The sequence below is a fragment of the Litoribaculum gwangyangense genome (assembly GCF_039543505.1).
In the GTDB taxonomy this organism is placed as follows: domain Bacteria; phylum Bacteroidota; class Bacteroidia; order Flavobacteriales; family Flavobacteriaceae; genus Litoribaculum; species Litoribaculum gwangyangense.
This window is the reverse complement of sequence record NZ_BAABJW010000001.1, coordinates 519043-576713: the sequence shown is the minus strand read 5'-3', so window position 1 is coordinate 576713 and position 57671 is coordinate 519043. Positions and strand designations below refer to the sequence as shown.

General features: G+C 33.7%; 49 protein-coding genes and 1 tRNA gene (2 of these 50 only partly in view). 28 read left to right on the top strand and 22 right to left on the bottom strand.

The window, feature by feature from the left end; genetic code table 11:
• From ABD963_RS02500 to ABD963_RS02490, 3 genes are all read right to left on the bottom strand, one after another.
• Nucleotides 1-225, bottom strand: the start of a protein-coding gene (locus ABD963_RS02500; RefSeq protein WP_345275357.1) for an MBL fold metallo-hydrolase. Its footprint begins 636 nt before the window's first position; the window shows 225 of its 861 coding nt (coding positions 1-225); its start codon is at nucleotides 223-225; its stop codon lies off the left edge, out of view.
• Between the two features lie 62 nt (nucleotides 226-287).
• Nucleotides 288-2489: a SulP family inorganic anion transporter gene (locus ABD963_RS02495; protein WP_345275356.1), complete on the bottom strand. Its 2202-nt coding sequence runs from the start codon at nucleotides 2487-2489 to the stop codon at nucleotides 288-290.
• A complete protein-coding gene (locus ABD963_RS02490; protein WP_345275355.1) occupies nucleotides 2486-3373 on the bottom strand; it encodes a universal stress protein in 888 nt (295 codons plus the stop codon). The genes ABD963_RS02495 and ABD963_RS02490 overlap by 4 nt, the downstream gene beginning before the upstream one ends.
• Nucleotides 3374-3440: 67 nt before the next feature.
• On the opposite strand from ABD963_RS02490, the gene ABD963_RS02485 reads away from it, so the two are divergent.
• Nucleotides 3441-5276 carry a cation:proton antiporter gene (locus ABD963_RS02485; RefSeq protein WP_345275354.1) on the top strand — a complete coding sequence of 612 codons (1836 nt, stop codon included), beginning with the start codon at nucleotides 3441-3443 and terminating at the stop codon, nucleotides 5274-5276.
• Nucleotides 5277-5529: 253 nt separating this feature from the next.
• Here ABD963_RS02485 and ABD963_RS02480 read toward each other — a convergent pair whose 3' ends face one another.
• The 6 genes from ABD963_RS02480 to glgA form a co-directional block, all read right to left on the bottom strand.
• Nucleotides 5530-7932, bottom strand: a complete 2403-nt coding sequence (locus tag ABD963_RS02480; protein WP_345275353.1) for a glycoside hydrolase family 31 protein — start codon at nucleotides 7930-7932, stop codon at nucleotides 5530-5532.
• Nucleotides 7933-8200: 268 nt separating this feature from the next.
• Nucleotides 8201-10111: a 1,4-alpha-glucan branching protein GlgB gene (gene glgB / locus ABD963_RS02475; protein ID WP_345275352.1), complete on the bottom strand. Its 1911-nt coding sequence runs from the start codon at nucleotides 10109-10111 to the stop codon at nucleotides 8201-8203.
• Between the two features lie 5 nt (nucleotides 10112-10116).
• On the bottom strand, nucleotides 10117-11745 hold the full coding sequence (locus ABD963_RS02470) for a trehalose synthase (RefSeq protein ID WP_345275351.1): 1629 nt from the start codon (nucleotides 11743-11745) through the stop codon (nucleotides 10117-10119).
• Nucleotides 11746-11747: 2 nt separating this feature from the next.
• Complete coding sequence (locus ABD963_RS02465; protein WP_345275350.1) at nucleotides 11748-13685, bottom strand: alpha-1,4-glucan--maltose-1-phosphate maltosyltransferase; 1938 nt, start codon at nucleotides 13683-13685, stop codon at nucleotides 11748-11750.
• Nucleotides 13686-13724: 39 nt separating this feature from the next.
• A complete protein-coding gene (locus tag ABD963_RS02460; RefSeq protein ID WP_345275349.1) occupies nucleotides 13725-14990 on the bottom strand; it encodes a glucose-1-phosphate adenylyltransferase in 1266 nt (421 codons plus the stop codon).
• A 31-nt stretch (nucleotides 14991-15021) separates the two neighbouring features.
• Nucleotides 15022-16224 (bottom strand): glycogen synthase, encoded by a 1203-nt coding sequence (gene glgA / locus ABD963_RS02455; RefSeq protein ID WP_345275348.1) that lies wholly within the window; start codon nucleotides 16222-16224, stop codon nucleotides 15022-15024.
• Nucleotides 16225-16747: 523 nt separating this feature from the next.
• On the opposite strand from glgA, the gene ABD963_RS02450 reads away from it, so the two are divergent.
• The gene (locus ABD963_RS02450) at nucleotides 16748-17020 is read left to right on the top strand and encodes a hypothetical protein (RefSeq protein WP_345275347.1); all 273 of its coding nucleotides are present in this window, start codon (nucleotides 16748-16750) and stop codon (nucleotides 17018-17020) included.
• A 39-nt stretch (nucleotides 17021-17059) separates the two neighbouring features.
• Here the strand turns inward: ABD963_RS02450 and lepA are convergent, their stop codons facing one another.
• Together lepA and ABD963_RS02440 are read right to left on the bottom strand one after the other, a co-directional pair.
• On the bottom strand, nucleotides 17060-18856 hold the full coding sequence (gene lepA / locus ABD963_RS02445; RefSeq protein ID WP_345275346.1) for a translation elongation factor 4: 1797 nt from the start codon (nucleotides 18854-18856) through the stop codon (nucleotides 17060-17062).
• A gap of 73 nt (nucleotides 18857-18929) precedes the next feature.
• Nucleotides 18930-20030, bottom strand: a complete 1101-nt coding sequence (locus ABD963_RS02440) for a TolB family protein (protein ID WP_345275345.1) — start codon at nucleotides 20028-20030, stop codon at nucleotides 18930-18932.
• 44 nt (nucleotides 20031-20074) lie between these two features.
• On the opposite strand from ABD963_RS02440, the gene ABD963_RS02435 reads away from it, so the two are divergent.
• Genes ABD963_RS02435 through dusB form a run of 3 tightly spaced genes read left to right on the top strand, consistent with a single transcriptional unit; the run spans nucleotide 20075 to nucleotide 22711 of the window.
• Entirely contained in the window at nucleotides 20075-21301 is a 1227-nt protein-coding gene (locus ABD963_RS02435; RefSeq protein WP_345275344.1) for a M28 family peptidase, read from the top strand.
• Complete coding sequence (locus tag ABD963_RS02430) at nucleotides 21302-21694, top strand: DUF4345 domain-containing protein (protein WP_345275343.1); 393 nt, start codon at nucleotides 21302-21304, stop codon at nucleotides 21692-21694.
• A gap of 21 nt (nucleotides 21695-21715) precedes the next feature.
• Entirely contained in the window at nucleotides 21716-22711 is a 996-nt protein-coding gene (gene dusB, locus ABD963_RS02425) for a tRNA dihydrouridine synthase DusB (RefSeq protein WP_345275342.1), read from the top strand.
• Nucleotides 22712-22721: 10 nt separating this feature from the next.
• Here the strand turns inward: dusB and ABD963_RS02420 are convergent, their stop codons facing one another.
• On the bottom strand, nucleotides 22722-23927 hold the full coding sequence (locus ABD963_RS02420) for an ABC transporter permease (protein WP_345275341.1): 1206 nt from the start codon (nucleotides 23925-23927) through the stop codon (nucleotides 22722-22724).
• Between the two features lie 153 nt (nucleotides 23928-24080).
• Entirely contained in the window at nucleotides 24081-24476 is a 396-nt protein-coding gene (gene rbfA / locus ABD963_RS02415) for a 30S ribosome-binding factor RbfA (protein WP_345275340.1), read from the bottom strand.
• A gap of 142 nt (nucleotides 24477-24618) precedes the next feature.
• Here rbfA and mce point away from each other — a divergent pair, with 142 nt between their 5' ends.
• The 18 genes from mce (at nucleotide 24619) to ABD963_RS02325 (ending at nucleotide 43607) form a co-directional block, all read left to right on the top strand.
• A complete protein-coding gene (mce, locus tag ABD963_RS02410) occupies nucleotides 24619-25023 on the top strand; it encodes a methylmalonyl-CoA epimerase (RefSeq protein ID WP_345275339.1) in 405 nt (134 codons plus the stop codon).
• Nucleotides 25024-25072: 49 nt separating this feature from the next.
• Nucleotides 25073-25146, top strand: a tRNA-Ile gene (locus ABD963_RS02405).
• A 387-nt stretch (nucleotides 25147-25533) separates the two neighbouring features.
• Nucleotides 25534-26541, top strand: coding sequence for a helix-turn-helix transcriptional regulator (locus ABD963_RS02400; protein WP_345275338.1), 1008 nt, complete (start codon nucleotides 25534-25536; stop codon nucleotides 26539-26541).
• A gap of 315 nt (nucleotides 26542-26856) precedes the next feature.
• A complete protein-coding gene (locus ABD963_RS02395; protein WP_345275337.1) occupies nucleotides 26857-29100 on the top strand; it encodes an N-6 DNA methylase in 2244 nt (747 codons plus the stop codon).
• The gene (locus tag ABD963_RS02390) at nucleotides 29097-30266 is read left to right on the top strand and encodes a hypothetical protein (protein ID WP_345275336.1); all 1170 of its coding nucleotides are present in this window, start codon (nucleotides 29097-29099) and stop codon (nucleotides 30264-30266) included. Before ABD963_RS02395 ends, ABD963_RS02390 begins: the two co-directional genes overlap by 4 nt.
• A 63-nt stretch (nucleotides 30267-30329) precedes the next feature.
• On the top strand, nucleotides 30330-31610 hold the full coding sequence (locus tag ABD963_RS02385) for a DUF2130 domain-containing protein (RefSeq protein ID WP_345275335.1): 1281 nt from the start codon (nucleotides 30330-30332) through the stop codon (nucleotides 31608-31610).
• Nucleotides 31611-31619: 9 nt separating this feature from the next.
• Complete coding sequence (locus tag ABD963_RS02380; RefSeq protein ID WP_345275334.1) at nucleotides 31620-31865, top strand: hypothetical protein; 246 nt, start codon at nucleotides 31620-31622, stop codon at nucleotides 31863-31865.
• Between the two features lie 180 nt (nucleotides 31866-32045).
• A complete protein-coding gene (locus ABD963_RS02375; RefSeq protein ID WP_345275333.1) occupies nucleotides 32046-33521 on the top strand; it encodes a type I restriction-modification system subunit M in 1476 nt (491 codons plus the stop codon).
• Nucleotides 33518-34705, top strand: a complete 1188-nt coding sequence (locus tag ABD963_RS02370) for a restriction endonuclease subunit S (protein WP_345275332.1) — start codon at nucleotides 33518-33520, stop codon at nucleotides 34703-34705. The genes ABD963_RS02375 and ABD963_RS02370 overlap by 4 nt, the downstream gene beginning before the upstream one ends.
• Nucleotides 34706-34715: 10 nt before the next feature.
• Nucleotides 34716-34976, top strand: coding sequence for a hypothetical protein (locus tag ABD963_RS02365; protein ID WP_345275331.1), 261 nt, complete (start codon nucleotides 34716-34718; stop codon nucleotides 34974-34976).
• 2 nt (nucleotides 34977-34978) lie between these two features.
• A complete protein-coding gene (locus ABD963_RS02360) occupies nucleotides 34979-38425 on the top strand; it encodes a DEAD/DEAH box helicase family protein (protein ID WP_345275330.1) in 3447 nt (1148 codons plus the stop codon).
• A gap of 80 nt (nucleotides 38426-38505) precedes the next feature.
• Complete coding sequence (locus ABD963_RS02355) at nucleotides 38506-40269, top strand: hypothetical protein (protein ID WP_345275329.1); 1764 nt, start codon at nucleotides 38506-38508, stop codon at nucleotides 40267-40269.
• A 107-nt stretch (nucleotides 40270-40376) separates the two neighbouring features.
• Nucleotides 40377-40982, top strand: coding sequence for a DNA translocase FtsK (locus ABD963_RS02350; protein WP_345275328.1), 606 nt, complete (start codon nucleotides 40377-40379; stop codon nucleotides 40980-40982).
• A 17-nt stretch (nucleotides 40983-40999) separates the two neighbouring features.
• A complete protein-coding gene (locus tag ABD963_RS02345; RefSeq protein ID WP_345275327.1) occupies nucleotides 41000-41605 on the top strand; it encodes a hypothetical protein in 606 nt (201 codons plus the stop codon).
• Nucleotides 41602-42126 (top strand): hypothetical protein, encoded by a 525-nt coding sequence (locus ABD963_RS02340; protein WP_345275326.1) that lies wholly within the window; start codon nucleotides 41602-41604, stop codon nucleotides 42124-42126. Before ABD963_RS02345 ends, ABD963_RS02340 begins: the two co-directional genes overlap by 4 nt.
• Nucleotides 42126-42326, top strand: coding sequence for a hypothetical protein (locus ABD963_RS02335; RefSeq protein WP_345275325.1), 201 nt, complete (start codon nucleotides 42126-42128; stop codon nucleotides 42324-42326). The genes ABD963_RS02340 and ABD963_RS02335 overlap by 1 nt, the downstream gene beginning before the upstream one ends.
• Before the next feature lie 29 nt (nucleotides 42327-42355).
• Nucleotides 42356-43192 (top strand): hypothetical protein, encoded by an 837-nt coding sequence (locus tag ABD963_RS02330; protein ID WP_345275324.1) that lies wholly within the window; start codon nucleotides 42356-42358, stop codon nucleotides 43190-43192.
• Nucleotides 43193-43253: 61 nt separating this feature from the next.
• Nucleotides 43254-43607 (top strand): hypothetical protein, encoded by a 354-nt coding sequence (locus ABD963_RS02325; RefSeq protein WP_345275323.1) that lies wholly within the window; start codon nucleotides 43254-43256, stop codon nucleotides 43605-43607.
• Nucleotides 43608-44127: 520 nt separating this feature from the next.
• On the opposite strand, the gene ABD963_RS02320 is transcribed toward ABD963_RS02325, so the two are convergent.
• From ABD963_RS02320 to ABD963_RS02305, 4 genes are all read right to left on the bottom strand, one after another.
• Nucleotides 44128-45126 (bottom strand): DUF3871 family protein, encoded by a 999-nt coding sequence (locus ABD963_RS02320; protein WP_345275322.1) that lies wholly within the window; start codon nucleotides 45124-45126, stop codon nucleotides 44128-44130.
• A complete protein-coding gene (locus ABD963_RS02315) occupies nucleotides 45089-46021 on the bottom strand; it encodes an AAA family ATPase (protein WP_345275321.1) in 933 nt (310 codons plus the stop codon). The genes ABD963_RS02320 and ABD963_RS02315 overlap by 38 nt, the downstream gene beginning before the upstream one ends.
• Nucleotides 46022-46110: 89 nt before the next feature.
• The gene (locus ABD963_RS02310) at nucleotides 46111-46452 is read right to left on the bottom strand and encodes a hypothetical protein (RefSeq protein ID WP_345275320.1); all 342 of its coding nucleotides are present in this window, start codon (nucleotides 46450-46452) and stop codon (nucleotides 46111-46113) included.
• 277 nt (nucleotides 46453-46729) lie between these two features.
• Nucleotides 46730-47572 (bottom strand): helix-turn-helix transcriptional regulator, encoded by an 843-nt coding sequence (locus tag ABD963_RS02305; protein WP_345275319.1) that lies wholly within the window; start codon nucleotides 47570-47572, stop codon nucleotides 46730-46732.
• Between the two features lie 391 nt (nucleotides 47573-47963).
• Here ABD963_RS02305 and ABD963_RS02300 point away from each other — a divergent pair, with 391 nt between their 5' ends.
• The 4 genes from ABD963_RS02300 to ABD963_RS02285 are packed head-to-tail and all read left to right on the top strand — an operon-like array spanning nucleotide 47964 to nucleotide 52040.
• A complete protein-coding gene (locus ABD963_RS02300; RefSeq protein WP_345275318.1) occupies nucleotides 47964-48536 on the top strand; it encodes a hypothetical protein in 573 nt (190 codons plus the stop codon).
• Between the two features lie 43 nt (nucleotides 48537-48579).
• On the top strand, nucleotides 48580-50541 hold the full coding sequence (locus ABD963_RS02295) for a DUF2779 domain-containing protein (RefSeq protein WP_345275317.1): 1962 nt from the start codon (nucleotides 48580-48582) through the stop codon (nucleotides 50539-50541).
• An 11-nt stretch (nucleotides 50542-50552) separates the two neighbouring features.
• Nucleotides 50553-51650 carry a hypothetical protein gene (locus ABD963_RS02290; RefSeq protein ID WP_345275316.1) on the top strand — a complete coding sequence of 366 codons (1098 nt, stop codon included), beginning with the start codon at nucleotides 50553-50555 and terminating at the stop codon, nucleotides 51648-51650.
• 12 nt (nucleotides 51651-51662) lie between these two features.
• Nucleotides 51663-52040, top strand: a complete 378-nt coding sequence (locus ABD963_RS02285; RefSeq protein ID WP_345275315.1) for a hypothetical protein — start codon at nucleotides 51663-51665, stop codon at nucleotides 52038-52040.
• Between the two features lie 390 nt (nucleotides 52041-52430).
• Here ABD963_RS02285 and ABD963_RS02280 read toward each other — a convergent pair whose 3' ends face one another.
• From ABD963_RS02280 to ABD963_RS02260, 5 genes are all read right to left on the bottom strand, one after another.
• Entirely contained in the window at nucleotides 52431-53189 is a 759-nt protein-coding gene (locus tag ABD963_RS02280; protein ID WP_345275314.1) for a DUF5131 family protein, read from the bottom strand.
• A gap of 213 nt (nucleotides 53190-53402) precedes the next feature.
• Nucleotides 53403-54464 (bottom strand): AAA family ATPase, encoded by a 1062-nt coding sequence (locus tag ABD963_RS02275; protein WP_345275313.1) that lies wholly within the window; start codon nucleotides 54462-54464, stop codon nucleotides 53403-53405.
• Between the two features lie 4 nt (nucleotides 54465-54468).
• Nucleotides 54469-54756, bottom strand: a complete 288-nt coding sequence (locus ABD963_RS02270) for a helix-turn-helix domain-containing protein (RefSeq protein WP_345275312.1) — start codon at nucleotides 54754-54756, stop codon at nucleotides 54469-54471.
• A gap of 95 nt (nucleotides 54757-54851) precedes the next feature.
• Entirely contained in the window at nucleotides 54852-55724 is an 873-nt protein-coding gene (locus ABD963_RS02265) for a hypothetical protein (RefSeq protein ID WP_345275311.1), read from the bottom strand.
• Between the two features lie 3 nt (nucleotides 55725-55727).
• Nucleotides 55728-56996 (bottom strand): tyrosine-type recombinase/integrase, encoded by a 1269-nt coding sequence (locus ABD963_RS02260; protein WP_345275310.1) that lies wholly within the window; start codon nucleotides 56994-56996, stop codon nucleotides 55728-55730.
• A 528-nt stretch (nucleotides 56997-57524) separates the two neighbouring features.
• Here ABD963_RS02260 and ABD963_RS02255 point away from each other — a divergent pair.
• Nucleotides 57525-57671 carry the 5' portion of a hypothetical protein gene (locus ABD963_RS02255; protein ID WP_345275309.1) on the top strand. Its footprint extends 48 nt past the window's final position, so only the first 147 of its 195 coding nucleotides appear in the window; the start codon lies at nucleotides 57525-57527; its stop codon lies off the right edge, out of view.

Below are 57671 nucleotides of genomic sequence, written 5' to 3'. Positions count from 1 at the left end.
AAGATGGTAATAGCCAAAAAACTTTTCAGATTGCTTATTGCCCATACCATTGTCAATTAAGATTAGTTGTTTACCATCTTCAATAAGTAAGCACCGGGTGGTGAGCTCAATCATGTTATTGGCATCAGCAGGATTGGTTTTATCCCAAATAGATTTGGGCACCACGCCAAACATAGCGCCACCGTCTAACTTAAAATTTCCGGCATTTATAGGGTACAAATTCATAAGAGCGTAAAATTAAGAAATCTATTGGTAATGCTTAAAACCCTTAAGAATATATTATGATTTTAGGCCGGAGCTATCACTTGTTTTAATCGTTTTCCAAAATCGAAAAGGCTTTTAATTTCTTTGATACTCGCCAAGCGTTCTTTGCTAAAAACCAATAAGGCATTGCCATTCGACTCTACATGATAATAGGGGTTACTCTCAAAAAAACGCGTGACATCATCATTAAAAAATTTTGCAATGTCAGCTTCATTGTCTCCCAATAAATAAAAACGTTTAGAAAAATCGGAATGATTTTCAATAGGAATATCTTTAAATCCAGCAAGCGCATAAAACTTCTCTAAAAGGCCTTCTCTATCTAAGGTAAACTGCGGAATGGCATAATTTAAGTTGATGTGAAGCATTGTAGAGCGAATGACCTCTTTGGCTATAAATTCCCCTTCGGAAAACTCAATATCAAATAGCTTGATACTGTTATCTTTTTGAGATAATTCATTATAAATATGATTGATTTGTTTGGTGTTAAAAAACAGAAAATTATTTAAAAACGATACGTTTTTCTGCTTTTTGGAATTATAGTTTAAGCCATAATTTTCGGCTAAACTCTCCATACTTGTTTGGCGTCTGGTAAGGCTGTTTTTTATGATTTTTGGCACAGACAATAGACGCCTAGATGCAAATGGATGATTGGAGGCGGTATCGTGCATATCCAACCCAATCACCTCAAAACTACCACCACGTTTACTAAACAACTCTTGGTAATTATAGATGTTTTCTAAAACAGTATCATCAACAAATTCACAAAGTGAAAAATCAACAATGACATCTTTGTTCTCTGGAACCGCATCTAAATGCTGCTTTAGCCTAAAATAATTTAAAAAACTACAAAAGTGTTTAACACTTACATAAAAATTATTTCTGCCATCATGTTCTCTAAACATCAAAACATTGGGTTTTAAAACATTTCTTAAAAACAAACCAGCCGTTTTGTTAATAACGATATGAATGATTAAAGTTGCTAAAACACCCATGACAATACCAGTAATTAAACCTATTTTTAAAGTGACTATGAGGGTTATAAAAAACACGATAAGTTGCTCCTTGCCTATTGAAAACATTTTTCTAATAATATTAGGTGATGCCAATTTATAACCCGTGTATACCAAAATGGCCATTAAGGCAGGAAGAGGTATTCGGGTTAATTGCGTGCTAAAAAACACGATAAAAATGACTAGAAATAAGGCATGAAAAAAGTTTGAAGATCGATTGGTAGCGCCATTATTCACATTAACAGAGCTTCTTGCAATTACTGTAACGACATTTAAACCCCCTAAAAAACCACTACCCATAGTTGCCAAACCTAAAGCTTTAAGGTCTTTATTAACATTAGAGCGTCGCTTTTCTGGGTCTAATTTGTCAACCGCTTTAATACTTAAAAGGGACTCGATGCTGGAGATAAGTGTTAGAGCCAAAACACTACCAAAAAAAGAAAAGCTCCAAATACCACTAAAATCTGGATGAGGCAAATCGCTAATAATCTTTTGAATGGAAGGAATTCCTGATATCATATATTCTTGAGCAATTGGGTTGGGCTCGTGTAAACCAATTTCAAAATAATAACTAAAACCAATGGATAACATAACAATCCACATAGGCGCAGGTATAAGTTGTAAATACTTATTCCTAATTTTAGAATAGAAAAACATAATACCAAAACTGATTATTCCGGCTAATGCCGCATAAATCAATCCGTCAGTCCCATAATGAAAGGCATCATTAATCGTATTTGGAATTTCCAAAAGGTAATCAATGGTATCTTCTCTATTTATTCTATGGGCAAGCATGATATGAAATTGTTTGCCAAGAATAATTAAGCCTATAGCTGCTAGCATGCCCTGAATGGCAGATGAAGGGAAAAAATCGGCCAGTGTCCCCATTCTAAAAAAGCCCAATACCAAGAGTAAAGCTCCTGAACAAAATATGGCTATATAGGTAGTTTCTAGCCCCAAAGATGCAATAGCCAATAAAATAACTCCTACTAATCCGTTTCCAGGGCCTACAATAGTAACATGACTGCCACCAAAAACAGAAACCACGATACCTCCAATTACAGCCGATATAACGCCCGAAATAGGTGGTGCATCACTGGCCATGGCAAGCCCTAAGCCCAAGGGAAGCGCAATGAGGCTTACCACAAATCCAGAGAATATGTTTTGTGGAATGGCCTGTAAAGTTTTTATTATGTTATTTTTTTTTGGACTCATTGCAAAATCAAAACATCAGTAGGTAATTCGGTTAAAATATGTTCAATGTCATGCGGAAATAATCGATCCCAAAAGGTTATTTTTTTGGGAGCATTCATGACTAACAAATCAGCTCTTGTTATTTGAGCGTAATGGCCTATGGAATACCCTTGTTTCCCAAAAATAGGTTGTAATTTTATGGTTTTATTTTTTGTGTATTCTACAGGAATATGGCTAATGATTTCTTTTACTCTCGAGTTTTCCCTTAGTTTTATGCGTTCTTTTATAATGGTTGCTCTTCTCAAGGATTTGTCGTCTTCAACCTTTACAGTAATTTGTTCTCGTTTTATTTCTTCAACAATAGTTATTTTTTCTGCATTGAGTTGTTTGGCAACATAAAATGCTGTTTTTATAGCCTGTTCTGTTTTTGGGTTTTTTAACCCATTTACAACGATGTGTTGGCAGGGTACACGATTTACAGAAGGTTTAATTAATAATAAAACCGAACATTTAGCTGAACGAGTAATTTTTCTAGCAATAGAACCCACATAATATTTCAGGAAGTCTTCGCGCTGAAGCGCTCCAAGGATGAGTAAATCAATTTTCTTTTCTTCGGAAATGGATAAAATGACATTAACAGGATCTCCGGTTTTAAAAACCATCTCATAATTCAAATGGTGTTTTTCAAAACGTTCAAGAATCATGTTAAGCATATTTTTTTTATCCTCAGACGAGTCGCCTACATGAATTAAAAACAGCTTACAATCAAAAAAAACGGCCAATCTGGCGGCTTCAAAAAGGTTAGCTTTTAAGTTTGGCGAAAATGCTACACCTATTCCAATACTTTTAAAAGGTTTTAAAGACAAATCTGTTCTTGTTTTTTGCTTAAAGTTGAAAGATAGCATTTTTTAAAAACATGAAATCACACGTTTTTACTTAAATTAGTGCTTTTAATATGTAGATTTACGAAATATGTTAGAATTAGCAGGGATTATTATCCTAGGAATATTGGCGCAATGGGTGGCATGGAAATTTAAAATTCCAGCTATTTTACCGTTGATCTTGATCGGTTTATTAGTGGGTCCCATTGCTGCCGAATTTTTAAGTGAAGATGGTAGTAAATGGATAGAACCTGTTTGGAACGGAGAGAAGGGATTATTTCCTGGAGAAGGTCTCTATTATTTTGTTTCTTTAGCAATAAGCGTCATTCTTTTTGAGGGAGGTTTAACTTTAAAACGAGCAGAAATAAAAAATGTTGGTCCCGTTATTACTAAATTAATAACACTCGGTTCTGCTGTTACTTTTTTTGGAGCTGGCATATTGGCTAACATGATTTTTGGATTAAGTTGGGAACTTTCTTTTTTATTCTCTGGACTTATCATTGTAACGGGACCTACCGTTATCACACCTATTTTAAGAAATATTCCCTTAAAAAAAGACATCTCTACCGTTTTAAAATGGGAAGGCATATTAATTGACCCAATTGGCGCCTTGGTAGCGGTTTTGGTGTTCGAATTTATAAGTGTAGAAGGGGATAGTGGTTTTACAAAAACTGCCTTGATTGAGTTTGGTAAAATTATTTTATTTGGAACGACCTTCGGGTTTACGTTTGCCCATGCGCTAGCTTTTGCAATAAACAAAAAGTTAATTCCCCACTACTTACTAAATGTGGTGTCCTTATCAACGGTATTGCTGGTTTTCGTTGAGTCCGAGATTTTTGCTCACGAGTCTGGATTATTAGCAGTTGTAGTTATGGGAATGGTTTTAGGAAACGGAAAACTCCAAAATATAAAAGAACTTCTTTATTTTAAGGAATCTTTAAGCGTTTTATTAATATCTATTTTATTTATTTTATTGGCAGCTAATATAAATATAGAAGATTTATTACTACTTTATACTTGGAAAACGGCTTATCTTTTTGCCTTAGTGGTGTTTGTTATAAGACCTTTAGCAGTGTTTTTAAGTACCATTGGTTCGAAGTTAAAAACTAATGAAAAGGTTTTTATTAGTTGGGTTGGACCCCGAGGTATTGTAGCTGCAGGAATAGCATCGCTTTTTGGGAGCAAACTCATAAAGCAAGGAGTTGAAGGTGCCGAATATATTACTCCGTTGGTTTTTATGATTGTTTTGGGAACGGTATTATTAAATGCTACCACCGCGAGATTATTTGCCAAATTAGTAGGTGTTTTTTTAACAAAATCTGGAGGAATCTTAATTGTTGGTGCTACCAAAATTTCACGAATATTAGGGCATTACCTTGAAAAAAACGGTAGAAATGTGGTATTGATAGACAGTAATGAAAGAAACATTGAAAAAGCAAAAGAACTTGGTTTAGAGGCTATAACAACCGATATTTATTCAGATGCCTTATTGGATAATATAGAATTAAGTGATGTAGGGTATTTGATGGCACTAACAGGAAATCCAGAGATTAATAAATATGCCATAAATAAATTCGGAAAACAATTTGGTGAACATGGCTCTTTCAGGCTAGTAACACCGCAAGAAATATTAGACGATTCCAATAACCCAAAGGAAGGGTTATTTTCTCACACAGATGATTTTAATTCCCTCATTGAAGTAACTAGAAAACATCCTTCTATACATGAAATAAATTTGTTAGATAAAAAAAATTATGAAGATTTAATTAAAATAACCAATAAGGACAAGGACATTGTTCCGTTGTTTATCAAGGATTTAGAAGGGGAACTTCATATAATTTCGTCATATAACCTAGACGTAGATAAGATTGAGAAAGGTTATAAGCTAGTGTATTTAGGCAAACATTTAGATGTTGAGAAGGTTTAACGAAATTTATATTTTACACGCTTCAAATTATTAAACATCTTCTATTTTATTAACCAAGAAGTAATAAAATGAACAATGGCGTTGGTTTCAAAGATAAGTGTAAGGGTTTATAAAAAACCAACTTTTTCTTCAACAATTAGTAAGATATTTAATCAACTAGATTAAAAATCAAGATTCCCATATGCGCTATATCATTTATTAGTAACTTCATTTTTTTAATGAAAGCCTCATAATAATTAAGGCAATAATAGTTTTAAGCCATAATGTGTAGCTCTGTAAACTCTTTAGTAAGCGTTAAGGTATTATCGCCATTAAGCTTTAACTTAGAAAAAGGAATCTCTACATTATCTACTTCTATTTTAGAAATTTTAAAAGGCAATCCGTGTAACCTCAATTTAAAGGTTTTATAGGTAGTAATATATTTACCTGTTTTATGCTGCTGAATAATTAATTCGTCTTTTTTTCCATGCAAATTAAAATCCCTTAAACTATATCTTCCTTTAATGTAGTCATACCCATCAGTAGCATCTTCATAAACTTGCGAGGTTTCTTTACCTAGTTTATAGTAAACATCTAAAATTAATTCGTCAATCGTTTTTTCACCAACATATTGTTGAATAGGATATTTAGGAATGATAGCGCCTTCTTTTACAAATATGGGCATGCTATCTAAATCGGCATCTACCCAATGTTCTTGGCCACCTTTTATAAGCTCGTCTGTCCAGAAATTATACCACTTCCCAATTGGGATATACATACGTCGGCCTTTTTGATTAGGACCGGTTACAGGGCAAGCAAGTATTTTTTCACCAAAAACAAACTCATCGTTTCTGTAATGGGTTTGCGGATCGGCTTGATCATATAACACTAAAGATTTTAAAATAGGTATAGCTTCTTCCGCATAACGCCAAAACGCCGTATATAAATACGGTAATAATTGGTATCTTATTTCTATAAACTTTCGAACCACATCGGTAATGGTATCTCCAAAAGCCCAAGGTTCTTGATCACCATGATCTCCAGAAGAGTGGGTTCTGCAAAATGGGTGGAAAATACCTAATTGTATCCAACGCGCGTATAATTCGCCATTTGGCTGTTCGGCAAAACCGCCAATATCGCTCCCTACAAATGAGAAACCAGACATACACATGCGTTGGGCTTGTAGGTTGGCGATGGTTAAATGATCCCAAGTAGCTACATTATCTCCTGTCCAACTTGAAGTATAGCGCTGTGTACCAGAGTAAGCGGCGCGGGTAATAACAAACGGACGTTTTGGGTATGAGAATTTTTTTAATCCTTGATACGTAGCTCTTGCCATTTGCATCCCATAAACATTGTGGGCTTTTCTGTGGCTACAAGGATTACCTTCGTAATCGTGTCTTACATCATCAGGGAATGATTTTCCTGGAACATCCATGACGGCGGGTTCATTCATATCATTCCAAACCCCTTTAACCCCAATTTCTTCAATGAGTTCTCTAAATAAATTAGACCACCAATCCCTTACTTCTGGGTTTGTAAAATCTGGAAAATAACATTCACCGGGCCAAACTTTACCTTTCATGTAAGGGCCATCAGCACGTTTGCAGAAATAATCTTTATCCAAGCCTTCTTTGAACACCGAATAATCCATATCAATTTTAATGCCCGGATCAATGATAACAATGGTTTTAAACCCATCATCGGCTAATTCTTTTACCATGCGTTTGGGGTCTGGAAAGTATTCTTTATTCCAAGTAAAACACCTAAAACCATCCATATAATCAATATCCAGATAAATCGCATCGCAAGGAATTTTTAATTCCCTGAATTTGGATGTAATTTCCTTGACATTAGATTCTGGATAATAACTCCATTTACATTGATGATAACCCAAAGCCCACAGAGGTGGTAACTGGTGAGGTTTTCCTGTTAAATCTGTATAGTTTGCTACCACTTCAGACATTTCTGGACCGTAAATGAAATAGTAATTCATTTCACCACCATGTGCCCAAAAACTGGTAATGTTTCTGCGTTCATGACAAAAATCAAAATAAGAGCGGAAGGTATTGTCAAAAAAGATTCCGTATGATTTTTTGTTATGCAAAGCCGTGTAGAAGGGAATGGTTTTGTAGATTGGATCGGTATCTCTGCCATAAGCGTAAGAGTCGGTTACCCAGTTTTGAAAACGCTTCCCTTTAAGATTATTGTCTACAGGCTTATCACCAAGTCCGTAGTAACTTTCTCCTGGTTGAGCAGTTTTGGACATTTTAACAACATCGCCACCATATTCGTAACTTTCTTCCCAATGAAAGCCCAGTTCATCTTCACAAATTAAAGTATTGTCTTTTGCATCAAAAAGCGATATACGTAAATCAACTTTTGAAACATGGCAGATAAGTTTTGCAGTAGTTATGATGTATTTATCATCCTTTTCTACCACTTCTAGGTGGTTATAACCTCTGCTGGCGTATTTAGTAATGGCATAAGAGAAATCGTTTTCAAAAATACCAGTAGTTGTATATCTAAAACGGAGTATGCTGTCTCGACGAACTGTAACTTGCAAAATCACCCCATTTTCAGAGGTAAAAGAGAGCACATTAATGTTTTTTTCGTAGTTTATTATTTTGGAAGGAAAGAGGTTTCCTTTATATTCTAATTCGGTATTTAATATCATATTTTAAAAAAATATATTAATTGACGAAAATACTAAAATAAATAGACCTCTTGCCTTTCTTTTTACTAAAAAAAAGGCGGATTAATTATTTAAAAATCAATTTACAGGTTAGATAACTGTTAAAAATTTAATAGATAAAAACCGAAAACAAGAAAATATTGATCAACTGGAAAATTGAAAAGTAAAAAGAAACAAAACAATAGAAAATAATATCAGTATAAGAACCCTCATTGTACCAAGAAATAAGGTGCAATGAGGGATGATATTTTTATGAAATAAATTCAAAAACGGTAATAGCCAAAGGGGGTAAAGTAACTTCTGCAGAATAATCTTTACCATTCCAAGCGGTTTTCTTGATGGTTATTTGTTTTTTATTCAAAACGCCACTTCCACCAAATTCTTTAGAATCACTATTGAAAATTTCTTTTAATTTACCGTTAGTAGGAAGCCCTATTCTATACTTTTCTCTGATGGTAGGAGTGAAATTACATATTACAACTACATTGTTTTCAGACTTATAACCTTTTCTGATATACGAAATAACACAGTTTTCATAATCCCCATAGTTTATCCACTCAAAACCTTCACCTGTAAAAGCTTTTTCGAATAAGGCAGGAGTGTTTTTGTAGAATTTGTTTAATTCTTTAAAGTAGCTTTGAGTGTTTTTATGTGGCTCGAACTCCAATAAATTCCAATCTAAACTTTCTTGGAAATTCCATTCGTTATACTGTCCAAATTCACCACCCATAAACAATAGTTTGGTTCCGGGATGTGTAAACATATAGCCATATAACAAACGAAGATTGGCAAAACGTTGCCACTCGTCACCAGGCATTCTGCCTAAAATAGAATTTTTACCGTAAACGACTTCGTCGTGAGAGAGAGGCAACATAAAATTCTCGGTAAAGGCATAAGCTAAGCTAAAGGTAATATCATTTTGATGGTATTTTCTATATACAGGGTCCTTAGCAAAATACTCCAAGGTGTCGTGCATCCAACCCATCATCCATTTCATTCCAAAGCCTAATCCGCCAACAAAAGTTGGTTTTGATACCATAGGGAAAGCCGTTGATTCCTCAGCGATAGTTTGTACATCAGGGAAAGAAGCATACACCTCTTCGTTTAATTCTTTGAGGAAACTTATAACTGCCAGATTTTCTCTGCCACCATAAATGTTTGGTTCCCACTCACCGTCCTCACGAGAATAATCTAAAAATAACATGGAAGCTACGGCATCAACACGCAAGCCATCGGCATGGTATTGATCCATCCAAAAAATAGCATTACTTATTAAAAAAGAACGCACTTCATTACGTTCATAATTAAAAATCAAGCTTTTCCAGTCTTGGTGGTAACCTTTGCGCTTATCTGGGTGTTCGTATAAATGAGAGCCATCAAAGAACCCCAAACCATGGGCGTCTTCCGGGAAATGTGAAGGCACCCAGTCTAGAATGATACCTATATCATTTTGGTGCAGTTTATCTACCAGATATTTAAATTCTTCAGGATAGCCAAAGCGCGATGTTGGAGCAAAGTACCCCGTAATTTGATACCCCCAAGACGGGTCATAAGGGTATTCCATAATAGGCATAAGCTCCACGTGCGTGAAATTCATGTCTTTAACATAGTTTACTAAATCATCGGCCAATTCGTAATACGACATAAACCGATCTTCCTCTATATTTTTTTTCCAAGATCCGAGATGTACTTCGTAAACGGAGTAAGGGGCATCCAAGGCGTTATGCTTTTTACGTTTTTTCATCCATTGGGCGTCTTTCCACTTATAGTTATCATCCCAGACAATGGAAGCGGTGTTGGGGTTGTGTTCAAAACGTCTTCCGTAAGGGTCTGCCTTTTCGGTTTTTACATCGTTATGGTGGCTTTGAATTTTATATTTATAAGTAGCACCTTTTTCAACATACGGTATGAAACCTTCCCAAATACCACTCGAGTCCCAACGTACATTGAGTTGGTGTTCGCCCTCAATCCAATAATTAAAATCACCAATTACAGACACTTGCTTTGCCGAAGGTGCCCAAACTGCAAAATAGGTGCCTTCAATACCATCAACAGTAACCAAGTGAGACCCTAATTTTTCGTAAAGTCTGTAATGCTTTCCTGCTTTAAAAAGATTGATGTCAAACTCTGTAAATAAACTATGTACTTTTACCTGTGCCATATATTTTAATTATTTATAATATTAGAAACTCCCTTTAAAGGAATAACGGCCCATTGTGGACGTGAATTGAGTTCGTAACCCAACTCGTAAATTGCTTTTTCAAGTAAGCAATATTTTAAAATGAAAATACGCTCTTGGTTATATCCTAAGTTTAGGTTCGCATTTTGAGTTTCGGTAACATAAGTTCCCATAAATAAACCCGTAATGTAGCGATATAATATTTCACCAGCTTTAAACAAACACTCTTGATTTGCAAGATAACTTTTTCCATTGTTAAAAATTGTGGCGTAAATGGCGTAATGAAAGGACCTAAATAAACCTGCCACATCTTTTAAGGGAGGTTGTTTTACTTTTCGGTCTCGAATGGTGCTTTCTGGCTCACCTTCAAAATCTAAAATGTAAAAATCGTTATTTTTTACCAGTACTTGCCCTAAATGGTAATCACCATGAATTCGTATGCGCTCGCCTTTAAGCTTGGTCCAATCAAACGTTAAAAAATGCTTTCTAATGCTATTTTTTTTATCCAAAAACTCTTTTGCTAACTCTAAAGCTAACCCATCTAGTTTATGAATGTTGTTTTCAATAGTATTTAGTCTATTTTGAAACTGATAAACGACTTTGTTCTTTAACCAAACCGTATAATCCCCATTATAATGCGCTGGAGTAAAAGCGGTTTCTTCAAACTCGGAGCCTAGCGCAATGTGCATTTCTGCTGTACGTTTTGCCAAAGTTTCTACCTGTAAAAACAAATTTAAACCGGCCCAATCTATGATTTGAGGAGGTATATTTTGGATGATTAAACGCTGGTATAATTCGGTATTTGGAAGCTTATCAACGGATATATTTTTATACTCTAAATTCGAAAACACCTTATGTAATTCTTTCAACATATATTCCCAAGCATCCCCTTCGTTGGGAATCATTTCTTGCATTAGGGCAATAGTAATGTTGGTATTTTCGGAATCTACTAAATTAATACTTCCAAGATAGGACGGGGTATTTTTAAACCCTTTTTTTTCTGATAAAAACCGACTCATTTCGTAATCAGGGTTTTTATCTGCAAAAATGCGCCTGAAGAATTTTAAAACATATTTTTCATTATAAACCAATGAGGTATTGCTCTGTTCCAGCCCCATAAAACGAGAAGATTCATAAACCATATTTTCAAACAAATGGCTTTTATGATATTGCACTTTGGTTTTGTCAATAGGTTCGGCAGTGGCAATACGTTCAAAAACCAACTTTCGAAATGCCTCCAAATTTATAGCATCAATAATAAACCCTTTTTGGTCTTTAATTTGAATAGGAAGAATTCTATCTTTTTTTGCAAAATTTTCATCTGTAACAAAAGCAATAGGTAAAAAGTAATGCTGATAAAAGGCCTCAACAAAATTCACTTCTAAAATAAGCCCATAATAAATTTCGCCTTTTTGTTGAATTTTAAAAAATTCAGCTAATTCAATATATTTAAGCTTGCTGGCTTTACCACCGTACCACCGTTGTTTGATAATGTAATCTTCTAAAACATCTGATAAAAAAACCTTTACAAAGTCATCACTATCAAGCAATTCCTCCCAGCTTTTGGTGGTTTTAAAAGTGGGATTTACTGTTTGTATAGAAGATTGACCAGTCATATTTATTTGTTTATCTTGAAAATATGAAATGGTAAGGTAGGATGAAGCTCAACAAAATTCCACTCATTATTCCAATTATAACGGTTATCAGTAATTAAATCATGCATCTCGAGATTTTGGCCTGCATTGATACCTAATTCACCTAATGGAAGTTGAACAGTACCTTGTTGAGAATTATAGGCATCTAAACTTACAACAATTAAAACCTCATTGGTTTTAGCGTCGTTCCATTTATAAAAAGCTAATAAATTGTGGTTTTCTATGAAACAGAATTTTATATTGTTGGTTTGTTGAAGCGCTTCATTATGGTGTCTTATATAGTTCACTTTTCCAATGATGGTAATGAGTTTATTTTTAATATTCCAATCGTAATGAGCGATTTGAAACTTTTCAGAATTATTATATTCCTCGCGGCCTATTAGAGCATCACTTAACATATATTCAAAAACAGGACCGTAAATACCAATGCTAGAACTTAAGGTTCCAGCAAGCACATAACGTTGAATATGCTTGGATTCGTTGGCTCCCTGTAAATGAAAGGGGTTAATATCGGGCGTATTGGGCCAAAAGTTGGGTTGCATGTATTCTTTTAATTCACTTTTGGTCAATTCCTCAACATATTCTATTAACTCATGTTTGTTATTTCGCCAAGTGAAATAGGTGTAGGATTGTGTGTAGCCTTGTTTTGCTAATTGTTGCATCACTTTTGGGGCGGTGAATGCCTCAGCTAAAAAGATAACATCAGGATGTTTAGCCTTAACTTGCGAAATAATCCAATTCCAGAAATAAAAAGGCTTGGTATGCGGATTATCAACTCTAAATATTTTAATACCACAATCAATCCAATACATTAAAATACTTAAACACTCGTCCCATAAAGCCTTATAATCTTCACTTTCCCAATAAATGGGTAAAATATCTTGATATTTTTTTGGTGGATTTTCTGCATATTGCACTGTACCGTCGGGTCGCCATTTAAACCATTTGGGGTGTTCTTTAACCCAAGGATGATCGGGTGCAGCCTGTAACGCATAATCCATAGCAATTTCAATGTCATTATCTTTAGCACATTGGATTAAAGATTTAAAATCATCCAAAGTTCCCAATTGTGGGTGGGTATCTTTATGGCCACCATGTTGAGAACCAATTCCCCAAGTAGAACCCACGTCACCCTCTTTAGCTTCGGTCGTGTTGTTTTTGCCCTTACGGTTCACTTCACCAATTGGATGAATAGGGGGCAAGTACACTACATCAAACCCCATGCTTTTTACCCGTGGTAAAATACGCTTACAATCATTAAATGTTCCGTGAATTCCTGGCTGTTCTGATGTTGAGCGTGGAAAAAATTCATACCAAGTGCTAAATCTTGCCTTTTTTCTATCTACATATACTCGGTATTCTTTTGATGAATTGTCTAGTATTTTTATTGGGTTTTCAAAAAACAGTTTGTATAATCTATCTGAAGTTGCCTCGGTTATGGCTTCACTATAATGGTTTTCATTTTTAAAAATGTGTTGTAAATGCTCCAAATACGCAATGTCTTTAGCATTTACTTTGTCCACGATAGCTTTTACGAATTCAGCTCCTTCAAGCAATTCTGAAGAAACATGTTGACCGTCGTTAATTTTTCTAATCAAACCATATCTCCAGTTCAAAGCATAATCAACCCAAGCTTGTACTTTGTAAGTATAAAACCCTTGCTTTTTGACTGTAAAAGCCCCTTTCCATTCATCATTTACAACCAATTTCATTCTGGTTTCTTGCCAGTTTTTTTCTTTTTCGTGTTTGTAAAGCACTGAGGCTCCTAATACATCATGCCCATCAGCCAGAATATAGGCGTCTATGTTAACTATTTCATTAACAACACGTTTAATATAAAATTCTCCACAATTAATACTTGGGAAAACATAATCAACAACAACTCTCTTTTGGTTTTGCATTACTTAGTTGGTTAAATAGAAGAGGTTAAAAATTTTGATTTAAATAACGTATCCTTTAGGAATGGTAGCACCTTTTTTAACAACTACGATGCCATCTTTTATTGAGTACATATCAGTTTCTTTGTCTTCAAGATGCTTTCCTCCATTAATTCTTACATCGTCACCAATCCTACAGTTTTTATCAAGAATCGCATTTTTTATAAAACAACGCTCGCCAATTCCCATAAGAATTTCAATTTTGTTATGGTCAATTTCTTCCAATGTTTCATAGAAATCCGAACCCATCATATAGGTATTGATCACGGTTGATTCTTTGCCAATTCGGGAGCGAATACCAATAACTGATTTTTCAATTTTAGCGGCGCTAATAATGCAACCTTCAGCGATAACTGCTTTTTCGAGCATTGTTCCAGCTAGTTTTGTAGTTGGCAGCATTCGTGCTCTGGTATAAATACGCTTTTTCTTATCGTATAAATCAAACTGCGGTATATCATCAGTGAGTCCAATATTAGCTTCAAAAAATGAATCAATATTTCCAATATCTGTCCAATAGCCTTCATATTGATAGCTTAAGGTTTTATGAGATTCTATTGATTGAGGAATAATTTCTTTGCCAAAATCATTGGTTGTCGGGTCTGACATTAATTTGATTAATAAATCGCGATTGAAGATATAAATACCCATGGAGGCCAGATAATTTCTACCTTGAGATTTCATATCATCACTTACTTCAGATGTCCAGTCAGGCAATAAATCAGCGCTTGGTTTTTCAATGAAAGAAGTTATTACACTATCACTATTAGATTTTAAAATACCAAAAGAGGTAGCATCTTTTGCATTAACAGGAATGGTAGCAATTGATATTTCTGCCTTGCTTTCTACATGCGCATTAATCATCAATTCATAATCCATTTGATATAATTGATCTCCAGATAAAATTAAAACATATTCAAAATCATGTCTTAAAAAGTGATGCATACTTTGGCGAACAGCATCTGCCGTTCCTTGAAACCACGTTTTGTTGTGTGGTGTTTGTTCTGCAGCTAAAACGTCAACAAAAGCACTGCTAAAAAAACTAAAATGATAAGTGTCTTTTATATGCCTATTTAATGAAGCAGAATTAAATTGTGTTAATACAAACATGCGTTTAATATCCGCATTAATACAGTTTGAAATAGGAATATCTACTAACCGGTATTTTCCAGCAATAGGAACTGCCGGTTTAGAGCGTTGATCTGTTAAAGGATATAATCTTGAGCCTTGTCCGCCACCCAAAATGATTGCTAAAACCTTATCGTTTATCATGTCTTATAGTTTTAATTAGTGTATAGTAATTTTAAATTAATGACTTGTATAATGCCTCAACTTGTTTAGCGATAGCTTCCCAATCAAAATAATCTTCAACACGTTTTCTACCATTTTTTGCCATCGTTTCTTTCAAGCTTTTGTTTGATATTACTTTGTTTATTCCGTTTGCTAAATCTCTTGAAAATTTATCAGGATTTATTGGTTCAAATGGCGCCACATTTTGTTGTTCTAGAGGCACTAAAATTCCAGTTTCGCCATCAACAACAACTTCTTTTATACCGCCAACAGCACTTGCCACCACAGCTGTATTACATGCCATAGCTTCAATATTTATGATGCCAAAAGGCTCATAAATTGAAGGGCAACAAAAAACATCAGCATGAGAATATAATTGGATTATTTGCGCTTTTTCGAGCATTTTATCAATCCAAATAACATTATCTCTTGTTTTTTTAACGGCATTAACTGCATCTTCCATTTCTTTGCCAATTTCTTTGGTATCGGGCGCACCTGCACAAAGAACAATTTGAGTATCTACATCAATATATTTTATCGCATTTACTAAATGGATAATTCCTTTTTGTCGCGTAATTCTTCCGACAAATAGCACGTAAGGCTTTGATTTATCAACACCATATTCATCTAAAGTTGATGTATCAGAGGTAGTTTTATATTGTTTAAGATTTATTCCGTTATAAATAACTTTAACTTTATTTTCTTCAACATTAAAATGCTTGAGTACATCTACTTTCGTTTCTTCTGAAACAGCAATAACGGCATCTGCCATTTCAATGGCTGTTTTTTCAACCCATGAAGACGCATCGTAACCTCTACCTAATTGTTCTCGTTTCCAAGGGCGCAAAGGTTCAAGTGAATGTGTTGTTATTACTAAAGGAGTACCATAGCATAACTTTGCAATGATTCCAGCAAACTGTGCATACCATGTGTGGCAGTGAACTACATCTGCATCAATCGTTTCTGCATTCATATGAACACAAGTGTTTAAAGTTTGTAAAACGGCTTTAAGTTTGCTGTTCGTAGCATCAAAAATAGCGTTTTCATAAGGAAATCCTTTAACGGTTAGGTTATGGGAGCTAGCATCTTGGTCGCCAAAACATCTTACTTCAACATCCATTAACTTAGCTAGTTCATCAGCTAAATATTCAACATGAACCCCGGCACCACCGTAAACATAGGGAGGGAATTCTCTTGTATAAAAAAGTGCTTTCATAAAAACCTGTTAATTATAAAAAATCTTTGTTTAACGCCATTCCTTTTGTTTAAAGGAAAGGAACGTTAGTTCATAAACATACAAAAATATTGTTAATAACTTTGTTGAAATAATATTTTTAAAGAATTTAATGGATAAATGAAGATAATCAAAATTATCCCTAAAAAAAAGGAGTAATTACCTGAATTTAGTCTTAATTTTTCATAAAATTTAAAGAGCATTCTGGATATGAAGTACGTTGTTGGAAGGAATTAAAAAAGAAAATAAATTGAAAACAACTTTAATCTAATGTATAAGTAGCCTTACTGCCTATAAAATGAATTTTTTTAAAAAGACTGTAATGAAAAAAAATTGAAACCTTTATATTTTTGTTGTTTTAACTCTTTAACACAAGATTTAATTAGAAATCTTTAACAAGGGATTCAATTATGATGCTTTTTCGGAAAACCGGTAGAATGTTTTAGAAATAATGGGTTATTTTAAAAATAAGAGTCATATTTCGGTTAATTCTAAAATCAATTTAATGAAAAAGTTAACATTTAGTGCCTTCGTTTTTGCAGTATTATGTTTTACAGGATGTGGTAGCGATGATGACAATAAAAATGTCATTGAAGCATGTCAAACCTGTAATTTAGAAATATTAGGTGAAACTATAATTTCTGAATTTTGTGACAATGGTGATGGTACAATTACTATTACGGCTTTTGGTCAAGAAGAAATTGAAGAACTAGATGAAGGAGTTACATTTGCAGAATTTATTGCTGCTTATGAAGAATTTGGAGCAATTTGTAATTAGCGAATCATAAAAAACCCATCTAATTAGATGGGTTTTTTATTAATCATTTAATTTTAAAACAGCCATAAAGGCCTGCTGGGGAATTTCTACATTACCAACTTGTCGCATACGCTTCTTCCCTTTTTTCTGTTTTTCAAGCAATTTTCGTTTACGGGAAATATCGCCACCGTAACATTTAGCGGTTACATCTTTACGAAGTGCTTTTATGGTTTCTCTGGAAATAATTTTTGCCCCAATCGCCGCTTGAATGGGGATATCGAATTGTTGGCGAGGTATCAATTCTTTTAGTTTCTCACACATTTTCCTGCCTATATTTTGAGCATTATCAGCGTGTATTAACGCTGAAAGCGCATCAACAGGTTGTGCATTTAACAAAATGTCTAATCGTACCAATTTTGATGTTTTCATCCCTATTGGATGGTAATCAAAGGAGGCATAGCCTTTTGAAACCGTTTTCAGTCTGTCATAAAAATCGAAAACAATCTCAGCGAGAGGCATCTCGAAAGTTAGTTCAACACGTTCTGGTGTTAAATACGTTTGATTGGTTATGTTCCCGCGTTTTTCGATACAAAGAGACATCACATTTCCAATAAAATCAGCCTTGGTAATAATGGTGGCTTTAATGTATGGCTCCTCAACACGATTTAAGGTTGAAGGTTCAGGAAGGTCTGATGGGTTATTTACTATTATTGGAGTTTCTGGGTTTTTATTGGTATAAGCTAAATACGACACGTTGGGAACCGTTGTAATAACCGTCATATCAAATTCACGCTCCAAACGTTCTTGTATAATTTCCATATGAAGCATACCCAGGAAACCACAACGAAATCCAAAACCAAGAGCCGCAGAACTTTCAGCTTGAAACACAAGAGACGCATCATTAAGCTGAAGTTTTTCCATGGAATTTCTTAGCTCTTCATAATCTTCAGTATCTACAGGGTAAATACCTGCAAATACCATGGGCTTTACATCTTCAAAACCTTCAACAATATTGGTAGTTGGATTTGCGAAATCCGTAATGGTATCACCAACTTTTACTTCTTTAGCGGTTTTGATACCGGTTATTAAATAACCAACATCACCAGCTTTCACGCTTTGTTTGGCAACTTGGGTTAACTTTAAAGTACCTACCTCATCAGCATAATAATCTTTTTTAGTAGCTACAAATTTTATATGTTGTCCTTTTTTGATTTCACCATTAAACACTCTAAAGTAGGTCTCAATACCTCGAAAGGTGTTATAAACGGAATCAAAAATCAAGGCTTGTAAAGGTCCATTTGGATCGCCCTTTGGGGCTGGAATACGCTCAATAATGGCCGCTAAAATATTGTCAACACCAAAGCCAGTTTTACCACTGGCATGAATTACTTCTTCTGGTTTACAACCCAATAAATCAACAATGTCATCGGTAACTTCCTCTGGATTAGCACTTGGTAAATCCACTTTATTTAATACAGGAATAATTTCCAGGTCGTTTTCTAAAGCTAAATATAAATTAGAAATGGTTTGTGCTTGAATACTTTGGGCGGCATCTACAATTAATAGGGCACCCTCACAGGCTGCGATGGAACGGGACACTTCATAACTAAAATCCACATGGCCAGGGGTGTCAATCAAGTTTAAAACATATTTTTCACCTTGGTATTCATAATCCATTTGAATCGCGTGCGACTTGATAGTAATACCACGTTCACGCTCTAAATCCATGTTATCCAATAACTGGTCTTGCTTTTCCCTATCGGTAACCGAACCTGTAAAATCAAGCAAGCGATCTGCAAGTGTGCTTTTCCCGTGATCTATATGTGCAATAATGCAAAAATTCCTAATGTTTTTCATAGCAACATCTCCATAAAAAGATTTGGCAAAGATAGTTTATTTATTGCGCTATTTAGTGAATTTTTTCTAGCCATTAATCTTGCCATTCTGCAATAAATAAATTGGTATCGCGGCCGCCACCGTTATTTCTATTAGATGAAAACGCTAAATATTTACCATCATTTGAAAAAACAGGAAAGGCATCAAAGGTTTCGCCATGGGTAACGCGTTCCAAGTTTTTTCCATCAATATCAATTAAATATAAATTGAATGGAAACCCACGTTCTGCTTCAAAATTAGAAGAGAATAATATTTTTTTACCGTCAGGAGTAAAAAACGGACTCCAATTGGCATTTCCTAAATCGGTTAATTGACGTAAATCGCTTCCGTCTGCATTACAGATGTAAAGTTCCATATCGGTTGGTTCTACCAAGCCTTCGGCCAATAATTCTTTGTATTCTTTTATTTCTTGTTCGGTTTTTGGTCGGGATGAACGAAAGATGATTTTTGTGCCATCAGGAGAAAAGAAAGCGCCACCATCATAACCTAACTCGTTGGTTATTTGTTTTACATCGCTACCATCTAAATTCATGGTATATAATTCTAAATCGCCACTTCGGGTTGAGGTAAATACAATTTTGTCTCCTTTTGGCGAGACGGTAGCTTCAGCATCATAGCCCTTTTCATGTGTCAATTGGTTAACAATATGGCCTTCTAAATCGGCCACAAAAATGTCAAATGTATCGTAAACGGGCCAAATATATTTTCCGTTTTTACGTAAAGGTGTATCGGGACAATCTTTATTACCTAAATGGGTAGATGCATAAATAATGTGCTTGTTATCGGGTAAAAAATAAGAGCAGGTAGTTCTGCCCATTCCCGTGCTTACCATGGGAGGTGCAATACTATCTGTAAACGTGTCGGTGGCATTCATTAAAAACATTTGATCGCAATTCACGCCCCATTTTTTATTGTTTGATTGAAATATGATTTGTTTATCATCAAAGCTCCAATAGGCCTCGGCGTTATCGCCACCAAAAGTGACTTGCCGAATGGATTTAAAATGGGTTTCCTCTGGATAAATTAAAGAGTCTTTTTCAACCTCAACTTGGTCTTCTGTTTTTTCTATGGTTTTTGTCTGATTTTTGCAACTGATACATGCAAAAACTAAAACCATAATATATATTCGATTCATTTTAAGTTATTAACTAAATTTGTACAAAATTAAGGCATATCCTAATGAAAAACATCCTCACCATCATTTTTTTAGTGTTTCTTGTTTCGTGTAAAACCAATTCTTCAAAAACCGTAAGTATTAAAGACGATGTCATGTATTTATCTGGTGATGCTTTGGAAGGCAGACAAACAGGTTCTGAAGGAGAGAAAAAAGCAGCAGAATACATAGCAAAACGTTTTGAAGATTTAGGCTTGGAACCCAAAGGAAACGAAGGCTATTTTCAGAGGTTTTCATTTAAGCCAAAAACCAATCCACATCAAAAAGTGAGCTACACGGTTAAAGATGGCGATAGTACTATTACAGGAACGAATGTTATTGGGTTTATTGATAATAACGTTGAAAACACCGTGGTAATAGGAGCACATTATGATCATTTAGGTTATGGGGCAGAAGGCAGTTTGTACAGAGGCGAAACCAAAGAAATTCATAACGGAGCTGATGATAATGCCAGTGGCGTATCGGTATTGTTAAATTTGGCAAGCAAGCTTAAGGAAAGCAATACAGGCAACAACTATTTATTCATCACGTTTTCTGGAGAAGAAATGGGCTTATTAGGGTCTAACTACTTCACTAAAAATCCAACCATAAATAACGATCAAGCCAATTATATGATTAACATGGATATGGTTGGCAGATTAAAAGCCGATAGTACTTTGGCAGTTTATGGTGTTGGGACATCACCGATTTTTAAACAGACTTTGAGCGCCCATAATAACAGATTTAAACTTATTCAAAATGAATCGGGCATTGGCCCCAGTGACCACACCAGTTTTTACAATGTTGATATTCCTGTTTTACATTTCTTCACAGGGCAGCATGAAGACTATCATAAGCCAACGGATGATTTCGAAAAGTTGAATTATGAAGGAATGCAAACCATTTCGAACTACATTTTTGAAGTCATTTCAGATTTGGATGACAACGGAAAATTACCTTTTAGAAAAACAAAAAATGAAAGCGAAGAAACCCCACGATTTAAAGTAGGATTGGGTGTGATACCAGATTACATGTTTGATGGTAAGGGCATGCGAATAGATGGTATTAGTGAAGATAAACCAGCACAAAAAGCAGGCTTACAAAAAGGAGATATTGTTGTTAAATTGGGCGATAGCACCGTTACAGATATGATGAGCTACATGAAAGTTTTGGCAACCTTTAAAGAAGGAGATAAAACCAAGGTGGTTGTTGACAGAAATGGAAACATGGTGGAAGCCGAAATAGAATTTTAAATGCCAATTCCCAATCAGCAATTAATCAGTAAATCACCCTTAGTGGTTTCTATTATGGTGGTTGTTCCCATAGCCTTTATTTATGGTTTTTATCCTGAGTTACTATTTGATATTAACTTAAAATCTGTTGATGAACACAACATTTTTAAGGCTACCATGGGAATGTATCTGAGTTTTTCTTTGTTGTGGGTTTTTGGAATTTTTAAAACTAATTATTTCAAACCAGCGCTACTATCCAATATCATCTTCATGCTGGGCTTAGGTTTTGGAAGATTTTTTAGCCTTTTTACAGATGGCATTCCGACCCTATTATTCATTTTAGGAACAGTTGGAGAATTGTTCTTAGGCTTTTATGGGGTTTGGATAATGAGTCGGTACAAGAAAAAACCTTAATTTTGCGCAAAAACAAATTAATTGGTAAAAATAGACAACATAGAACTTTCTGATTTTCCATTGTTATTAGCGCCTATGGAAGATGTAAGTGACCCACCTTTTCGCGCCCTTTGCAAAGAACAAGGAGCCGATGTGGTTTATACCGAGTTTGTTTCGAGCGAAGGGCTTATTCGTAACGCCGCTAAAAGTGTTATGAAGTTGGATATATATGAAAAAGAACGTCCGGTTGGCATCCAAATTTTTGGAGCTAATCTAGATAGTATGCTTCAAACCATCGATATTGTGTCTGCTTCCAATCCAGATATTATCGATATCAACTTTGGGTGTCCAGTAAAAAAAGTAGTAAGCAAGGGAGCAGGTGCTGGCATATTAAAGGATGTTTGTTTGATGGAACAATTAACCGCTGAAATGGTTAAACGTACTAGCATTCCTATTACTGTAAAAACCCGTTTGGGATGGGACCATGATTCGATAAGAATTGTTGAAGTAGCCGAAAGACTCCAGGATGTAGGCTGTAAAGCCATAGCTATTCATGGACGTACTCGTGCACAAATGTACAAGGGAAGTGCCGATTGGAAACCTATTGCCCAAGTAAAAAACAACCCAAGAATGCATATTCCTGTGTTTGGAAATGGCGATGTAGATACTCCAGAAAAAGCCATGGAAATGCGAGATAGTTACGGATTGGATGGCGCCATGATTGGTCGTGCCAGCATTGGAAATCCTTGGTTTTTTAAAAAAGTAAAACATTTTTTCAAAACGGGAGAATATTTAGAGCCTATTTCTATTGAAGAGCGTGTTGAAGCTGCTCGTAGACATCTGCAAATGTCTATTGACTGGAAAGGGGAGGTTTTAGGGGTTTTTGAAACCCGTAGGCATTACACGAATTATTTTAAGGGGATCCCTCATTTTAAAGAATACCGAACCAAAATGGTAACCAGCGATAAACCTGAAGACGTATTTTCAGCTTTCGACGAAGTTTTAGAAAAATTTAGCGATTATCAATTCACCGAGTAGTTCCACAAATTTATTGGGTTTGCACCATAGATTTTGTAATTCTAATAGAAGCAATTTTAGAAGCTATAATACCTAAAACAGAAATAGTAAAAAACACGATAAAAAAGTTTTCAATTTTTATGGTAACGGGGTATGCGAGGGTAGGGGTTATCATTACCAAATCAAAAGATTTCTGAAGAAATATGATGATAAAGGCCAATATTAAACCTACAATTCCACCTACAACACTCATTAAACTACCTTGTAAAAAGAAAATTTTACGAATATCTTTAACGGTTGAACCAATGTTAAAAAGCGTATTTAAGCTTTTCTTTTTATCCAATATCATCATGATTAAAGACCCAATAACATTGAAAAATGCAATAATTAAAACCAAAGTGAATATTAAATAAACCGCAAGATTTTCGGTGTTTAGCATTTTGTACAATGCATCATTAAGTTGTGCTCTGTTTTTTAAAATAATTTTGTCTCCTAAAATAGCTTTAATATTAGCCTTGGCAGATTCTTCATCAACGCCTTCTTTAAGTTTAAATTCCAATGAAGACACTTGGTTAGGTTTATAGTTTAATAAGTTTTTCGCTAGATCAATGGGAGCATAAACATATTCATCGTTTAGGGTTTCGTTTATATAAAACACTCCAACACTAATGGCGTTTACCGAATTAAAGGCGTTTTTGGTTGAGGTAATTTGTCCTTTTCCAGGTTTAGGCACATATATTTTTATGGGCTTGGTAAAATCTAAAATACCAAGAGATAAGCTATTTGATATGCCCCAACCCACCACAATTTGATTGGACTTTTGCTCAATCCAATGACCATATTCTAAAATGGTATCTGTATTTACAACGTCTTCATAATGCTCATCAACACCTTTAATAGTTGCCAATGTGTTTTTATCCTCAGAAGAAATAATTACACGTTCCTCAACAATCTTTGAGTAGTATGCTATATCATCTAAAGCATCAAGTTTGAAAATGTCATCTTCCGTTAAAAAAAAGGATTTTCCTTTGGAAGTTTCAGCTTTTAAGTCGGGGTCTACCACACTTGAAAATTGCAAGGTAAAATCCTTTAAACCAGCAAAACCAGAAAGCACAATAAACAATGAAGCAGCACCTAAAGCAACCCCAATAAGCGCTATGTTGGTGATAAAATTAATAGCGTTATTACTGCTTTTTGATCGTAAATACCGTTTTGCTATGTAAAGGGACACATTCATGCTTTAAAAGTACATGAATTTTTTCATTTGAAAACCCATAATGGGCATTTGGGATATGATGGCTATTTCCCGCTGATTTGCTTAAAATATGGAACCATAGATTCTTGAAAAGTTTAAACAAATAAAACGGGTAAAAATAATTGAAAAATAAGGTTAAGATTTTTTTCGTTTGTCTAGAATGGTTGGGTCCTTAATAGGGTTTTCCTCACCTTTTAGAGATTTATTGATCTTGTCAATATATTCTAGGGAATCATCAATAAAAAACTCCAAATTTGGCATGCGTCTTAATTGGTTTTTGGTACGTTGTGCTAATTCGTGTCTTATTAAAGGCGTGTTTGATTTTATACCTTGAAGAAGTTCTTTGCCTTTGTCATTTGGAAAAATACTCAAATACACTTTGGCAACCGATAAGTCTACAGTTACTTTTACTTTTGTTACCGAAATTAAAACCCCACGCATACCACCATGGGTGGCAGCGTTTTGTAAAACCTCAGCTAAATCATGCTGTAAAACAGACCCTATTTTTTTTTGTCTTTGAGTTTCTTCCAAAATATAAATTTTAAAACCCCCTTAGAGTTTAGGTTACAAAAATAAGGGATATTTAAAGATTATATTACTTTTGAATCACATAATTTGTATCTTAACTGTAATATAGATTTTCGATGTCTCGGAAACATAAAATGAAATTCCTATGAACAAAATTGAACATATTGGAATAGCCGTAAAAAACCTAAATGATTCCAACGAATTGTTTTCTAAACTTTTTGGCAAGGCCCACTACAAGATAGAAGAAGTTGAAAGCGAAGGGGTTAAAACATCATTTTTTAAAGTAGGTAATAATAAAATTGAATTATTGGAAGCTACAAAAAACGATAGCCCTATTGCCAAGTTTATTGAAAAGAAAGGCGAAGGCATTCATCACATAGCTTTTGATGTGGATGATATTGAATCAGAAATAGGTCGCTTAAAAAAAGAAGGTTTTATTGTTTTGAATGAAACGCCAAAACTTGGTGCGGATAATAAACTGGTAGCGTTTTTACATCCCAAAACCTCGAATGGTGTTTTGATTGAGTTATGTCAAGAGATAAAGAAATAAAATTTCTTGCTAACAATTAAAATAAGTAGTAATATTGCACTCCAATTTCGGTCCTATAACTCAGTTGGTTAGAGTATCTGACTCATAATCAGAAAGTCCCTGGTTCGAGCCCAGGTGGGACCACTAATAAAATCCGTAATCATTTTATTATAAATGACTTACGGATTTTTGTTTTTATGATTTGTACGATTTATGTACGATTGAATAGTTCATGGAAAATTATTTATGATTATTTTAGTTCAATATCATATCCCTCTAAGTTGAATACATTTTTACAACATTAATCTTGTTAAAAAAATATTTAAAAAGCGTGCTATTAGAATTTGAGGTTTAAAGAATTTTAAATAGTATATTTATTTCTTATAAAGCATTTATATTATGACGATGATATGTGAAATTAAATAAATCTAACTTCATTCCATTTAGTAATTTCGATGAGTCTTTTAGGATAATTTTACAATGATCAAAACCTATACAAGCGAATAGCTCTATAACTTTAATTATAATACAATGGCATTCAGTAAACACGCACATTACCGATATAATATATTAGATTTTTGTTTCCGAAAATTAGCCCTTTCAAAGGAGGAACTAAAGGATCATTTGAATCAAAAGCTTGAAGTGGCATATGATGGGGAACAAATTGCAATGCGGCAGTTGGACAATGACTTAAAAGTGTTTAGACAAAAGGAAGACGGATTTAATGCGCCACTACCACCTAATATAAGAACATACAAGTATTCTGATCCTAATTTTTCAATTGCTGAACGACCATTATTAGAATATGAGCGATACTTAGTAGATGCTGCCATTCGATTACTGCAACGATTCGAAGAACATCCAAAATACAATAGCATATCACAAGCTCTTGTAAGACTTCAGTTAGAAGAAGAAGATGAAAAAGGTTTAAATAAAATTATGTATTTAGATCATAATGAAGAATATAAAGGGATAAAATATTTGAAACCTTTGGCTGATGCCATTAGGAAAAAGCAAGTTCTTAAAGTCGAATACAGGGGTTTTAATACTGATGGGTCCTGGTTCTTCGAATTCCATCCTTACTTACTAAAACAGTATAATAGACGATGGTTTGTATTTGGCCTAAATGCCACAAATAATCATACTGAATGGAGTATTCCTTTAGATGAAGAGCGACTAATCGATTATGAGGTCATACAAGATGAAGTAGCATATATCGAATCTAAGACAAATTGGGACAATTACTTTAGGGAAATAGTTGGTATTCGAAAGGAAAAGAGACCAAAAGAGCGAGTTGTGTTAAAATTTCACAGCAAAACGAGGATGCATCATTTTACAACAAAGCCATTTCATCCAGATGCGGATACATTCCTAGATGAAGACAAGCAAGACCAAGTTTATTTTGAGTGCATTCCGAATCATGAATTGGTCCAGCAAATTTTGTCATATGGGGCTGATGTAGAAGTTTTAGAACCGGAGAGTCTTAGATTAAGTTTAAAAGAGCATTCCGAAAAAATGTTTAAATTTTATGATGAATAATTATGCAAATACTGTGCGTATTTTTGCTTTTATTTCGTGAAATCAAAAAATTAGTTGCAAGAAACTATGAATGATAGTAAAAGGACATTTGTTTACAAAATAGCAAATCATGTCTGGAATTGTGCCGGTAGATTAAGAAATTCTTATCATGACAATGATCCGCATATAATATTATTTCTGTTATCTGGGTTTAAAGATGGCCTATTTGATGAGGTAGAAGATACGGTAGATGTTGACCTTAAGTTCTTATGGTCAGCTAAAAATGATTTATTTTATCAAAAGATTTTTCCATTTTTCAAGCGATTTATTGTAAACATGGGCAAGCAAAATCTTTATGATTTATTAAGTGCTTTCAGGGAGGTAAATAGATTTCAACTTGAAGAAAATTTCAAAGATATATTTGAATATTTATTAAAAAAAATAGCAGCTTTTCAAGGTAAAAAATCAGGGGAATCATTTCAACCACTCGAAATCACAAGATTAGCATTGACCCTAGCTGATTTGCCAGAAGATGCTTCTATTTACAATCCATTTGCTGGTTTTGCCTCTTATGGAATTCACTTAAATGATCATCAAAAGTATTATGGGCAGGAAATCAATCAGTTTACTTGGGCTGTTGGGCAATTAAGGTTAAAAGCTCATAACCTAAATGAGACCTATACCTATTTGAATGATGATTCGATTGATAATTGGGATTCTTACAGAAAGTATGATTTGGTAGTTGCAACACCTCCTTTTAGATCTCTCATTTCCAAAGATTATTATTCATTCTTCACAGGAGATAGAATTAGCAACATTGGAAACTACCTTGTTGATAGAGGCTTAAACTCATTAAAACCTGGAGGGAAATTAATTACGGTCTTACCTTTGTCTTTCCTTTTTACACGATCAGGAAAATATTATGAATTCAAAAAACATTTGATCAAGAATAATCTCATAGACACTATAATTTCTTTGCCATCAGGTCTTTTTTACAATACCGCAGTTGCTGTTTGTATTGTGGTTTTTAGCCCAGTGCAAAAAAGACCAGGCTACGTAAGGCTAGTTGAGGCCTCACAGTTGTACCATATTGAAGGAAGAGGATTTAAAAGACTAGATATCGAAAAAATAGAGAATATTCTTGAAGAGGATGTAGAGGATGATTCATTGAGATATGTTGATCAAAACCAAATTGCTAAAAATGAATTCGATTTATCGGTAGAGAGGTATTTTCTTAAAAAAATTAATGGCGTTAAACTTTCTGGTTTCACTTCCATTATTACTGGACCTATAGCTCCGGTAGGAAGTAAAATGTTTCAAATTCAAGTGAGAGAACTGAAAGACGACATTTTTAATTGTGAACTGAACCTAGAGGAACTAAAACCAAAAGGAGTTGAAAGAGGAACTTTTAAAGTAATTGAAGAATCATGTATACTAATTTCAGTAATAGGTAATGATCTTAAACCGACGTACTTCAAATATAACGGTCATTCCATCTGTATATCTAATGCTGTTTTAGCTTTGAGAATAGACACTTCTTTTGTAGATCCCATTTTTCTGATAAACGAATTTCATGCAGATTATGTAAAAGATCAGTTAAAAGCCTTTAGAGTTGGTGATTTTCAATCCCATATATCGAGACGAGATCTAAGGAACATTGAGTTCAAGATTCCCCATTTAGAAGAACAACGAGCTAAAGTAAGTGCTGTCAAGGATCTGTCCAGTAAATTTCAAGAAATTGAACTTGAAAAACAAAATTTATTACGTGGTATTAGAAAAGAAGATACCGAAAGCTCCACGTCGTTAAGTCATGTTCTAGGTAAGCCGCTTTTAAGTATTGGATCTTCACTAGAAATTATTCAATCAGGGTTATCAAATCTTGATCCTAAATGGAAAGAGTATATAATTAGTCAAAAAAGAGGATTCACTCTTGCAGATGCATTTGAGTCTATTTCAAAAAATATTAAATATATACAAGAACTTACGGATAAAAATACTGCTCTGGTGAGCATTTCAAATTTTGATTTAACAGATTTGAACCTTTTGAAGTTTTTAAAAGAATTTGTTAAGGATGAAAAGAAGAGTTTAAATGGTAATATTAGCCTAGAACTTGATATTCATGATGATATTAAACAGTTGATGGATAATAATGTACTTATAAAGGCAAATTATCAAAAGTTAAAGATTGTTCTGGCGAATTTAATGGATAACGCAAATCGACATGCTTTTACAAAAAAAGACCAACGAAATAAGATAACTATTGAAGTATTGCCTTTTACAAGCAGCAGGGAGGAAGCGCTTGCTAATAATTATGACATTGATGAAAAAAAGTCTTATGTCGAAGTCCGATTCTTTAATACCGGTAGGGCTTTTCCAAATGATTTTAATTTGGACGATTATAAAAGAAAAAACTTTTCTGCTGGCCAGAGTCGCAACAGAGGGCTTGGAGGTTATGAGGTTAATGAAATTCTGAAAGCACATAATAATGGTAGGGATTCCCTAAATATTGAACCTCAAATGACTAACTCTGAATACAGCTCGATGGTCACATTTATTTTACCAATTAGTCAAAATATATGAGTAAAAAATATAATATACTTTGGATTGACGATGAGCATGATGATGATGCTCTCTTGACTTTTATTTTACTAGCTGAAAACCAAGAAATTATTCTTCATGGATATAGTAATTTTAAAGAGGGCTTCAGTGCTTTAACAACAAATATTAATTTTTATGATGCTGTTTTATTAGATGCTTTGTTTTTTGAAGATGAAACTTCTCAAACCCCAAATCCAGCTGGTTTGGGATCTGCACTTAAAAAATTAAATGAATTGGTTCCAAAGAAAGTATTTCCATATTTTGTGCTGTCTGGCCAGACTCATTTTACAGATGTTACTAACCCAATCCTTGAAGCGTTTCAATTAAGGTGTTACAATAAGAAGAATCCGGATGATGTTCAGGAATTGTTGAAAAACATAAAAATAGAAGCTGATCAACAAATAGATCTTCAAATCAAGCATGAAAACCAAAAACTTTTTGACATTTTAGAAAATTATCCAGATAAGTCAAGAGATACATTTATGGCAATTTTTAAAGGCATGAGGGGTTTAGATTTTAATTTTTCTGATGATTTTACATCTTTGAGAAAAATACTAGAAATTCTTTTTAGAATGACCAACGCAGTAGGTTTGTTACACGATTATTGTGTACAAAAAGGGGCTGATGGAGTTAACCTTTCTGAATCATCACTATTTCTATCTGGGAAAGACACAAAGCATTTAAAAGTGAGATGTACTAAGACCCATTTTCCAAAAATCATATCCGAAAATGTCAAAAATATTATATTTATAACCGGTGCAGCTTCTCATACAACTACTCTTTCAAGTACTGAAACCGTTAACATTCAGGCATATCGTAATAAAGTGAATACACCCTATCTACTATATTCATTGGCTTTACAATTAATGGATGTACTTATCTGGTTTGATAGTTATATTAAGGAGAATGGAGATGTCGAAAAGAACAAATCATTCTGGGAAGAAATTGAAATTGATATTAACGAGGAGGATTATGAAATAACTGAAATTTATGAAATACAACCTAATGGATGGGGTACAGTTTACATAAATACTGTAAGCATAGGTGTGCACCCCCGCTTTGTGACCTCACTAAATCTTGTTGCCGGTGATACAATAAAATTTACAATTGATGATAATTCTAAGGCTCAAAATATTACCAAATTATAATTATGCAAATACTATGCGTATTAAAATACTAGTTTTGCATTGTAACCTTTTAAATTGTTAGTTATGAGTAGTGATAATACCGTTAAATGTCCAAATTGTAGAGAAGTTTTTAAAGTAGATGATGCTATATATGGCAATATCGTAAAACAAGTTCGTGACCGAGAGTTTCAGGCTGATTTAGAAAATAGATTAGCCCTAGTAGAAAAAGAAAAGGTAACAGCTTTGCAATTAAAGGAGTCTGAATTATCAAATTTATTCCAAAAACAATTGGCTGAAAAGGAAAAGGAAATCGATGCTTTAAAGCATAGTAGTAAATCAGAACTAATTACTGAGCTTTCTAAAAAACAAGATGTAATTCGCTCCTTGCAGTCTAAATTGGAGAATGTAGAATCCCAAAAAGAGCTAGAACTTTCCAAAGCATTAAAAGATATTGAGAAGGAAAGGGATCAATTGGCCAACGATTTAAAATTAAACGAAGCTGAAAAAGAAAATCTGGAAAGGTCTCTAGAAGCCGATTTTAAAAGAGCATTGGAGTCTAAAGATCAAGTGATTAAATATCGCGATGAAGAAATTGAGCGTTTAAAAGATTACAAGCAAAGGCTTTCTACCAAAATGTTGGGTGAAACACTTGAACAGCATTGTGAAATTGAGTTCAATAAACTTAGAGCAACAGCCTTCCAAGGAGCTTACTTTGAAAAAGATAATGATGCCTCTGGCGGGTCTAAGGGTGATTACATTTTTAAGGAAATGGACCATGCCGGCAATGAAATTGTGTCCATTATGTTCGAAATGAAAAACGAAAATGACCAAACGGCCACTAAGAAGAAGAATGAGGACTTTTTCGCCAAACTTGATAAGGACAGAAAGGTTAAAGGTTGCGAATATGCCGTACTAGTTTCTGCATTAGAAGCGGACAATGAATTTTATAACACCGGTATTGTAGACGTATCTTACAAGTACGAAAAAATGTATGTCATCCGTCCACAGTTTTTTATCCCCATGATTACTTTATTACGCAATGCCGGAATGAAATCTCTCGAGTATAAAGCTGAATTGAATATCGTTCGAAATCAGAATGTTGATATTACCAATTTTGAGGAGAAAATTGAAACCTTTAAAACAGGTTTCGCTCGAAATTTCGACCTTGCAAAAAGGCAGTTTGGCGAAGCCATTATAGAGATAGATAAAAGTATTTTACACTTGAATAAAATTAAAGAAGCATTAACATCTTCTGAGCGGAACCTACGCTTGGCAAATGATAAAGCTGAGGATTTAACCATAAAGAAACTGACGTATAATAATCCCACAATGCAAAAAAAGTTTGATGAACTAAGGAAACCATAAACAGATAAAGTGAGCTATTTTCAATCTTTACTTATTAGAAATAATCTTTCTTCTCATGATGGTAGACCTTATTACATCATTCATAATTACCAAAACTTATTAGACTATAAGCATAACTTAGAGAAGCTTTCAAAATCTTTATCTTTTGATTTAAATGCAGAAGAAGAACAAATACTTCCACACTACAGGTATTTCGATTTTAAATCCAAAGAAGTTTCTTTTCAAATAAGAATTGACGGCGGAATAGCCCATTGATTTAAACCCAAGGAGTATTTAAAGTCTGATGAAATGACCTATGATAATAATCCTTTTGAAATTATAAAAGATGTAAAACACGATATAATTTATAATATCAGTATAGAAAGCTAATGTTTTTAAACTAGAAACGCTTAAATTTATAGGCAATTACTTACAGCTCAAAAATAATAATTTTACATGATAACAGGCGAACTCAAATCACAAGTAGACAAAATATGGGAGACCTTCTGGTCTGGAGGCATATCTAACCCACTAACCGTAATAGAACAATTCACCTACCTACTATTCATTAGAAGATTAGACGAAAGACAACTCTTAGAAGAAAAGAAAGCCAATACAGTAGGTATTCCTGTTAAGAATGAATTATTTACACCTGCACAAAAAGAACTGCGTTGGAGCTCATTTAAAAACAAAGATCCGCAAAGTATGTTCGAGTTATTTACTAAGCCTATGGTAGATAATATGACGGTGTTTGATCATATGAAACAAGTGGGACACATTGCAGGCATCTTCGCAGATTTTATGAAAAATGCCAATTTTATTATAGCTACACCTAAGTTGCTTGATCAGGTAGTACAGCTTATTGATGCTATTGATATGAAAGATAGAGATACTAAAGGTGATTTGTACGAGTACATGTTGTCTAAAATAGCTTCGGCAGGTACTAACGGACAGTTTAGAACACCACGTCATATCATTCGTATGATGGTCGATATGGTACAACCTAAAAAAGATGATATCATCTGTGACCCTTCCGCTGGAACAGCTGGATTTTTAGTAACTGCAAGCGAGTATTACAGAGATAACCATAACGATTGGTTCTTAGATAAGGATTTTAGAAAACATTTTAATGATAAGATGTTTAATGGTATTGAAATAGATGACACCATGGTGCGAATTGGTGCTATGAATTTACAGTTGCATGGTATTGAAAGCCCAAATTTGATCAAGGACAATGCGCTTGGTGAAAGCTTAGCACATATTAGAAATCAATATTCACTCATATTAGCCAATCCACCATTTAAAGGAGCTTTAGATTATGATGTCGTTGAAGGCTCAGTACTTAAAATGGTAAAGTCTAAAAAGACCGAATTACTCTTCTTAGCACTAATGCTACGTATGCTAAAATCAGGTGGTAGATGTGCTGTAATTGTGCCAGATGGTGTGCTGTTTGGTAGCTCTGGCGCCCATAAACAAATACGACAAGAAATTATTGAAAATCATAAGCTCGATGCTGTTATTTCTATGCCTAGTGGTGTGTTTAAACCTTATGCAGGTGTAAGTACAGCGGTGCTATTCTTTACCAAAACAGGAACAGGAGGCACAGATAATGTTTGGTTCTATGATATGCAAGCAGATGGTTACAGTTTAGATGATAAGCGTTCACCAGTTAAGGACAATGATATTCCAGAAATACTATCTAGATACCATTCTATGGAGGATGAATTATCTAGAGCAAGAACCGAAAAAAGCTTTTTAGTGCCTTTTGATGAGATTAAGCAAAACGATTGGGATCTATCTATAACCCGCTATAAGGAGATTGTCTATGAAGAAATAGAATATGATTCACCTTCTGTAATTATTAGTGATATTGAAGCTTTAGATAAAGAACGTAATGAAGCTTTAAATGCTTTAAAGAAGATGTTACAATGAGTTGGGAACAAGTAATATCAAATGAAGTACTAGATATTCGAGATGGCACACATGATAGCCCAAAATACATAGATATGGGCTATCCGCTCATAACTTCTAAAAATTTAAAACAAGGAATAATTGATTTTAGTGATGTAAGTTTAATTTCTGAGGATGATTACGTAGCCATTAATAAAAGATCAAAAGTAGATAAAGGCGACATATTGTACTCCATGATTGGTTCAATTGGCAATTATGCCCTAGTTGATGAAGAACCTAACTACGCCATTAAAAATGTAGCCTTGTTTAAATTTAATGATACTCGACTCCATAATAAATATTTTTTGCACTTATTGAATTCATTTGTCATAAATAGGCAGATAGAAAAAGCTATGAAAGGGGGAACTCAGAAATTTGTTTCACTTAAAATTCTAAGGAATCTTAAAATCCCTCTACCACCACTAGACCAACAAAAACAAATAGCAAAAATATTAGATACCGCAGATGGCTACAGGCAAAAAACAAAAGCTCTAATAGAAAAGTATGATGCCCTTACACAATCCCTGTTTCTAGATATGTTTGGAGATCCTGTGACTAATCCGAAGGGTTGGGAACAACTAGCAATGGAACAAATTGTAAGTGAAAAATGTCCAATGGCGTATGGTATTGTCCAGCCTGGAGAAGATCTTGAAGAAGGGATTCCTGTTGTGAGACCCGTTGATTTTACAATGAAAACTCTTAAATCTAATGGTCTTAAAAAAGTTGCAATAGAAATAGCTAATCAATTTGATAGGACGAAGCTTCAAGGAGGGGAATTACTAGTAACTGTAAGAGGCACTATTGGATTAGTAGCGATAGCTGATAAAGAGCTTAAAGGAGCAAATGTAACTAGAGGGGTGGTGCCAATTTGGTTGGATAACTCGAGTAATTGTACTCTTGAGTATCTTTACTATTTGTTTAGCAATAATAGATTTAGAACATTTGTTGATGGCAAGGCAAAAGGAGCGACACTCAGAGGATTAAACCTTAAAGATTTAAGAGCCATGTTGATAATATGTCCAGATTTACAATTGCAAAAGATCTTCACAGAAAGAGTTAAATCAATAGAAGCCCAAAAAGCATTAGTCCAACAAGAATTCGATAAAGCAGATTATTTGTTTAACAGCCTGTTACAAAAGGCATTTAAAGGAAAATTAACAAATTAAATTAATAAAAATGGTAAAAAAACTTACAGTAATATTTGAGGACAAAAGAGAACCTTTAACATTATTATACTTTAAAGATGAAGACCTGTTCATCGGGTATTTAATTCAAAATGGCACAGAAATACTTAAAAAGTTTGCACATAAAACTTTTAATGAAAGTGTTGCTGAAATAAAAGCTTTTTTAGATGATTTAGGGGGTTATGGTATAATTGAAAAAGTTGATTTAGATAAACAAATTAAAACTCTGTTAGAAAAACTTAGTGAATACTAGGAATGAGCAACTTCCAATTTCTACATAAACAATGGCCGGCCATTTTTAAGGAAGCTAAAGAAGCTGAACAGCTTACTTTAACTTCACCTAAAGCCAGTGTGCTTATTGCTCGCAGTGCTTTAGAGAAGACAATGCACTGGCTCTATGATAATGATGTAGATCTGGAATGGCCTTATGATACCAAGCTATCCAGCTTAATACATGCACAATGTTTTAGGGATATTATAAAACCCTCCATGTTTAGGGAAATTAACCTTATTCGTTTAAATGGAAATGCTGGTGCACATGGTAAAGCTATAACGCATGATCAATCCATAGCCAGTATTAAAAACCTCTTTCGATTTTTAAGTTTTTTAGGATTGTACTACAGTGAGGAAGAGATTAAGATCCCAACATTTAACATGGGGCTCATACCAGATGGTAATAAACACAAAACTACGCTAAAGGAACTGCAAATCTTAGAACAACAGTTACTCCAGAAAAGAGAAAAGGAGCTGTTAGAGCGTAAAAAACTGGAAGAGCAAGCTAACGAAATTGAGTTGCTTAAAAAGCAGTTGGAAGCTCAGCAAATAGCTAATAAAGAGCGTAGAGTAAAGCGTGAAAAGGCTAAAGATTCTGAAAAGGCAATACCAATCTTAATACCAGAATCTGTTACTCGTAAACTCTACATTGATGTATTGCTTAAAGAAGCTGGTTGGGAAAACTTAACAGATGGTAGAGATCTAGAATATGAGGTAACCGGCATGCCAATCAGTACTAATCCATCAGGTATAGGATACGTTGATTACGTTCTATGGGGCAAAGATGGTAAACCGTTAGCAGTGGTGGAGGCTAAAAAAACCATGGCTGATGCCAGGAAAGGAAGACATCAAGCAGAACTCTATGCCGATTGCTTAGAAAAAATGCATGCTCAAAGGCCTGTTATTTTCTACACTAACGGATTTGAAACCTTTATTTGGGATGATACTTTTTACACCGATAGGGAAATACAAGGGTTTTACACGCAAGATGAACTACAATTATTGGTCGATAGAAGAACAACTAGAAAAGACCCTAGAAAATTTAAGGTTAATACCAATATTGCAGGGCGTGATTATCAACTGGAATCCATACAACGAGTAGCAGAAAACTTAGTCACAGATACTCCAGATGGCAAATTGAGAGGTGCTAGAAGGGAAAGTTTGTTAGTAATGGCTACAGGATCTGGTAAGACTAGAACAGCTACAGCTATTGTAGATATGCTTACCAAATGCAATTGGGCAAAACGCATTTTATTCCTAGCAGATAGGAATGCTTTAGTGTCTCAAGCTAAAAACGCCTTCAGGGAACATTTGCCAGAACTTTCAGCGATAGATTTAACAAAAGAAAAAGAGGATAATAATACAAGGCTGGTGTTTTCAACATATCCAACCATCATCAATAAAATAGACAAAGTTAAAACAGACGATCAACGCTTCTATGGAGTAGGTCATTTCGATTTGATCATTATTGATGAAGCCCACCGGTCAGTCTATCAAAAATACAGAGCGATTTTTGAATATTTTGATGCGATGCTATTAGGATTAACGGCAACACCTAAAAAGGATATTGATCGTAACACCTATGGGTTATTTGGTATTGAAGATGACAATCCAACATTTGCTTATGAATTGGATAAAGCGGTGAATGATGGTTTTCTAGTGCCACCAAAAGCCATTAGTGTGCCTTTAAAATTTCAAAGAGAGGGCATTAAATACCATGAGCTATCAGAAGCCGAAAAACTGGAATATGAAGAAAAGTTTGGTGATCCCACAAATGAAGAAGCACCGGATACTATTAGCAGTGGAGCACTTAATAAGTGGCTATTTAATACAGATACAGTTGATAAAGTGCTAGAGCACCTTATGGAAAACGGTATTAAGGTTAGTGGTGGAGACAAACTGGGTAAGACCATCATTTTTGCTAAGAATCATAAACATGCAGTATTTATTGAAGAACGCTTTAATAAGAATTATCCGGAATATGGAGGTAAGTTTTTAAGGATCATCGATAACTATGAAACAAAAGCACAGGATTTACTTGAAAAATTTGCCGATCCTTATCAGGAACAAGATCCTCAAATAGCAGTTTCGGTTGATATGATGGATACAGGTGTGGATGCACCAAGAGTAGTTAATTTGGTGTTCTTTAAATTGGTAAAAAGTGCTTCTAAATTCTGGCAGATGATTGGTAGAGGTACTAGATTGTGTCCTGATCTATTTGGTCCAAATGAAGATAAAAAGGAATTTTTAATCTTCGATTATTGCCAAAACTTCGAGTTTTTTGATGAGTATCCAGATGGTGCCAATACTTCTAACGTTAAGCCTCTATTACAACAAATCTTTGAAGCCAAACTGAAGGTCACACAATTGGTTGCAGATATTCCAGATAAGACAGAAGAGCAAATAGAGATTAGAGATAAATATTTGGATGAGCTTCATGCTAGTATCAAGAATTTGGATGAAAATAGATTTGTAGTTCGCAAGCAGTTAAGGTACGTTAAGGAACACAGCAACAAATCCAAATGGCTAAATCTGTCTAAAAGTGATGTGCAGGAAATCAAAACACATTTATCGCATTTACAGCCGGCAACTAAAGATGATGATGAGCTCGCTAGACGATTTGATATGCTGGTGCTTATTTATCAAATACTATTGTTGAGTGAGTCTGGTAATACAGGCAAATACATGAGTAAGATTTTCAGAACAGCGACGGCACTTCAAAAAAAAGATAACATACCACAGGTGGCAGTGCACATGCCACTAATTAAAGAGATTCAGACTGAACAATACTGGAACACTATTAATGTTAAAAAGTTAGAAGAATTAAGGGTAGCACTTCGGGAATTAATAAAATATCTTGAAGTTGAAAAGCAAGAACCAGTTTACACACATTTCGAGGATGAAATAGATTTAGAAAACATTACCGCTAGGGAACCGGTAAATACTTATGTGAGTTTACAATCATACAAGGATAGGGTAGAAAGTTACATTCGTAAAAACAAACATCATTTAACAATACACAAACTTTCTAATAATATAGCTATTACTAAGGATGAGCTTAATGCGTTAGAAAAAATACTGTTTACAGATAGTGTGGCTGGCACTAAAGAAGAATTTGTAAAACAATATGGCGAACAACCATTAGGAGCTTTTATTAGAAGCATAACAGGCTTAAATGAGCAGACAGTAAACGAAGCATTTGCAGAATTCTTGCAGACAGGAAATTTAAGGGCAGATCAGATCACTTTTATCAGGACAATAATGTCTTATCTCACTAAAAATGGCACAATAGATAAAGCAATGCTATTCGAGCCACCTTTTACAGATCTTAACGATCAAGGCTTAATAGGTGTTTTTGAAAATGATGCAGACGTAACAAAAATTGTTAAAATCATTGATTTGATAAATAATAATGCAGTAGTAGCTTAAAAGAAGAGTTTAAAATTACTATGCAATTACTATGCATAATTATTAACTAATATTGCAGTGTAACTTTTAAATCTGATAGTATGACTGCATATCAAAATTTTTGGGATTCTGAAATCCAAACGCTTTTACAACAGCTAGACGCGCCTCAATCTTTAGAGGATAATATTGTTGATACCCTCAATAATTCTAGACGCACTGGAATTTTTCCTAATCAAATTATTAATGCACTTAGAATTGGTCTTTCTATTAAGGAAGGAAATCAAAACATGGCATTTGTAGCCTCTATGCAAAGTGGAAAATCAGGAACGGTTTACTTTTTATGTAACTACGTGTTACCTGCTCTTGGCTTTATTCATAATTATGAGTCTATACTATTTGTAACCAGTATGCGTGATACAGATTTATATGATCAGAATTGTAGAGTACTTCACCAGGAATTTTATGATATTTCGACAGGAGAAATGAATGCTTCAAAAATAAAAGTTATGAAGATGAGTGACTTTTTTAACCATCCTAATCCTCATAAAGTAGTTAATGACTTTGATGTTCAACTGATTATTCGTGATGAGGACCAATATGGTTGTGGTGAGGAATCTAGTTTTCAAATCGCATTTTTTAGTGAATTAAGAAGACGTATCCCTGACATTAGATTGCTAGCTGTTAGTGCCACACCTTATGACATTTTAGATGCCCAATACTCAGGGGATGCCGATATAGATGTTGTTGTTGGTGTGAGACCACCTGAGTATTATGGTATTACAGAAATGTTAGCAGATGGTTTGATTGAGGATTTACCGGAAGGGTTTAGACCTTTACAATCACAGGGTAGTGGAGAGGATGTAATTTATTCATTACATCCAACCGTAGTTTCTTATGTAGAATACCTTAATACTTTTGAAAATGGGTTAGGAGTTATTAGAGAGTCTAATACTAATAGGGCATTAGAACTCAGAAGATTATTAAGAAACGATTACAAAAGGCAGTGTTCCGTTATCGTAATTGGTTCGGATTCTGCTTGTGATTTTGGTATTAACGAAGGCCTAAAAGAAGTTAAAGACCTTATTAACAGAAGAGGGCAGCGTGTTATATTAATTGTAGTTCAGGCTCTTACAGCTGGTAAGGATTTAGGAATTTTGAAAGAAAAGATTCGTTTTGGAATAGAGCCCAGAGACCGACAACTTGCTAATGGTGCACAAGGTATCACCGGTAGATTTTGTGGGTATCATAATAATAGGAGTATCAGACTTATGGCAAGTTTGAGCTTACTACAACACTATGCTCAATTTGAGCAGGATTGGGAGATATTTGCAGATGATACCTGGCGAAATGAATTGTTTAACAATAATGTTAGGGGCTTAAGTACTCATACAAAATTCCAAAGACACCAGGTTGAAGGTGTTTTTACTCCAATTACGAGTATTGAAGAAATAAGCTATGATATACTTATCACAGAGGAAGGTAGAAATGCTCTTGGTTTCATTGATGATGAAGCCTATGAGCGACTATTAGATTATTTTAATTCGGTGTTCTACAATGTTTCTACCAAAGGGACTAGATTTAAGCAGAAAGGCGTTACTGTACGTATTGCTTCTAGCTATAACAATAACAGTAACCGTGTTTACCGGAACTGGGATTGTTCCTTGGATAGTGATTTTGGCAGCATTTTCTTTAAGAAAAACCAGTACGAGTATGGCTTGTTAATTAGTAATTATCCCGTTGATGATGAAAGAAATACATTAGGGTTTACAGGTATTAAAATCATCTGTTCCGGAGAAAGAGAATGGCGCAATCAGCTAACTAATGTTGAGAATAGTTCCATGTATGTCAATACTGATGCTGCATAACCGAAAGAGCATTTTGTTATGCCCTCTCAAAGAAGGTTGTTATGATACACTGAAAAGTTTTGGGAGGGCACAAATTTAATTCCAGTTTAATTTTAAAAGTTTAATACATGCCAACACAAGGACAAAGACAGAATTATTTATGGAGGCCTAATGATAATTCTGCTACCACTAGGTTAAGATATGATTTGGAAGCAGAGCATTGGGTAAGATCAGTAAAGTCTGCCGAAATTAAGTATAAACCAAGTAATTTGGCGGCTGATTTAGCTGCAATAGGCCTATTTGTTGGATTAGTTTGTAACTTAATTTCAATAGTTCTTATATTACTTATAGACTTTTTTAAGTTCATTTATAAAGTAGTTGTAAATAAAAAGAAGAAAAGAGAAAAGCGAATAGCTGAAGTTCTCAAAACGGATAACTTTAAAAACAACAGAATAGAACAAATAATTGCTGATCGGCCTAAAACATTCCATTCTCAACGTAGTAACCTATTTAAAAAAGCCGCAACAATAGTTGTTGTTAAACAGGTAGTATCCATATCGAATTTAATGTATGAATTGGGTGTAGATTTTGAAAAAGTAAGTCAAATTATTGATGAACTATATGATGCCGGGATTATCTCAGATCCAATTAAGGGAGCGGTGAGAAATGTTTTTATAAAGGATAAAAAGTCTCTTGATTTATTTTTTCAAGTTGAAAAATCATATCATGTTTAGGCTTAGGTTGAAGACCAATGAATGACAATACTATTAAAATCAGGCTTTACGGAGAATCACTTCAAGTATATAATTTACTAATAGAGTCAGATTTTGAAGACCACTTTTTTGAAACAGCAAAAAGGTTGAACCAACCACTAGAGGAGGCTCTTTTAGATATTAGGTTTTTTAAATTACTTAAAATAGAAAAGTTTCAGTCTATTGAAGATTTAAAAAGAATCAATATTTTAAATTCATTTGGTGGTTTAATTCATAACGGAAGAGATATAATTGAAATAAAAAAAGGAAGAAAACGTCTTCAGACATTTAAAATAAAAGACTTAGTTGAGCAAGAAACGTTATTTCCGTTGTTTAATGTGATAAAAAAATTATTAAAAATAAACTTAAATAGTAGTTTATTTTTAATTGAAAAAGAAATAGGGATGACCCAGGAATACAGCATTCATGCAGAAAAGTTAAACATTGATGAACTAAAGTTCATTATAGGTGATGTGGAATATTTGAATAGTATTGAGCTGCTCCTAATCGCTTTAAATTTTAGAGGCAAAAAAATAGAGTCTGTTAAATCAGAAACCTTAATAACATATAGACATTGCATTAATAAATTAAACTCTAACAAATGAAATACTATATAGTTTTTATACTTAGCTTTTTACTTCATTCAAACCTATCATCACAGGTTAAACCGATAATATTAAAAAGTTTACTAAAAAATAAAAATGAAACTTTTAAAGGATTTATACTTAATGACTCTTTGGTGGCTGAGTTTTTTGAAGAATATAGATTTAGTGTCTTAAAACATGACATAGAATTGGAAAATAGGCTTGATGAGATCCGTTGGATTTTAATTGAACCGGAATCTAATACACCACAAGAACTATCCGGTTTTAATCTTGGTAAAATTGACAGAGAACGTAAATTGATTCTATTATCCAAGTTGTGCCTGTTAGATTACGGAATTTTAAAAGCAACTTTATTTAGAGAATTAAGCCATTATTTAGGGTTGCCATATAATTCAGACTGCTGTGAGATTATGAGAGTAAACAAACCAAAAGGCTATTCTTATGCCTGGACTGATGATATTGAGATAAGGGAAATTGAATTCGAGAAATTATATCAAGAATTAATAAAAATTAACGACTAATGAAGTTTAAATTAAACAAGCAAGAACTAAACAAATTCTATAATTGGAAAAAGCAACTTACAGAACTTGAAACGGTAGATGTTTGGGGTCAAGAGTTTCAATATGAATTTATATTTCAACCTACTGGTCTTGGAGTTATCAAAATAGTAAGACGTACTGATGGTGAAGAAATTAATCTTACCGATTTTTCAAACTGGTAGATATGCAAGAACCTAATTAAAAAATAAAAATGTACAGAAAAGAATTAACAGAAGAAATATTAAATAAGTTCATCATGGACAACATTATTTATGTGGAATATGCTGAAGGTGGAGCAATGGGCAACACAGGAGGGCTTATAATTTATATCATTGAAAATGATGATTCGGTACATTATGAAACCAATGTATATAACAATGCCGAACTGTATAAAAAAGCAAGGTTAAAAATTGAAAGGCAATCTAATGGATTGTTTAATAGAAATCATAAGTATCCAATTATATTTGATTATCATTATGGTGGGTTTGGCAACCACACTTTTTTAAATATAAATTTTAATATTGGTAGAACTGAAGATTCTTTGTTGTTTAAAAAAGGGAATGATAGTTTTGAAGTTAGAAGTTCAAATAAAGGTGTTTTTGAGCACATCGTAGGTTCTATTAAGCAAAAAGCAAATGAAAAATTCATTAAAGACATAAATACACAACTAGTAGCATTGGGTATTAATAAAATAGAAAGCCTATCAGAATGGATGGAAAGAAAAGCTGATGAACTTGAAGCTAGTTTTAAAGCTCTGAATGATGACAGTGATTTTCTAATCGAAAAAAATGATAATAAATTAAAGAAACTCAATGACATGATTGATAAACACGACCCGATGGGTTTAATAAAAATTATTAATATTAAAGATCAATATCAGTCAGAAGCCGAAATAATTATTTCACAATTAAAAGAAAATCAAACTATAGAAGATGTACAGGCTATTGTATATCAAGAATTTAAAACTATTTATGGATCAAAATTGGCAGGTTCAAAAAACAAATATTTTGAGCTTGCCAGGGATATTCAAAGATGGATTATTAATTGACTATTATAATTATTACCTTTCAATGCCTATAAAATTTAATTAAATATAAATTTAACATCAAATGCAAATTGTAAAAATAGATTTACATGACGGTTATCCCCTTTACTGTCCAGCCACGGGACATCAAATACTGAGTGAAGAAGAATTCATCCCGTCACCAGCGATGCAATTTTGTTTTGTTCAAGACGAAGGTGTATTTGAGGTTATTTCTGATGATGCAAGACTACTATTTGGCTTGAATGATGATGAAATTGATATGGATTACGAAGTTTATGAAAAAAAACTACATGAGTTGGTTGAAAGAAATGAAGATATAGGTTGGGTTATCTTCAGAGTGTGCAGTGGTGGTACTTTGAATAGTTTTGTTGTTGATCATTGTATAAATATGTGGTTTAATAAAACGAATCTGAAATAAGTATTAGTTGAGATTTAAATTACCGTTTCAATAAGCCACCAACATATAAAACCTAACTTTAAAAATTATACATAATTTTTTATGTTTTTTGATATAACAAAAATTAAATTATAAGGTTAGGTTTTGATATGTAAGTGGTCCTCAAGGTTAATTTTCTCAGTAGTTTTATTATTATAGAGCCAAAACCGTCTCAGAAAATGTTCTATTTCCATAGAACCAAAAAATACAGCATAATGCTCTTTGTCATTTATTTTGTTAGAATGTCAAAATAGTATGTGTGGTAGTTTTTACCTTCTATATAAAACACAATCCTACCGCTTTTAGTGATTTTTAATTTTGTACAGAATACTTTTTCGTTTTTCGATAAAACTCCAATATCCTGTAATACTAAAAGTTTAAGAGGTGTATGTAGCTTTATTATGCTATTTTGTCCATTAACCACATAAATGATGTGTGGTGAGCAAAATTTCAAAAGCTCGATCAGTTCCTTATTGCTCATTTCTAATAAAATAAATTATGTTTAGTGGGCTACATCATGCCTTTTCAGGAAATAGTTATCCTCATTGTTTTTAAGTGCCCCACTAAGATGATTTACAAACTCATAGGTATTGCAATTTCTACTCAAAAAGTTGTCGATATAGTTGCTTTTAGAGCTCTCTGTGAACAGGTTGTACAAATTCCAGAGATTGATGTAGCCATTATCATCCACACCGAAATACTGGTCTTCTACATAGTTTTTGATAATTGTATTAATTTGTGAATCCGTAGTCTTCAAATCGAACAATTCTTGCTTTTGTTCCTTGCTTAGATGATGATAAAGTTTCATCTTTCCTACCAAATGGGCAAACTGCTCCTGGTTAATGGTATTGTCTTGTAATTGCCTCATAGCATCAACATGTTCTTCTTGTTTGTAGTTTAAAAACAACTCTTGCGTTTTTGATTGGAGCTCCTCCACACTGCTCACCCTTAAATCATCCTTTAAACCATCCGTTGCAATACACAGATTACAGCACACCATATTCTTGAATCCGATAAAGACCTTGAACTTTTCAATGCTCTTTTTTGAGAACAGGTTTTGTTCAGAATAAGACCGTACACCTCCAACAGTGAGGTTGAGCTTCTGGTTGTTGATGTATGTGTGCACATGAGGTATCTCCAACATGAACCCAAGACGTTCGTAGTATATGGTCTTTTCATGTTCTAATAGCTCTTTTGCTGGTTTACCTATTGCAGAAGGAATACGTCCTTTAATAACATGACTAGTTCTTATGTTAGGCATCATAACCGTTCCTTCTGGAAACAATTGTTGGGCTGTGGTTCTTACCGCATCTATGAATTCAAAATGCGGTATGGTGGTTTCGTTATCTTTGGCAAAAACAGGAATTGTACAATCCTGTTTAAGATGTGATAAACTTACCTGTTTTGTATTGGCTTCTATAAATCTGTTGTTATTTGAAATAGATGTTGATTCTATCTCGTGGTTACTCACCACTTGCTGTGTTGGTAGTTTCAATTCCATTATTTTCTATTGTTTTTGGGTTAATGATTTGTTTGCTGTCGACAATCTGTACGATATTCATTATTTCAGATTTTCTCTCTAGAATAGGGGGCAATATTTCCTTTTGTATAGCACGATGTTTATGGTACAAATGCCTCAAGCCTTCTACTGTTGTGATGTTTCTTATTTCTTGCAGTACATTCTCCAGAGAAATCCCTTGATGGCACCAAGCCTTTAATTGTTTGCCCACTTCAGTGTCAATAATAAATTCAGGTTTTCCCTGGAAAAGGTTGGTCCGGTCCTTACTGACCTTGCACAGATGATTCTCGTTGATGAGCTCAAAATTCAGCGTTAGCTCGTATTCAAAGCCCTCACTGGTTATCTCCTTGGTGCCGTGCTTGACCACCTTGGATTTGCCGTTCGATCCTACATCCAGAGAATAATCCGTTTTACGCCTTGCCGTAGTGATGATGTGGCATCTACTGCTGAGTATTCTGTCTATGAATTTCTGGTGCCTTGGTTTAACCTTGGCCCAATCCTGAAATCTACCACCCAATTGTTCGTGAATTTGCAGACAGCCATCATCACCTTGCCATTCATGGCTTACGGAATCTAAAACTAAAATTTCCATATTAGCTTCTTCACAGATGTTTATAGCTTTTATATACCGTTCTGGGCTGTATGGCGGATTTAGGTTCAATACGTTGAAGTCACCTAAATCAGCATATAGGCTAGCTGATGCATTCTCTGTATCTATGACAGCTATTTTTGACCAATCATTGGTCATACCATAGGCTAATTGAAGGGCAGAATAGGTTTTACCAAATCCTGAGGCACCAGATATCCCTAAACGTAGTTTTACGTTGTGCCGTTTTGTTTGTTGTAATTGCATGATGTATTTTCTTTGTTTAAACATATATATGTTGTTTTAGTAATAAAAAAGAGCTTACCACGTATTAGCGGTAAACTCTTTAAAAGTGTTGAAAATGTCGAAAGTGCAGGTGGTTAAATCACAGCAGCTTCTTCAACCAACTGTTCTTGCATTTCTAATGCTGGATCTACATATTCCCAGCGATGACTCATTTCTATAATCTCACCAGTTTCTTCAATGGTGTATTCATAAGGATCTGTTTCTACTTTTCTAATGGTGCCTTCAAATTCCATCCCTATTAATGATGATGCTGTTTTCTCATCGAAGGAGGTGGAGACATAAGCTCTCTTAGCCGTAAAATAAAGCCTACCTGTTTTTTTGCTTTTAACAGCCATAGCTCCAGATTCAACTACTAACATGAAAAATTCTTCTCCTTTTGAATTTTCAGCCTTTTTAATTTCTTTTACTGTAACCATAATTAAAATGATTTTTAGTTATAGCAGTTTTATTGAAGGGGGGACAACCCCCACCTGCTAAAGCTTGGGTGGGGTTGTGGCTGGGAGTACCTTTATATCTTTAACTTAAAAAGTTATAGAAAAACTAAAAAAATAATTTTTTTAGTTAATATTAATTATTCAGTATAAGAAGGAAATCATTGTTTTGATTTGAAGACAAATTAGATTAAAATGATGACTAGTTATACTAAAGATTGATTGCCTAAGATAGCTATATAAAAGTGGTTAACTTTCGCTTTTAGGTAATATCTGAAATCAAGTTTTTATAGTATTCCCTAATAAACTTCTTCAAATTCACTGGCTCAATTATTTTGATATCACCTTGCTGTGCAAGTATAAATTTTATTAATTCAAGATTAGGAATAAGTTTAAAATATACTCTAGTAAATCCATTTTCTACTTCATTGGTAATTCTTTGAGAATAGTGAATTGGGTTATTTTTTAGATGGTTTAGATAACCTTTGTTTACCTCTAGTATAATAGTTTCCGTAATTGGAGTTTTAAAATATGGTTTTGAAGGCTCCCATTCACTTAAAGGCATAGAAGCTCCCAAAGTATTTTTAAAGTCAATGATTTTTTGCTTGTTTTCATCTATTAAATTAATCGCAAATTGCTCATGTGTACTTAATGAATTAATTCTATCACAGCCGAATACTTTTGCTGTCGGGTCTTCAGAATCTAATTCAAAAGCTAGCAAATGCCATTGTCCATTATATTCCTTCAAAACTAATGGTGCCACATGACGATTGCTTTTGAGGTTAGAATTAAATTTTTGATATACAAAACTGATGGATATCCGGTTTGTTATAGATTTTAATATGGTTGGCAATACGACAGAACTTATAGTTGGAGGAGATTGAAGCGTGTTCTCATCTGTGATAAACTGATGTAAGCTGTTAGAGTTCATTCTGTCTTTAACCTTGTTTAAAATGTCTATTTCATGAGTAATATCATTTTCAATGGACAACACATGTGAATTGTTGGGGTTTAAATCATAACCAAGATCTTTGATTATTTTAAAATCTCTTCTCAGAGTTTTTTCTGAAACAGAAATATCAAAAGTTTCTAACCTTTCTTTCAATTTCGTTTTTGTTAAGCGGTTTCTCTTTAATAGATCAATAATTAAAATTAGGCGAGAAAGGTTAGGATATGAATTCATATTTTTTGAAAATTGGACATTATTTGTCCAATATAAGTGGTAATGTTGTAAAAAAATAATATTATGATTATAAATTTAATTATTGTCTATTTTGTAATTGGATTATTAATAAACTACTGTGTTTCTGTTTTAGATAAAATGGAAATATTTGATGATAAACAAGCGTCCGATCAAACTTTAAATACTCACTTGGTTATTTTATTGTGGCCAATTCTTTTTGCTAGTGTTTGTTTTTATTTTTTAAAAGGAATATTCAATACGTGGACGTAATATGTCCATTTAAAGATATTCATTTGCATATAATTAATCATATATGAAACTTCCACTGCGACCATCTTTTCTATTAAAAATACCATATTTTCAAATTCTATTTGATTTGAGGTATGAAGGTTTTGCCGAAGAGTTTACCACTTACTTCAATCATAACCTAGAGACCAATCCCGAGGATAATTTAAATTTATTTAAAGAGTTTTCCCAGTTAAAATTCCGTATGGAGCAGTTGAACGTGGTCCATAATCTTGGTGTCTATTACTATAGGCACCAAAGGCAATACTGGAGTAGACGGCCAAAAAACAAAATTGATTTTTTAAAGTGGGAAAGCACATTTGGGCACTTTCTAGCAACAAGTAAGGATAAACCAGGAACGGCTGTTAAAATGGCGCCCAAATGGAATAGGTACACTGAATCATATTCTGAGTTTTTTATCACTGAATTGGATGTACATACAATTGTTATGGAAGGTTTGGACATGATGTTGCTAAGTGAAACGGTTCCATCTGCTCTGTTGCCAGCTTTTGCATTGTCCATCATGATTATATACTATGAACACAAATTAGAAATAGAAGATTTCCTTGAACAAGAAGACCCTACCAATAAAATCATATAACAGAAACCTCCTAATATTTTAAAATCAAGTATATTTAAGTCGTATGAGAGCACTCACAAAATCCAGATACAAACTGGGGCTTGAATGTCCCAATAAATTGTACTACACCAATAAGAATGAATATGCCAATACAAAACAGGATAATTCATTTTTGGAGGCACTTGCATCTGGTGGCTTTCAAGTAGAGGAGCTGGCCAAATTACATTATCCTGAAGGTGTCTTAATTGAAGATAAAAAATCCGATGGTGCCTATGATTATAAAGATAAGGTTGAAGAAACCAATAAACTGCTCCAAAATGAAAATGTGGTCATTTTTGAAGCGGCCTTTCAATTTGAAAACTTATTTATTAGAGTTGATATTCTAGAGAAAAAAGGCAACCAGATTAACCTTATAGAGGTAAAATCAAAATCATTTCAGCAAGGAAACCCTAAAAAGGAAGTAAAATTCAATACAGATTGGAAATTCTATTTATTTGATGTGGCCTTTCAGAAATACGTCATTGAAAAAGCCTTTCCTGACTTTATCGTTACTCCATTTTTAAAGTTGGCCGATAAGGACAAGACTACTACTATTGATGGTTTAAATCAACTGTTTCGAGTTTCAAAAGCTTCTGATAACCGCACTGGTATAGAAGCAAAAATAAGCAAGCTTGATAATCCTGAAAAAGAATCTGTTTTGTCGAAAGTGGATGTTTCAGATATAATCCAGAGAATAGAGTCAAGTGAGTATAGAATATTAAATGAATTCACCTTTGAAAACTCCATTCAAGTTTTGGCAAAGGCTTATGAAGAAGACCGTTTTTTTAACTATGATTTAAATTTTCAAATCTGTAAGCACTGTGAATTTAAAACCGATGGAAATACCCAAGGCTTAAAATCTGGTTTTAAAGAATGCTTTTCAAAAAAATTAGGCTGGAAAGAAGATGATTTTAAAGACCCTAATGTATTTGAAATTTGGGACTTTAGAAGATGGCCAAAGCTAAATGAAACGGTCAAAATTAAGTTAACTGAAATAGAAGATGGTGAATTTGGTGAAATAAAGGGTGCTTCTGGAAAGATGGCGAGGGTTGAAAGGCAGCTTATCCAAAAGCATAAGGCACTTGAAAATGATTTTGAACCGGAAGTCCTCAAAGAGCTCTTAAAGGCCGAAATGGTCTCCTGGAAATTCCCTTTAAACTTTATTGATTTTGAAACATCAACTGTCGCTTTACCTTTTTATTCAGGACAAAAGCCATATGAACAGATAGCCTTTCAGTTTTCCCATCACATTTATCATGAAGATGGTAGAATTGAACATGCCAATCAATATATTAATTTAAACCCCGGTGAGTTTCCAAATTTTGAATTTGTAAGGGCGTTAAGACTGGTACTGGAACAAAACGAGGGAAGTATTTTTAGGTTTTCCCATCATGAAAATACAGTATTGTGCCAGATTTTGCGGCAAATCTATAACTCTAATATTGAAGATAAGGACGATTTGTTTGTATTCATACAACAAATTACACATGCAACTAACAATCCTGAATTCTTTAGCTGGACGGGATATCGAGACATGATAGATTTATGTCAAGTGATTAAGGACTATTATTACAACCCTCATACCAAAGGAAGTAATTCCATAAAGGCCGTTCTTCCGGCTGTTTTTGAATCCAGTGAATTAATAAGAAATAAATATTCCCAACCTATTGGTGCTATTGGAATCAACTCACACAATTTTACACCTGACAAAGTCTGGCTAAACATTGAAAACGGTAAGGTGGTTGACCCTTATAAATCATTGGGAAAGCCTTTTGATAATTGGGATGATAATTTTGAAAGAGTTAGTGATATTGAGGACATTAATGACGGGGGAGCAGCTATGACTGCCTATGGGTTAGCACAGTATACTGATATGTCAGATATGGAACGTGAAAATATTAAAAAAGCCTTACTAAAGTATTGTGAGTTAGATACTTTAGCGATGGTTATGATTTATGAGCATTTAAATGAATTAACCCGCAACTGAAATAATTAGAAATGATATTACCACTTAATGACCCACGAATCCAAAATTTGCAAAAGGGAGAATTTGCAATACCTAGTTTGAATTGGAGCAGAGACCTTCAGGAATTAGATGGATATAATTTTACAGTAAAATCAAGAGTGACTTCAATGCGGAATAATGGATTTAGTTCAATAGTAAAAAAATATTTTTTAGAAGTGAGTCCAACAACTCCCAATGAAATTGAACCAGTAATTATGAAAACACTCATCAATTTTGATGTTGAAAATGACAATGGTTTATTAGATTTATTTCATTTAATTCAACTTTGGGGAGGAAATTCTAGTAGAGATAGATACCTTAAATATGCAAAAGAATCTCAATCAAAACTATTTGCAAATTATAAGGAGTTAGTTTCAAAAAGTTTAAATAAAGATTACGGGATTGAGGAAATAACAAAAGCATGTAGAAAGTTTTGTGACGAAACAAGGGGCATTAATATATCTTTTATTACTAAGCATTTAAGGTTTTGGCAAAAAGCTTTTGCTTTTGAAAATCCCTTACCAATATATGATGAAATCATGGCTAAATATACCATGGACAAAGATAGTACAACTAACAAATGGAATGACTTAAAATATTATTGGGATAGTATGCTAAGTGCCGCTGAACAAATCAAAGCTGAAAATCAAATAGAAAATTTTTCCACTTGGGAATTGGAGCGCCAGTTATTTATATTTTTTCAAAGCAAGCCAGAAGAAAACGGGTGGAACAGGCCAGATGGAACCAAGTCTAAGAAATCAACACATAAATCTAAAATTAAAAAAGAAAACATTGTTAAAAATCAAATATTAAAAGACGCCCAACAAGAAACTACGAGGTCATATATTCCTAAACAAACAGCACAATATTTAGGATTATATATCAATTCTAAATTTAAAACCAAAGAAGGATATATAGACGATAATGGCTGGTTTTGTGCAAGTGAGTTTTTGAAAAGCTTATTAAACGTTTATGGACTAAATTGGGAAGAAGGCAATACAAGAGGGGGGTCTAAAGAAAAATATAAAACCAAATTTAAATCAAAAGACGATTGTATTGACTTTTTGGGAAATAATGGATTTATAAAGTAAGGTTGAATTTAAATGTATACAAAATACAAAAAACATGTAGTTCAATATTTATTTGGTTTAATAGAGGGCTCCACTAAAGGTCTGGAAGAAGCTATTAAAGATGATTTTTTAATAGAGTTTAATATAGTTCCAGAAAAAATGGAAGTTATAGGGACAGATAGATTTCATGAAATTGAGCCGGGAAATGAAATTTGGATTGGAACCATGACAGTCACTCTAATTATTGATGGTGTAGAATTTAAAGTTAAAAGGGATTGGGCGGAAGAATATTTTATTGATGTAAAACATCCCGATTATGAAGATGAAAGTTTCTTCGATAGCCGTAAATCGTATTCACATAAAAAATATCTTGAAATTATTAATAGCTTGAACAAATCATCTTCCCGTTGAATAATAATTTTACAGATTATAACCTAAAAAGTTAGAATTACTAGTAATAGGCACCGTTTTATATTTTAGCGGGCATGATTTATAATTATTTTAATCAATATGCTGTGGATATAAATAAGCTTAAAAATGATTCCGGAGATTAAGTTAATGCTATATTATTTCTATGACCTAAAGTTTTAATTTCATTTAAAAATGCTAAAAATGGCGTTATTGGGATACCCTTCTTTCGTCACTTATAAAGTGAATTTTAGATAGTAATTTAAAAAGTTAAGTTTTGTAGTGCAGATTAATATATAAGTAAATTGCGTTACTGGAGAATAAAATCTAATAATATTAATTAAAAAAGGCATCGAAATGATACCTTTTTTAAAATTGCAATTAGAGAAAGCTCTATGCCATGACCAGATGTTTATCATAATAAACCGCAGGAAACTCACGCACTTTAAATCCTTCTGGAAATTCTTCCAAATTGCCACCATGTCTGTCTTTAAGGCTTAATTGCTTGTACTGGTATGTGCCCAATTGCTTTACAAAACAAGGCACACCACTGGATTTAGCACCTTCAATTAGATGGAGTGCCCAATCCAGTTCCATTTTACGGTAAAGGTATTTACCAGTGTCATTGCCACTCTCACCCCCAATAATGCACCAGTCCAGACCGTCCATTCTCTCATCCCACTTGATGGGGCCTAAAAGTGGTTCAAAACTGGCAAACGTTATGGATGAAAGGTCCTTGAGATACTCAAGCCGTCCCATCTGGTCTTCACTTTCAATGGAAACACCAAGCCAAACATTGTCTAATTCATCAAAACGTTCAGGTAAATGTTCCTTAATGCGTTCAGGACGTTTTGTTAATATTTGGTAGGTATGATGTGGTGTGCTTTTGATGGTTTCCCAAGCTTCATCCCTCCATCTATCAGCATCCTCAATAAACCAATCCGACCAAGAGCATGTAAAGATTAATTTGCTATCATTCCATTTTAATGGAGCTTTGAACATTGTTTTGCTTCTTAAAACTGCTGTTGGGCTTTGCCCATATATCGCTTTATCACGGTACATATAACAGTATAGGCATCCAGGTGATACCTTCCTGCACCCATGCCAGGGATTCCATGTGGACTCTGTCCACTGTATTTTGGATTTTTTCATAATTACTAATTTTAAATTTTTTTAATTCATTTAAGATTTTCCCAACCTCCATTATCTGAGGAACTTTTGGGATTCTTTTTAAATTATAATTTAGATGTGATTTCATTTTTATCAGTTTAAAGGTTTAAACCAGTTTAGTAAATCACCATCAACGGTTTATTAGTTTATGTGCCTATATATAGGCACTAAACTAAACCGATAAACTAACCTGATTTACGGAGGTTCCAGGGAAGATGTTAAACTGTATTTGCCTTTGGGGTTCTCCTGATTTATCCATTTTTTGAATTTACATTCGGTAATAAAATCTTTGGCTTGATTATCGCCTACAGTTTCTTTAAACAAGGTACTGTAAGACCGCTTTATTTGTTTTTTAAGCTCACTATACTTGAAGCCATTGTCATCGCTAAAAACATCCCCCAACAGCCTTAATTTGTCCTCGTCCTTGAGGTCGACCAACTTGGTCTTTCGGCTGCCGGATGGTGTATTTTCCACAAAATCATCTACAGCCGTTGGTAATCCATCCACTATTGTAAATGCAAAGGTTTCTGGTTCTATGTCCCTGGAGTATTCTGGTTTAACAATTGAAATGTCCTCGTTCCCGTTTTGTTTTGTTACCGATAGTACGAGCTCGGCTTTGTTTATCAATTCAGTGCCTAGATGGCCTCTGGCAAAGTCATTCCCTTTGTTCTGGTGCAATACCACTATAATCAGGATGTTTCGCTCTTCAGACCATTTCAAAAGCTTACTGCAAATCATCGTGGCCTGCCCCTCATCATTTATGGATGTTACCAGATCCCTTATGCCATCAATGAAAACAATTCCTAAATTGTCGTTAGCATAAATAACCGCTTCAATAACCTTTAGACGTTCACTGGGCTCTAATGCACGTAAATGATAGAGGTATAATTTTTCAAGTTTTTCCTTCTTGGTTAAGCTGCAAATACGTTTTTGTGCCTTTTGCACATGATACGCCCCTTGTTCAGTATCAAAATAGGCCACAGCGGATTGCTCTTTTGGCAACTCCCCTTTGTATGTGCCCAATATTAATTCGTTACTTAGAGCAGCCGAGGCAAGAATACCCAAGTAAAAAGATTTTCGGCTTTTGGCCTTGCCAATAATTACAATCTGGTTGCCTCGAGTACCAGTAGTAGTATAGCCATCAGATTTTAAGTTTTTTTGCTTTAAGGCAACTTGTGGCTCGATAAACTCTTGATCGTGGGTAATTCTTAACTTTTCCGCTTGTTGCAGATATTTGTTGTTGCTAGATGTATCCATTGCCCTATTTTTTTAATAAGGATAGACTTTCTAACAATTCACTACGCTTATAATAGCGTCTTGCACCTATGCCATAGGCCTTCACCTTGCCCTTGTTGGTCCAAGACCACAAGCTACTGCTGTCAATTTTTAAGAACTTGCATGTCTCTTCTCTGGTAAGTAGTTCTTCGTTGTAGTTTTTAGTTTCAAGCTCCTTGTGAAGCTCTGAAATTCCATTTTTAATGGATGTGCCAATTAATTGTTGAAGTTGTTCAATTGTTAGGCTTTCCAATAAGATTGCTTTTGTTTTCATAATTGCATTATTTAAGATTAAAATGCAATTATGAGGAGTGTTATTGGTGGACTAAAGTGTATTGAAAAGTGTATTAAGTGTATTTGGTGTATGCCCTATTTATCAGGGTTTGTCGTGAAATAACTATATAAATTTGAATCCATATAATTTTCAGGATTGGATTTTACATTTTCAAATAGATTGATATTGTCCTTAGCGAACTGTAAATATTCTTCACTCAATTTATCTGTTTTTAGATTCATGTATACCTCCTTTAACGCCCAACCAACCTTTTTTTTGTTAACCCGTTTGAACATAATTTTTTTCTCAAGTTTTGGAAATTCATTTTTTGTGAAATAAAAATATAAAGCATCAACTAATACTTTGTGTTCTTGGGGTATTATATAATCGACAATATTTTGCAAATATTTTTCAATTGTAGATTTTGTGTAATCATCATCGCCTATATCTACAGCCCCTTCTTTATTTTCAGATATGATGTTTGTTTCAGTCTCTTTTTTAATAATTTGTTTCTCTGGAGCATCCGACTTTTGAATACCTGATTTTTTTTCATTTATAAAATCAATTATTCTTTTAGCACTTGTAATGTAATTGTTAAGTTTTTTAAAATCTATTTCTATTTTCCCGGGTATTTGCCCTCGTATCATATAATCTTCAAAACCAATATCCGTAGATACTTTATTCAATAATATTTTCGTTTTTTCTATTTTAAAAATTTCATTAAATACTGATTCATTAACCTCTTTTAAGTCAGATATCACTACTGTTGTAGTGGAATTTATTCTTAAATCTTTAGTTGTTTTGTTTTTGAAGTAATCTGCTATTTTAATTAAAGCATTATAATAATTAGAATAATTTTCTAATTCAATTGCCAAAAAAGAATTTTCGGTATTGTCTATATAATCATTCTTATAAGAAGACATTCTTCCATTATAGTTTTTTTCATATTCTTTACTTGTTACATCCATAACTTAAAAGTATTTAGTTAATTCTAAAGCAATATCCTTATTGCTTTTACCAATATAGTTTAGGAACATTTGCTCTGTTTTATGGCCTGTCACATATATTAGAAACGATGTGGGTATCTGCCCGTAAAAATTAGTTGCAAATGATCGACGCCCAATGTGGGAGCTTATTAATTCGTGCTTTTTAAATTTTTTTGTGACTTTTCGGTATATACCGCTTTCTGGCTCTGTCTCTAATTTTTTGCTTCCAAGTACTTTTTCGTTCAATTTAGCAATGGCTCCTACCTCTTTTATATATAAATTATATTTTTGATCTGAAATGGGTGGAGGAAAATCTCCCCCTCTTTTATCCAGAATATCAAGTACATCTTGTTTTAATGGAATAGTCATTTCTTTTCCAGTCTTTTGCTGCGTAAATTCAATAAACGTTACTAGTTCCCCGTCTTTGTTAGTTTCTTGGCGTAGCATCTTTTTATTAAATCGCATAAAATCAGAGACACGTTGGCCCGTAAAGCAGCTTATGACAAGCCAATCTCTAGCATTCTCCAGCCGGTCTGTCAGTCTTTCTTTTTTGATGAGTTTTAATTTCTCAATGTCTTCTAAAGTTAAATAGATGTTTTCTGTTTTAGTGTATTTAGTTTTCAATTTTTCTAATTGGTAACTAGTTTCAATACCATTGTATCTAGCATGGTTACAAGCAGTTTTGATAGCTCGTATTGCTCTTGTTATCGTGTTTGGAGCATAACCTTTACTAAAGCAGTAATCTTCAAATGATTTTTTAAAACTTAAGTCAACATCCTTAAGAAGTAGTTTCTTTTTAGTGCTTGTTTCGTAACGTTCTAATAAATTATAGACTACATTATATTTTTTAACAGTGGAGTTAGCTAAGTCGTTAGTTTTCTCTTTAATAAAATACTTGAAATATTTTAGTAGTTCGTTAGGCAGTGCAGGAGTTTCTTTTGGTGGATTATGAAAGAAATCTATTTGGGTTTTTAGCCAATCTTTATCTACATCTTCTGGATTAGCCTCTTTAAACTTACCAAGGACATGCGATTTAAGTTTATTTAAAGCGTCGTTAACCTCGGCTTGTCTATCAATTATATCTATGTCTTTGGGATTCTTTTTCTTGTGTTCCTTTGTCCAATAGTACTTTGAAACCTCTATGCCGGATTTGGCACCATAAACATAATCTATCTCATTGTTTCTATAGAGTAGCCTTAAGATAAGTTCGGCACTATCTTTTGTGGAGCGATATAAGTAGTTGACTGAAGCCATTGAATTTAATTACAGTACAAAATTAAAAAAATTGTACGGTAGTTGTACGGCTGTATTCAATATTATCGAAATTTATCCAAACTTAAACAATACAGAAATCCTCTTAAACTTCCTATTTTATTTGGTTTTAAGGGTGTTTATTTAATTTTTGTAATAAACAGGTTAATGTGTAACTTTGGATAAAAGTGGTTCAGGTGGGACCACTTTTAGAAATTGTAAAGCCTTTCTTTTGAAAGGCTTTTTTTGTATGTGTTTTTAAAATCCCAAAATATTTAATTTCAATACAAGTAGGAGTATTTTAATTTTTGTTTTAAACTAAAATATATATATTTGTTTTTGTAAATTAAAACCGAAGATTGTTTTTATTGTCAGCTACTCTCAAACAAGTTTAAAGGTAAGGCCGTAAAAATGATTATTTAACAAAAATTTGCATTTCATCGATACTTTTAAACACTTTAAAGATGTTTTTTATCTCTTTGAAATACATTTATTTTGTTAACTCGCTTTTTTTCATACATTTGTGACCCCATGACAATACAAAATAAAAGAATTTTAGCCTCAGTCTTATTTGTATTAATAAGTTTTGCGTGTGTGGCACAACAACCACCGCCACCTGGTCCTCCCCCACCATTTGGTTTTCCTATAGACGGAGGGGTTCTGCTTGGTGCTGTTTTC

Bases quoted from the DNA above. Each gene is read 5' to 3' on its own strand.
- ABD963_RS02495 (WP_345275356.1), bottom strand. From the start codon at position 2,489: ATGAGTCCAAAAAAAAATAACATAATAAAAACTTTACAGGCCATTCCA.
- ABD963_RS02490 (WP_345275355.1), bottom strand. From the start codon at position 3,373: ATGCTATCTTTCAACTTTAAGCAAAAAACAAGAACAGATTTGTCTTTA.
- ABD963_RS02485 (WP_345275354.1), top strand. From the start codon at position 3,441: ATGTTAGAATTAGCAGGGATTATTATCCTAGGAATATTGGCGCAATGG.
- ABD963_RS02480 (WP_345275353.1), bottom strand. From the start codon at position 7,932: ATGATATTAAATACCGAATTAGAATATAAAGGAAACCTCTTTCCTTCC.
- glgB (WP_345275352.1), bottom strand. From the start codon at position 10,111: ATGGCACAGGTAAAAGTACATAGTTTATTTACAGAGTTTGACATCAAT.
- ABD963_RS02470 (WP_345275351.1), bottom strand. From the start codon at position 11,745: ATGACTGGTCAATCTTCTATACAAACAGTAAATCCCACTTTTAAAACC.
- ABD963_RS02465 (WP_345275350.1), bottom strand. From the start codon at position 13,685: ATGCAAAACCAAAAGAGAGTTGTTGTTGATTATGTTTTCCCAAGTATT.
- ABD963_RS02460 (WP_345275349.1), bottom strand. From the start codon at position 14,990: ATGATAAACGATAAGGTTTTAGCAATCATTTTGGGTGGCGGACAAGGC.
- glgA (WP_345275348.1), bottom strand. From the start codon at position 16,224: ATGAAAGCACTTTTTTATACAAGAGAATTCCCTCCCTATGTTTACGGT.
- ABD963_RS02450 (WP_345275347.1), top strand. From the start codon at position 16,748: ATGAAAAAGTTAACATTTAGTGCCTTCGTTTTTGCAGTATTATGTTTT.
- lepA (WP_345275346.1), bottom strand. From the start codon at position 18,856: ATGAAAAACATTAGGAATTTTTGCATTATTGCACATATAGATCACGGG.
- ABD963_RS02440 (WP_345275345.1), bottom strand. From the start codon at position 20,030: ATGAATCGAATATATATTATGGTTTTAGTTTTTGCATGTATCAGTTGC.
- ABD963_RS02435 (WP_345275344.1), top strand. From the start codon at position 20,075: ATGAAAAACATCCTCACCATCATTTTTTTAGTGTTTCTTGTTTCGTGT.
- ABD963_RS02430 (WP_345275343.1), top strand. From the start codon at position 21,302: ATGCCAATTCCCAATCAGCAATTAATCAGTAAATCACCCTTAGTGGTT.
- ABD963_RS02420 (WP_345275341.1), bottom strand. From the start codon at position 23,927: ATGAATGTGTCCCTTTACATAGCAAAACGGTATTTACGATCAAAAAGC.
- mce (WP_345275339.1), top strand. From the start codon at position 24,619: ATGAACAAAATTGAACATATTGGAATAGCCGTAAAAAACCTAAATGAT.
- ABD963_RS02400 (WP_345275338.1), top strand. From the start codon at position 25,534: ATGGCATTCAGTAAACACGCACATTACCGATATAATATATTAGATTTT.
- ABD963_RS02395 (WP_345275337.1), top strand. From the start codon at position 26,857: ATGGGCAAGCAAAATCTTTATGATTTATTAAGTGCTTTCAGGGAGGTA.
- ABD963_RS02390 (WP_345275336.1), top strand. From the start codon at position 29,097: ATGAGTAAAAAATATAATATACTTTGGATTGACGATGAGCATGATGAT.
- ABD963_RS02385 (WP_345275335.1), top strand. From the start codon at position 30,330: ATGAGTAGTGATAATACCGTTAAATGTCCAAATTGTAGAGAAGTTTTT.
- ABD963_RS02375 (WP_345275333.1), top strand. From the start codon at position 32,046: ATGATAACAGGCGAACTCAAATCACAAGTAGACAAAATATGGGAGACC.
- ABD963_RS02370 (WP_345275332.1), top strand. From the start codon at position 33,518: ATGAGTTGGGAACAAGTAATATCAAATGAAGTACTAGATATTCGAGAT.
- ABD963_RS02365 (WP_345275331.1), top strand. From the start codon at position 34,716: ATGGTAAAAAAACTTACAGTAATATTTGAGGACAAAAGAGAACCTTTA.
- ABD963_RS02360 (WP_345275330.1), top strand. From the start codon at position 34,979: ATGAGCAACTTCCAATTTCTACATAAACAATGGCCGGCCATTTTTAAG.
- ABD963_RS02355 (WP_345275329.1), top strand. From the start codon at position 38,506: ATGACTGCATATCAAAATTTTTGGGATTCTGAAATCCAAACGCTTTTA.
- ABD963_RS02350 (WP_345275328.1), top strand. From the start codon at position 40,377: ATGCCAACACAAGGACAAAGACAGAATTATTTATGGAGGCCTAATGAT.
- ABD963_RS02345 (WP_345275327.1), top strand. From the start codon at position 41,000: ATGAATGACAATACTATTAAAATCAGGCTTTACGGAGAATCACTTCAA.
- ABD963_RS02340 (WP_345275326.1), top strand. From the start codon at position 41,602: ATGAAATACTATATAGTTTTTATACTTAGCTTTTTACTTCATTCAAAC.
- ABD963_RS02335 (WP_345275325.1), top strand. From the start codon at position 42,126: ATGAAGTTTAAATTAAACAAGCAAGAACTAAACAAATTCTATAATTGG.
- ABD963_RS02330 (WP_345275324.1), top strand. From the start codon at position 42,356: ATGTACAGAAAAGAATTAACAGAAGAAATATTAAATAAGTTCATCATG.
- ABD963_RS02325 (WP_345275323.1), top strand. From the start codon at position 43,254: ATGCAAATTGTAAAAATAGATTTACATGACGGTTATCCCCTTTACTGT.
- ABD963_RS02320 (WP_345275322.1), bottom strand. From the start codon at position 45,126: ATGGAATTGAAACTACCAACACAGCAAGTGGTGAGTAACCACGAGATA.
- ABD963_RS02315 (WP_345275321.1), bottom strand. From the start codon at position 46,021: ATGTTTAAACAAAGAAAATACATCATGCAATTACAACAAACAAAACGG.
- ABD963_RS02310 (WP_345275320.1), bottom strand. From the start codon at position 46,452: ATGGTTACAGTAAAAGAAATTAAAAAGGCTGAAAATTCAAAAGGAGAA.
- ABD963_RS02300 (WP_345275318.1), top strand. From the start codon at position 47,964: ATGAAACTTCCACTGCGACCATCTTTTCTATTAAAAATACCATATTTT.
- ABD963_RS02295 (WP_345275317.1), top strand. From the start codon at position 48,580: ATGAGAGCACTCACAAAATCCAGATACAAACTGGGGCTTGAATGTCCC.
- ABD963_RS02290 (WP_345275316.1), top strand. From the start codon at position 50,553: ATGATATTACCACTTAATGACCCACGAATCCAAAATTTGCAAAAGGGA.
- ABD963_RS02285 (WP_345275315.1), top strand. From the start codon at position 51,663: ATGTATACAAAATACAAAAAACATGTAGTTCAATATTTATTTGGTTTA.
- ABD963_RS02280 (WP_345275314.1), bottom strand. From the start codon at position 53,189: ATGAAAAAATCCAAAATACAGTGGACAGAGTCCACATGGAATCCCTGG.
- ABD963_RS02275 (WP_345275313.1), bottom strand. From the start codon at position 54,464: ATGGATACATCTAGCAACAACAAATATCTGCAACAAGCGGAAAAGTTA.
- ABD963_RS02270 (WP_345275312.1), bottom strand. From the start codon at position 54,756: ATGAAAACAAAAGCAATCTTATTGGAAAGCCTAACAATTGAACAACTT.
- ABD963_RS02265 (WP_345275311.1), bottom strand. From the start codon at position 55,724: ATGGATGTAACAAGTAAAGAATATGAAAAAAACTATAATGGAAGAATG.
- ABD963_RS02260 (WP_345275310.1), bottom strand. From the start codon at position 56,996: ATGGCTTCAGTCAACTACTTATATCGCTCCACAAAAGATAGTGCCGAA.